A 57,671-nucleotide genomic window follows, 5' to 3' on the forward strand; every position below is an offset into this window, starting at 1 on the left:
CGTACAAGGATCTTATCGTATGGCAGCAGGCGATGGATCTGGCCGTCACCACCTACGCCTTGACCAAGGCATGGCCAAAAGAGGAATTGTATGGGTTGACCAGCCAAATCCGCCGCTCAGCAACGTCAGTCCCTGCAAACATCGCGGAAGGTTATGGCCGAGACAACAGGGGCTCTTATCAGCAATTTCTCCGGATAGCCCAAGGGTCGCTGAAGGAATTCGAGACGCACCTCCAGATCGCTGAACGCATTGGCCTAGCTACGCAAGATCAAGCTTGTCAGATACTGTTAGCGACCGAGGGCATCGGAAAAATGCTGCGCCAACTTATCAGCAGACTCGCGCCCGAATAGGCCGCCTACTGCCTACTGCCTACTGCCTACTGCCTACTGCCTACTGCCTACTGCCTACTGCCTACTGCCTACTGCCTACTGCCTAACCTAACCACGGAGTGCCATCATGACCACCATCGCCTTCATCGGCCTCGGCAATATGGGCAATCCGATGGCAGCCAATCTGGTCAAGGCTGGATATGCCGTTCACGGCTTCGACCTGATCCCGGAAAATCTCGCCAACGCCAAGGAGCATGGGGTCGTCGTCATGGCCAATGCCGTTGCCGCGGTGAAGGAGACCGACGTGGTCATCACCATGCTGCCGGCCGGCAAACACGTCCTGTCGGTCTATGAAGACATCGTGCCAAAGGCGAAAAAAGGCGCGCTGTTCATCGATTCCTCGACCATCGACGTCGAATCGGCACGAAAAGCCCACGCAATTGCCGCCAGACACAAGCTGCTGTCGATCGACGCGCCGGTTTCCGGCGGCACCGGCGGCGCCACCGCCGGCACGCTGACCTTCATGGCCGGCGGCTCGAAGGAAGCTTTTGCCAAGGCCGAACCAATCCTCAAGCCGATGGCCGGCCGGATCGTCCATTGTGGTGATGACGGCGCCGGACAGGCGGCAAAGATCTGCAACAACATGATCTTGGGCATTTCGATGATCGGCGTCGCCGAAGCCTTCGTTCTGGCGGAAAAGCTCGGCCTGTCGCACCAGGCGCTGTTCGACGTTGCCTCGAACTCGTCGGGCCAGTGCTGGTCGCTGACCACCTACTGCCCGGTCCCTGGTCCGGTGCCGACATCGCCGGCCAACAATGGCTACAGGCCGGGGTTTGCCGCTGCACTGATGCTGAAAGACCTGAAACTGTCGCAGGAAGCCGCGCAAAGCGCCGGTGCGGTGACGCCGCTCGGCGCCGAGGCCGCCCAGCTTTATGCGCTGTTCAACGCCCAGGGGCATGCCGCTGCCGACTTCTCCGGCATCATAAATTTCCTGCGCGGCACCCCGGCGTAATGCACATCGCCCAAAAGCTTGCCCTTCAGACGCGACGCGCTTTCAGCCTCGAACTCGACCGGCTTTCGGTTTCCGGCAAGAAACATCGGAAATTTAGATTTGCTTAAACTATCGATAACCACCCGGTAACGATGTCCCTGTAGAACGGAGTGCGAGGCGGCCTATCGCAACCGCCCGGCGCTCCGGATCAGGTCTCGCGTACCGGAGCCCGTAAGTTTCGCCAAGTGTTCAGTCAGCGAAGCGCCATGCGTATCTGGCAAAGCCGCGTTCCCGATGGAGCGCGGTTTTTGCATTAATGGGCCGGACCGCGCGGCCCTCGGTGGTGCAAGTCACGACCCCGTGCGGCCAAGGGAAGAGGGCTATGCGAGCCTCTTCTCAAGTTGCTCCATCCAATCGAGTTGCGACCAGCTTGCCGTCCATCATCATGGGGATGATTGCCAGCTTCTTTTCTTCCAGGAATTCCAGATCGGCGCTGCCTTGATTGAGGTCCATCAGCTGCTCGACTTTTCCATCCGGATGAATGCGAAAGAGCGCCCCTGCGACCCAATCCGTAACCAGCCAATTCCCTGCCCCGTCTGATTCTAGACCATCCAGATTTCCAACAGGCTCGCCGGACCCGATGTCAGAGATGGCATTCGTCTTCAGGTCGATCGCGATCAGATGGCCGGGTGTCTTGGACGAAAAATCCGGCTGGATGTCGCGACCCCAACCTGCGACGAGGAGGCGACCGTCTTCGACGCGCAGACCATTCGGATGCAGGAGATCCTCGCTCTCGAGCCAGACGGAGAGAGCATCATTGTCCAGAACATAAATCCTGTTCGCCAGCATGTCGGAAGCAAAGACCCGACCCGCCTCGTCGATAGCGGGATCATTGAGGAATTGAGCGCCTTCTGCAGGCCACGTTCCAGTGATCTGACCGCTCTCGACGTCGACAGCCATGAGCCGATCGATGTCGGTGACGAAAAGCGTATCGCCTTTCATCACCAATCCCTTGGGCGCATTAAAGCCGGTCACCCATTCGGCTGCCTGCAATTTTCCGTCAGGCGAAACTTTCGAAAGGTATCCAACCCCATCCTTGCCGGCGGGCTCGCCGACAATGTTGGAGACGTAGAAGACGTTCCGCTTTGCATCGAAGAGGACGCTCTCTGGGGCCTTGAAGCCGTCAAGCGACCAGACCTCCTCCGCCGTCGCCGGCAACCCTGTCACTCCCAGTAGCAGAATAGAAAATAGAACTGTCTGCAGCCTAATCATGATAGCCTCCCTATGTTATTTTGACGCGTTTATGTAAAACGCAACTACAAATTGCGTTGTCGATCTTACAAAACTTACAGTTGACGCTTCGATTGCTCTGACAAGCCTATGTGCCAAGCGGCTTATGCTTAGCCAGCATTACAATTCCCCAGATGAATGGCAGTTCCAACACCACTGTCGTTGGAAGCCGCACTGCGGACGAAAGATTGTCGACACGCTCGCGAAGCGGCAGCAGATCAAGGAAGACGCCAGGAAACGAAGCCGACCGCATCCGCGCCGACGTGGAGATCAAGCGGCTTGAGCGGACATCATTGAAACCTTCTGATTTCCAAGCCGTTATCGCCGGTATGTCCGGGGCTAAATCCAAGCCGAAATCCGTCTCCAAATCGCGCGATGGCGAGAAGTCGCGCCAGGAGAAGCAATCGACTGTCGAAGCCGCGTCTGAGATCGCCGGCGCGGCTCCGCCGCCGCTGGATTTCGTCGAACCCGATCCGGAGCTGACCCCTGAGGAGGCCGAGCAGGCGCGCAAGAGATACTTGCTGAGGCGTTTCTGGATCAGCGCGCGCGGTTACTGGGGCCGCGGAGGCGATAGGCGGGCTTGGCCGTACACGATCGGGTTATTGCTCCTGATCGTCATCAATGTCGGCTTCCAGTATGGGATCAATGTCTGGAATCGCGCAATTTTCGATGCCCTTGAGCAACGCAATGCTCGCACCGTCTATGTCCTGAGCGCCGTTTTCGTGCCGCTCGTGCTCGGAAGCGGAAGCCTTGTCGTTGCACAGGTCTTCCTTCGCATGACGATGCAGCGCCGCTGGCGTTCCTGGCTCACCAACGCGGTCATCGCGCGGTGGCTTGCAAGCGGCCGCTACTTTCAGTTGAACCTCGTCGGCGGCGACCACCAGAACCCTGAAGCACGCATCACGGAGGATTTGCGGATTGCCACCGAATCCCCGGTCGACTTCATCGCCGGTGTCATCAACGCGTTTCTGTCGGCCTCGACCTTCATCGTGGTGCTCTGGACGATCGGCGGGGCCCTGACTCTGCCGATCGCAGGTTCGACGGTGACCATTCCCGGCTTTCTCGTCATCACCGCGGTGCTCTATGCCGCGATCACATCCACCTCGATGGCGGTCATTGGCCGCCATTTCGTCCACCTCTCCGAGGAAAAAAATCAGGCGGAAGCCGAATTCCGCTACACGCTGACGCGCGTGCGGGAAAACGGCGAGAGTATCGCATTGCTTGGCGGCGAGGAGGAAGAGCGTAGCGGCATCGACAAGACGTTCGCCTATGTGCTCAGGCAATGGGCGCTCCTTACAGGTCAGCACATGCGCACAGCGCTGGTATCGCAGGGGGCGAGTCTGTTTGCGCCTGTCGTGCCGGTTTTGCTTTGCGCTCCAAAGTTTCTCGAAGGCGGCATGACACTTGGCCAGGTCATGCAGGCTGCCTCTGCCTTTGCGATCGTGCAGGGCGCGTTCGGATGGCTGGTCGACAACTACCCCCGTCTCGCCAATTGGAACGCCTGTGCACGGCGCATCGCCTCGCTGATGATGTCGCTCGACGGGCTCGAGCGCGCGGAGCAGAGCAACACCCTCGGACGCATAAAGCGCGGCGAAGCTGCAGGCGATGCGATGCTCAGCCTGAACAATCTCTCCGTGTCGCTCGACGACGGCACCGCCGTGGTCAAGGAAACCAAGGTCGTGATCGAATCAGGCGAGCGGGTGCTCGTCGCCGGCGAATCCGGCTCAGGCAAGAGTACGCTGGTGCGGGCCGTCGCAGGTCTGTGGCCGTGGGGCGGCGGCAGCGTCAACATCCACGCCGACAGACGGCTGTTCATGTTGCCGCAACGGCCTTATGTCCCCACCGGGACGCTTCGCCGCGCAGTCGCCTATCCAGGCGCCGCCGATCGCTGGACGCTGGACGAGATCAAGGCTGCCCTCGACAAGGTCGGGCTCGATTATCTGAATGACAAGATCGAGGACGACGCGCCATGGGACCAGACCCTCTCGGGTGGCGAAAAGCAGCGGCTCGCCTTCGCGCGTCTTCTGTTGCACAGCCCCGATATCATCGTGCTGGATGAAGCAACGTCAGCACTCGACGAAAAGAGCCAGGACAAGATGATGGAGATGATCGTTCACGAATTGCCGAAGGTCACCATCATAAGCGTGGCGCATCGCGCCGAGCTGGAAGCCTTTCATAGCCGCAAGATCACGTTGGAGCGGCGCGAGGGCGGCGCAAAGCTTGTCAGCGATATCGATCTTGTCCAGCGCAAGAGAAGACGGAACTTGCTTGAGCGATTTATGCGGCGCCGGCGCGCCGTACCGAAGCGCAGCGCTGCGTTGAGCAAAGCGGCGCTGCCCGAGACAAAAAAGTGAAATCCGCCGATCGGGCCTCGGCCCTTGGTGAGCGGCTCCTCCGGCTGGCAGAATCCGGCATTCAAACGCCGGGCGTCCGGTTGCAGAACGCCCGGCGATCGTTTTATCTCACCGCTTGCGCAAATCCGCCTGCGCCAGGTCAAGCGCCTTGGCGATGCGGCCGCAGGCTATGTCGATCGTCTCGCGCGTCCAGATCAGTGGCGGCGACAGGATCATCGTATCGCCGGTGGCGCGCAGCATCATGCCTTGGGCAACTGCGTGGTCGCGGACGGTCACGGCCGCGCTCCCGGCCGGCAGGAAGCGCTCCTTGGTCGCCTTGTCGCTGACGATCTCGATCGCCCCCATCAGCCCGATCGAGCGCACCTCCCCGACCAGATCGTGCTCGCCGACGTGCTCCTGCAGCGCCTTGGCGAAATAGGGTCCGGTGTCGTTCTTGACCCGATCGACCAAACCTTCCCGCTCGATGATCTCGAGGTTCTTCAGCGCCACGGCGCAGGCCACGGGGTGGCCGGCATAGGTATAGCCGTGATTGAACTCGCCGCCCTTCTCGACCAGCGTCGCGGCGATGCGGTCACCGACCAGCAATGCCGACAGCGGCTGATAGCCGGAGGTCAGCGCCTTGGCGGTGGTGATGGTATCGGGCTCGATGTCGAATGTCTGCGCTGCGAACCACTCGCCGGTGCGGCCATAGCCGGTGATGACCTCGTCGAGCATCAGCAGGATATCGTATTTGCGGCAGATGCGCTGCACTTCCGGCCAATAGCTCATCGGCGGTATCTTCACGCCGCCTGCTCCCATCACCGGCTCGCCGATGAAGGCGGCGACCTTGTCGGCGCCGGCTTCGAGGATGGCATCCTCGACGGCCTTGGCCGCGCGCAGGCCGAAATCATGGTCGCTTTCGCCGGGCAGAGCCAGCTCATAGGCATAAGGCATCATCACATGGACGATGTTGGGAACCGCGCCGTTGAGCTGCTTGTGCATCGGCTCCATGCCGCCCAGCGACGTGCCGGCGATGGTCGAGCCGTGATAGGCGCTCTTGCGCGAGATGATGCGGTTCTTCTCCGGCTTGCCTTCCAATGCCCAATAGTGGCGCACGAGGCGCAGCGCCGTGTCGTTGGCCTCCGAACCGGACGAGCCGAAGAACACCTGGTTGACATGCTTCGGCGCCAGTTCCGCCAGCTTTTTGGCCAGCAGCACCGGTGTCGGGGTCGAGCATTTGAAGAAGGAATTGTAGTAGGGCAGTTCCTTCATCTGGGCGTAAGCGGCGTCGGCCAGCTCATCGCGCCCGTAACCGATGTTGACGCACCACAGCCCGGCCATGCCGTCGAGGATTTCCGTGCCTTCGGAATCGTAGATGAACGGCCCGTTGGCGTGGGTGATGATGCGTGAGCCGGCCTCGCGCATCTCCTTGTGGTCGGTGAACGGATGGAGGTGATGCGCAGCATCGATCTGCTGAAGCTGCTTCAGCGAATAATTCTGATAGGTCATGTCTGATCTTCCTCTTGAACCAATCCGGCAATTGCAGCCGGGGCGGATTCGTCAGAGGAAGGCGGGCGGCGAATAGCCGATGCGGGCGCAAAGCCGCAGAAGCTCGGCGCGAAGCGTGCGCGGCGACGGCGTCACGGCCACCCCAAACGCGCATGATGCCTTCATCCGACCCATGCAGCATCTTAGGCGGTCTGATGCGCTCAGTTCAAGCCGTTCCGTTCAAGTCGTTACGGTCAGCGCCCGTTGCAGGAAGACATACTTCATCGCCGCCTGTGCCGCTTGCGGCCGGCGATCGCCGCGCCCGCCATGGCCGCCCTCGGTCTCCTCGAAAAACAGCGTCTTCGCGTGGCCGGCAGCCTGCAGCCGTGCCGCCATCTTCCGCGCATGGCCGGGATGGACGCGGTCGTCGGCGGTCGATGTGGTCAGCAGCACCGGCGGATAGGCGGCATCGGTCTCGACATGCTGATAAGGCGAGTAAGCCGCCAGCGACGCGGCCTCTTCCGGCTTCGCCGGATCGCCATACTCGGCCATCCAGGATGCGCCGGGCGGCAGTTCGGTGTAGCGCAGCATGTCGAGCAGCGGCACGTCGATGATCACCGCGCCGAAAAGCTCCGGATGCTGGGTCAGCGAAACGCCGGTCAGCAAGCCGCCATTCGACCCGCCCTGGATGCCAAGCGTCGCCGGCGTGGCGATTCCGCGTTCCACCAGGTCTTGCGCGACCGCGGCGAAATCGTCGAAGGCGTTCTGGCGATTGGCCTTGAGCGCGGCCTGGTGCCAGTTCGGGCCGAACTCGCCGCCGCCGCGGATATTGGCCTGCACATAGGCATTGCCCTTTTCCAGCCACAGCCGACCGCGCACGCCGGCATAGCCGGGCAGCAGCGGCACTTCGAAGCCGCCATAGCCGTAAAGCAGCGTCGGCACCGGCCCGTCCTGGTCGCGCCGCCTGACGACGAAATAAGGGATTTTGGTGCCGTCCTTCGAGCGTGCCTCAAACTGTTCCGAGACCAGCGACGACGCATCGAAACGCGCCGGCTGCGATTTCACCGTTGTCAGCATCGCTGCATTGTCGTCCGACCAGATGATCGAGCTCGGCGTCAGGAAATCGGTGAAGGAGAAGGACACGCTGGAGCCGAAACGCTCGGCGTGGCTGATGCCGACACTCCCGTTTTCGGGCAGCGCCACCGGCTGCAGCCACCAGCCGCTGCCGCTGCGATCGCAGGCGACGACCTTGCCGCGCACATTGTCCATCAGATTGATGAACAATCGGTCCCGCGTGCGGGCAATGCCGGCAATCGAGACACGATCCGCCGGCTCGAGCACGGTCTCGACAGGTCCTAACCCATTGGTCTCGATCCAGCGCGCGAAGTCCAGCGAATAGAGGCCATCAGGCTTGCACAGCGTGCCGTCCGGCGCCGTCCACGGGCTGCGCACTCCAAAGACGAACTGGTCCCTGAACAGCACCGCGTCGGTCACGTCGTCCGGCAACGGGATGCGCCTGTTTTCGCCGGAGGGCAGACGAAGAAAACTGTGCGAGGCAAAGAAATCGAGCGTCCGGGTCAGCAGAAGATGACGCTTGTCGCCGTCGAATTCGAGGGAACCGCCGGCGGCGAGATCCTGCTTCTGCGCCTCGAAAATCGGCGTCGCATCCTCCAGCCTGGTGCCGCGCTGCCAAAGCTTGACCACGCGCGGATAACCGGACTGGGTTTTTTCGTCCTCTTCGAAGGCAGCCGAGACGATGACCGTGTCCTTGTCCAGCCAGTTGAAGCCCGACTTCGATGCAGGAGCACGAAAGCCGCCCTCGACAAAGGACTTGCTGTCGATGTCGAATTCGCGCATTTCGCTGGCGTCGCCGCCATCCGGCGACAGGCTGAGCAGGCAGCGGCTGAAATCGGGGTAAAGCCGGCTGGCGCCGCTGAACACCCATTTCACACCCTCTTTGGCTGACAGACTGTCGAAGTCGATGATCGTCTCCCATTCCGGCTCCTCGGTCTTGTAGGAAGCGACCGGAGTGCGCCGCCAGAGGCCGAGCACGTTGGTCTTGTCCTGCCAGAAATTATAGACGTGGCCGTTGAGCGCAGACCCGACGGCAATGTTGTCTTCGGCCGTCATCAGGTCCAGTGCGGTTTGGAAGCAGGTCTGGTAGGATGGATCGCCCTGCAACTCGGCGACCGTGATCTCGTTCTGACGGTGAACCCAGTCGAGCGTTTCCTTGCCCGTTCTGTCCTCCAGCCAGAGAAAGGGATCCTCAGTCGCCGAATTGGGACGCGTCTTTGTGTTCGACTTGGTCATGTGGTCTCCGATAAACTCGTCAAGGCTCGGCAACGTCGTCTTGCCACTGTCGGTATTCAACTTGGAACGCAAAAGGAGCCATTGCGCTGTTGGCCTCCTAAGGTGGGGCCGCCTGCCGCCCGCAGGCCACGAGGGAATCCATGCAACATCTGTACATTGCCAAAGAGAAGTTCGGTCCTTTAAGCGGCACTGCGTGGACCATGTACATAAACTGGTCCGGCCTCACCCAATTAAGCGAGGTCGTCTCACTCGATGGAATGCTCGGGCCGGTCGCGCTGGGACAGGTAAAGGACAGCTACTGGCCCCATATTGTCAACGAGGACTACATGCTGGATTTCTTTGTGGACCTGGACTTCCTCCTTTCGGAGCTGGCGGATCCGGGCGACTTGAATGTCCTTAATGTGATCCGAAGACCATCGCTTGACGTGCGTTCACTCGACTGGAACGGATTTACCTTCCTGGGCTACGACTTGTTGGATCAGGACGTCTCCATAAGCGCTCTGACCAACTGCGGAGGATTTCCTGACGTGTTTGCGAACACGGAACTGTCCGATGTTGGATTGATACCCGATTTTGATCGTGCCGTTGAAATTCGAGACCTTCTACGCAGGATGCATCCCTCTGAACACCATGCCGAATGTGATTTATGGGCGATTTCCAGATGGCAAGGAAATGAAGGCACCCCGCAATTGTATTAGACCGCTCGCCCCCGCAATACGGTTGTGACCGCCAACGCCAGACAAATGGCGCCAAGCGTGATCGGCAGGCCGTCCGCACCGAGAATATCCATGGCGCCGCCCGCCAGCGGCGGCACGGCGATGCCGCCGACGCCCCACATTAGCGAGAAGGCAGCGTTGCCGGCGACCAGTGCCGAGCCGGTGAACCGCTCGCCGAGCTCGATGATCGACATCGTGTAGATGCCGTAGGAAACCGCACCCCAGACAAACACGCACGGCCAGATCAGCGGCGTCTCGATGAGAACCGGCAACAGCACGCATCCAAGCACCGTTAGCGATACACAGATAAATCGCACCAGACGCGCCGTCAGCCGTTCCGCCAGCAGGCCGAGCGGCACCTGCATGGCGATGTTGCCGGCGATCATCATCGACAGCAGCGCCGACATGCGCGCCTCCGCGATACCATAATGCGCTCCGTAGACCGGCAGCAGTGCCAGCACCCCCTGTTCGAAACCGGCGGCCACCACCACCGCCGACAGCAGCAGCCATGCCATCGGCATGAACCCCATCACCGAAACCTGGTGCCCGGCTTCATCGACCTTTGGCAGCCGTCCCAGCACCAGCGCCAGGCAGGCGCCGCAAAAGACGAATGCGGCGATGCCAACGAGAAACGGCGGCCATCCTTCGGTGCCGACGGCAAGCAGGCACAGCGGGCCGGCCGCGAAACCGGCCGAAATGACTGTGGAATAGATTCCCATCACGCGACCACGGCGCGCCGGAGGCGCCAGCGCGATCACCCAGATCTCGCTCAGCACATAGAGCGGATTGGTCACCACGCCGATCAGGAAGCGCAGTGGAAACCAGAGATAGACATTTTGCGTCCAGCCGATCAGCGCCAGCATGATGGCGGAAAGGGCCGCGCAGGTCAGCGCCGTGCGCCCTGCCCCGAACCGGCGCGCCAGCGCCGGGATGAGCGGCGACGAGACGATAAAGCCGACCGGCGTCATTGCCGCCGACAGGCCGATCATGGCCGGCGAGACGCCCTGGCGCTGCAGGATGAAGCTCAGCAGCGGATAGCTTAGCCCTTGCGCGATAGCGAACACCGAAACGGTGGCGATCACGCCGGTGATCGCCGCCCACTGCATTGTCTCGTCGCTGTTCTGTTCCGCCCGGTCCATGATCCGCACCACGAAACCTGCACGATTAGCGTTTCGGCGGCGTGCCGGGAAGCACCGGCGGCAGGAACCGCTTGCGCCAGCCAGAGCATGCCTTGTTAAGGACTCCGCGGCGCCATTCAGGCCACTACGGAAAATACCGGGCAATCGCCCCCTTCTTGCCCTCCGCGTAAGGCTTCAGCCACTTGTCGTCGATGGAGAGCCCGTCATTGTCCGACGGTCCTTCTCCAATCGTTCTACGCCAGGCGCGGAACTTGTAGTGGTCGAACACGTCGAGCATATACACCGCAAAGGCCGCAGCGAACGTCTTGTCGCCTTCGACGATCACCATGTTCTCGTCGTTTTCATAGGACGCCTTGTAGCCAAGGTTGTGGCTGCCGGCGATGACGGTCGCATTGTCGGCCATCGGATCGATGATCACGATCTTGTCGTGCACGATCGCATGGCCGACGGTCAGCACTTCCGCCTGGAAATCCCGCGCAACGGAGGCCCCCGTCAGGTTGGCCGCCCTGACGATGGAGACGTTCGGCGCCTCCCAGACCTTCTCCGGAAAGACGAATGGCGATTTGCCGTCCTTGTTCGATTTGTTGGTGACTGGATCCCGGGTCGGAGCAATATAGTTGGGCATGGCGGTGTGATCGCTGATTGCGCCTTGCACGATCAGCTTTGGATTCGCCGTCGCCGCCGCGACCGCCTGATCGATGACCGAATTGTTGCCAAGCCGCGACGGATTGAACACGAGAAAGAGCACCGCCTCCTTCGCCGCCTTGATTCGTGCGAAGACATCTTCGAGGTCGACAGGCCGCACCGAGATGTCCTTTTTGCTGCGGTCGGGATCGTTTGGCGAGAACCAGATGGTGGTCCCATCGACATGGTTCGGTGTGCGATTCTTCAGGCGAAACGGCCTGCCTTGCTTCTGCGCCACACGTCCAGCGGCGCTATCGCTCGCCGGCGGCGGGAACACGTCGGCCTTCATCCGCTCCCAATAGGCATCGAACACTTTGGCCATGGCAGGGTCGTCGCGGATGAAGGCGTTGTTGGACTGTCCGCAAATGCCGGTCGACGTCCAGTTGGTGCTGCCGGTCATGACCGCCTGCGGATTGGCCTGGGCGTCGCGGTAGACGGCAAACTTGTTGTGGCCGATATGATTGTTGTTGAACAGACGATCGGTCAGCACGACGCCGGCGTCGCGCAGCCGCTTTCTGAAGGGCGCGTTGCCCGCGTCCCACGCCTTCGTTTGTTCATCCCTGCCCGAATTCGAAAGAATGACGTCGACGACATCCTTGGCGTCGATGATCGCGTCGCACAACTCGTCATCGCCAAGCTCGTAGAGGGCAAGCCTGACAGTGCCGCCCTCGGCCTTGGCCCGTTTCATCAGGCTGGTGAGCACATCCGGAACCTCGCCATGAAGATAGGCGCGGATCTTGCTGCCGGGACGCTGAAGCTCGGCCCTGATCTTGTCGCGCTGCCCGACCTTGATGCCGGCGTCTTCCAGCGCGCGCGACAGCCATTGCGTCGAGAGCACGCCGTTGGTGAAGGCGAGCCGCGCCTTGCCGAACATCGATCCCAGGAAGATGGTCGGGCTGACGGCGCCTTGTCCGAGATAGCCGAGCGGCCGAGCCGCTCCGGTATAGGCTTTCTCGGGGCGCACCGGCACTGGATCGAGGCCGGGCCGCATGTCGCCGACCGGACGCACCCGGTAGGCGACCAATTCGCCATCGGGCCTGATTTCGACGCTGTCGCGGCGCCGCCGCACCGTAAGATCGCGCCAGAATGTCTTCTGCACCGGCCAGACGCCGGTATCCTGCGGAATCCAGTCCTTGTTGCGTTGCCCCCGGAAAGGCACCCAGGAAGCCAGACAGCGTTCCTCGCCGGTGCCGGGATAGATGCGGACGATCTCGAAGCCGAGACAGCCGTCGATCATTCCGTCAATATCCCAGGCAATGAAAGCGACTTCGTTGTTGGTCGCTGCACGCACGCTAACAACATCCGACACGGAAATAGTCTCCCTCAGGACGGTTTGTATTCAATGTACTTGCTCAATATGACGTGATCGCAACGTGACATGTTTCACAGTTCGGGCACAGATCTGGATTCGCCCTGGTGCGTCCGGCTGGCGAACGTCCATGTCGCTTCCCTCGTCCTAGTGGTCGCCGCCTCCGCAATGGCGGGACGGCGGTCGGTCCATTATGCCGCCGCACCATCGCAGCGTACGAGGACTAGCATGACCGCCGCCCTTCATCCCGCCGAACCGGCATTGACAAACGACCGCGCCCGTCGCGGCGGCCGCGCGGGCAAGCGCGCCGGCGCAGCGGCGGCATTCGAGCAGCCGCCTTTCCGTCAGCTGAAAATCCCGCTGACGCCGACCAGGCTGGTCTCCGACGACGAACTGGAATCGATCCACCTCGCCTCGCTGCGCGTTCTCAGGGAAATCGGCGTCGACGTGCTGCACGACGAGGCAAGGCGCATCATGAAGGCGCATGGCGCAGATGTCCGCGAAGGCAGTGAGCGGGTGCGCTTCGACAGCGACATGATCCTCGAGCTGGTTTCGCACTGCCCGTCGGAATTCACCATCCATGCCCGCAATCCGGCGCACAATGTCCGCTTCGGCGGCGACAACCTGATCATCTCGATGATGGCGTCGGCGCCCAATTGTTCCGACATCGACCGCGGCCGCCGCCCCGGCAACCAGCAGGACTACCGCAACTTCCTCAAGCTTGCGCAGATGCACAACATCCTGAACTGCACCGGCGGCTATCCGGTCGAGCCGATCGATATCCATCCGTCCGTCCGGCACCTCGAATGCATCCGCGATCTGAGCGTGCTGACCGACAAGGTGTTCCACATCTATTCGCTCGGCAAGGAGCGCAATGTCGACGGCATCGAGATCACCAGGATCGCGCGCGGCATCAGCGCCGAACAGCTTCTCGAACAGCCGTCGGTGTTCACCATCATCAACACCAATTCGCCGCTCAAGCTCGACGTGCCGATGATGGAAGGCATCATCCAGATGTCGAGCAAGGGCCAGGTCGTCATCGTGACGCCGTTCACCCTGTCGGGCGCCATGGCGCCGGTGACCATCGCCGGTGCGCTGGTGCAGCAGAATGCCGAGGCACTGTCCGGCATTGCCTTCGCCCAGATGGTGCGCAAGGGCGCGCCCGTCGGCTATGGCGGATTCACCTCCAACGTCGACATGAAGTCCGGCGCGCCGGCCTTCGGCACGCCGGAATACATGAAGGCGCAATTGGTCGGCGGCCAGCTCGCCCGCCGCTACAACATTCCCTACCGCACTTCCAACACCTGCGCCGCCAACACGGTCGACGCACAGGCCGCCTATGAAAGCGTGTTCTCGCTGTGGGGCGCCATACAGGGCGGCGGCAATCTGATGATGCATGCGGCCGGCTGGCTGGAAGGCGGCCTGCGCTGCTCCTACGAGAAGACCATCCTGGACATCGATCTGCTGCAGATGGTGGCCGAATTTTTGACCCCGCTCGACCTTTCGGAGGAAGCACTGGCTATCGACGCCATCCGCGATGTCGGTCCCGGCGGCCATTTCTTCGGCACCCAGCATACCCAGGACCGCTACAAGACCGCCTTCTATTCGCCTATCATCTCCGACTGGCGCAATTTCGAGACCTGGGCGGAAGCCGGATCGCCGACAGCTATCGAAAAAGCCAATCGGGTATGGAAGGAGCGGCTGGCCTCCTATGAAGAGCCCTACATGGACCCGGCTATCCGCGAGGAGCTCGACGCCTTCGTCGACAAACGTCGGTCCGAAGGCGGCGCGCCGACTGATTTTTGATCATCTGCATTGATTTGATGAACAGGCGACTCCCACTCCGTCGAGCTCCGCTCGACACCTCTCCCCCGATCGACGGGGTAGAGGAATGGCGCGAGATTATTCCAGATGACGCCCTTCCTCTCCCTCCGGAGGGGGGAGAGGTGGCGCTGCGAAGCAGCGACGGAGTGGGGGACGCCATTGCCAAGACACGCAGTCGCCGCAAAATAGGTACAACCCAGCGAGCACGAAAACTCAGGCAAGCAGGCAATCAGACGGAAGCATTGCTTTGGCTTGAACTAAAGGCGCGCAAGCTTGGGGGCTATCGCTTTACGCGTCAGTTTTCCATCGGCCCCTTTTTTGCAGACTTCGCTTGCCGCGAGAAATGGCTTGTCGTTGAAGTCGATGGACACCAACACGCCGGCAGTTCCTATGACCGCCGCCGCGACGAATTCATGCGCGCCCAAGGCTATTCGATTCTGCGTCTTTGGAACCATGACGTCCTGAAACATCGTACTTCCGTCTGTGAAACCATCCTTGCCGCGCTTGATGGCAGGCTGGCCGAGAACATCGCTGTATCCGACCTCCGATTTGTTCTCACACCCCGCCCACTCGATTCAATCTCTTCAAAAACGGAACTATCTTCATGAAATCTCATGCAAAAGCGGTTGTCATCGGTGGCGGCGTCGTCGGCTGCTCGGTGCTTTACCATCTGGCCAAGGAGGGCTGGACCGACATCATGCTGATCGAGCGTTCGGAGCTCACCTCCGGTTCGTCCTGGCATGCGGCGGGCGGCTTCCATACGCTCAATGGCGATCCCAATGTCGCCAAGCTGCAGGCCTATACGGTGCAGCTCTACAGGGAGATCGAAGAGCTTTCAGGCCAGTCCTGCTCGCTGCACCTGACCGGCGGCGTGATGATGGCCGACACGCCCGAGCGCATGGACTTCCTGCGCCTTGCCCACGCCAAAGGCCGCTATCTCGGCATGGACACCGAGCTGATCACGCCGTCAGAGGCCAAGGCGATGTTCCCGCTGATGGACGAGACCAATTTCGTCGGCGCCATGTGGGATCCGGTCGAAGGCCATCTCGATCCTTCCGGCACCACCCACGCCTACGCCAAGGCCGCCAGGAAGCTCGGCGCCGAGATCGTGCTGCGCAACCGCGTCGTCGAGCTGACGCAGGAGGTCGACGGCACCTGGAACGTCGTTACCGAGCAAGGCACGGTCAAGGCCGAGCATGTCGTCAACTGCGGCGGCCTGTGGGCGCGCGAGATCGGCCGCATGGTCGGCGTCGAGCTGCCGCTGCTGGCCATGGAGCATATGTACCTTTTGACCGAGCCGATGCCGGAGGTCGAGGAATTCAACAAGTCGACCGGCCGCGAGATGATCGGCGTTATGGACTTCAAGGGCGAGATCTACACCCGCCAGGAACGCAACGGCATCCTGCTCGGCACCTATGAAAAAGCCTGCAAGCCGTGGTCTCCGGTCAACACGCCGTGGGATTTCGGCCATGAGCTGCTGCAGCCCGACATCGACCGCATCGCGCCGTCGCTGGAAATCGGCTTCAAGCATTTTCCCGGCATCGAGAAGGCCGGCATCAAGCAGATCATCAACGGTCCCTTCACCTTCGCGCTGGATGGCAATCCGCTGGTCGGCCCGGTGCAGGGCCTGACCAATTTCTGGTGCGCCTGCGCCGTCATGGCCGGTTTCTCGCAAGGCGGCGGCGTCGGGTTGGCATTGTCGAACTGGATGGTCCATGGCGATCCCGGCTTTGACGTCTGGGGCATGGACGTCGCGCGCTTCGGCGAATGGGCGACGCCGCGCTATACCAATGCCAAGGTGCGCGAAAACTATTCGCGCCGTTTTTCCATCCGCTTTCCCAACGAGGAGCTGCCGGCGGCACGCCCGGCCCAGACGACTCCGCTTTACGACACGATGCTGGCCAACAACGCCGTCATGGGCGATAGCTGGGGCCTTGAAACCCCGCTCTGGTTCGCACCGAAAGGCACCGAGCCGAAGGACATCGTTTCCTTCCATCGCTCCAACGATTTCGGGCCGATCGGCGAGGAAGTGCGCGCCACCCGCGAGAAGGTCGGCGTCACCGAGATCGCCAATTTCGCCAAATACGAAGTCTCCGGGCCGGGATCGGAAGATTTCCTCAACCGGCTGATGACCAACCGCATGCCGAAGACCGGCCGCATTGTGCTGACCCCGATGCTAAACGAGTTCGGCAGGCTGATCGGCGATTTCACCATCGCCAAGGCGGGCGAAGAGCGCTTCATGATCTGGAGCTCGTCGGCGGCGCAGAAGTATCATATGCGCTGGTTCGAGAAGCACCTGCCGAAGGATGGTCCAGGGGCGTCACAGGTCCGCATTCACCGCTTCGACCAGACGCTGGTCGGCTTGTCGATCGCCGGGCCGAAATCACGCGACCTGCTGCAGAAACTGGTTGACGCCGACATCTCGACCAAGGCCTTCCGCTTCATGGACTTCCGCGAGATGGCGGTCGGCGGCGCGCCCTGCATGGTCAATCGCATCACCTATACCGGTGACCTCGGCTACGAGATCTGGATGGCGCCGGCCTACCAGCGTCTCGTCTACAAGGCGATCAAGGATGCCGGCGAAGAGTTTGGCCTGGTCGATTTCGGCATGCGCGCCCTGCTCTCGATGCGCCTGGAAAAGAATTTTCCGACCTGGTTCCGCGAACTGCGCCCGATCTACGGGCCGTTCGAGGGGGAGATGGACCGCTTCGTCAAGCTGGAGAAGAACGACTTCATCGGACGCGACGCGGCAGCGAGGGAGCAGGCAGAAGGGCCAAAACTGCGCCGTGTCTCCTTCATCGTCGATGCCGCAGACGCGGACGTGATGGGCGACGAACCAATCTGGGCCAAGGTCGGCGGCAAGGACTACGGCACGGTGGAAAAGCCGCACGGCTATGGTGCGGCGCGTTTCGATACGGACGGCAAGGAAGTGCGCGGCTCGAGCGCCGCGGAAGGCGCTTCGGCCGTGCGCGGCATCGTCGACGGCGACTGGCGCGTGGTCGGCTGGGTCACCTCCGGCGGCTATGCCCATTACGTCCAGGAATCGATGGCGCAAGGCTATGTGCCGGCGGCCTTGGCCGCGGACGAGAGCGCCGGACTGTTCGAGATCGAGATCCTCGGAAGCCGACGACCAGCCCGCATCAATGTCGAGCCGCCTTTCGACCCGAGCGGCGAGAAGATGCGGGCCTGAAAGCATTGGACCCAAAGGCCCGCCCTCGGGCCTGACCCGCGCGGCCGATTGATATCGGGAGGATAGGAAAATGAGCGATCCGGGCGTCGAGCGACGGTTCGGTCGTCATCGCAGGATCGCGCCGTTCGAGCCAGACGAAGCAGGCTCAATCGATGCGTTGCGCCTGAAGTCGCGGCAGAAGGCCGCTGAACTCAACCAGCATGTGCTTGGCTACGGCGCACTGGCGGAAGCCGAGTGGCACGCCGCCGGCATTGCTGCTCCCGACCTGCCCGCCATGCGCCAATACCGGCTCGACCGCATCCGCGCCGAGCTGAAGCGCCGCGGCTATGCGGGAGCCTTGCTCTACGATCCGATCAACATCCGCTATGCGACCGACTCGACCAATATGCAGCTCTGGGTCGCGCACAATCCGACAAGACATTGTTTCGTTGCCACCGAAGGTCCGGTGGTGCTGTTCGACTATTTTTCCTGCGAGCACCTTTCCGACCACTCCGGCGTCGTCGACGAGGTTCGGCCGGCAGTGTCTTGGATGTATCTCTACAGCGGCGACCTCACCGAGCAAAAAGTCCGCCGCTGGGCCGCCGGGATTGCCGATCTGGTCAAGCAGCATGGCGGCGGTGTCAGTCGCATCGCCGTCGATCACATCAATCCCGAGGGCGTCGAAGCGCTCGCCCGCCTCGGCATCTCGATCGCCAATGGCGAAGCGCTGATGGAAAACGCACGCCTGATCAAATCGCCCGACGAAATCCTGGCCATGCGCCGGTCGATCGTCGCCTGCGAGGCGGCGATGGGCGAGATGGAAGCAGCTTTGAGGCCAGGGATTTCCGAAAACGAATTGTGGGCCGAACTCCATCGCGGCAACATTGCGCGTGGCGGCGAATGGGTCGAAACCCGGCTCTTGACGTCCGGCCCGCGCACCAATCCCTGGTTCCAGGAATGCTCGTCGCGAACGATCGCAGCCGGCGACCTCGTCGCTTTCGATACCGATTTGATCGGCCCTTACGGTTTCTGCGCCGACCTGTCGCGCACTTGGCTCTGCGGCGACACCGAGCCGTCCAACGAGCAACGCGAGCTGTTTCGCATCGCCGCCGACCAGATCGCCCACAACATCGGCCTGATGCAGCCGGGCACATCGTTCCGCGATCTTGTCGAATGCTCGGCGGTGCCGCCCGGAGATTGTTTCCCGACGCGTTACGGCGTGCTCTATCATGGCGTCGGCCTGGCAGACGAATACCCGACGCTGCCGCATGCCATCGACTGGACCGAAGACACGCCCGACGGCGTGCTTGTGTCGGGCATGGTGCTTTGCGTCGAGAGCTATATCGGCCGGCTTGGCGGACGCGAGGGCGTCAAGATCGAGGAGCAGATCCTGATCACCGAAACCGGCAACGAGCAGCTTTCGACCTATCCGCTCGATGAGCGGCTGCTCGGCGGCTGATTGTCTTTATGCGGTCGCCGCGACCGCCTCGCGCAGCGCCACCACGACCGTTTCCGGTGTCGTTCTGGCAGTGATGAACGGCAGGCCCTTGCGCCGCGTTGTCCAGCCGACGACCGTGACCGCTTCCGCTGCCGGCTCGAAGCGCCGCGCATTGGCCCAGCTCTGGCAGTCTATGGCCGCGACATCGGCCTTGCCCTCGGCAATGGCGACGATCGAGGCGCGGTGGCCACCGCTTTCGCTGCGCTCGGAGAAGATGTCCAGGCTTTCGCCCAGCGCCTCCAGGTCACGCGTCGGCGCGATAATGCCCGACATGGAATCGAGGCTGTTGAAGGTAAAATGCTTGTCACGCAGGACATCGAGCGGGATGAGCGGGCTGCCATCGGACGGTGAGGCAACCGTCGGCGCTTCACCTGCACGCATCACGAGCGCGCTCGAATAGAGTTCACCCTGCCCGCCCTCGAACGCGTCGTAACGCGGCTGGCCGATCAGTTGAACATGCGTCGCCAGCCCGAGTTCCATCGGACCCCAGCAGGTCTGAGCGAGCAGCAGCGCCGGATGCAGCCAGAGGCCGAAAAAATCCAACTCGTCCGGCGGCAGCGTCGCCGGATCGGGCGCGATGACCTTTCCGGCGGCGTCGCGGATGCCGCCTTCCACAGGCCGCAGATCGGCATTGACGCGAGCGATGGTCTGCGGCGCGTCGATGCCTTTTTGCCGGAAGGCATCACGCAGCCGCGCCCATTGGGCGTCGACCTCGCTCCGCATTTCAGACCAGTCATACATCGGCAAGCCGGCAACGAAATCGCTCATGCCGGGACTTTAATCGTTACGCTGAGAAAAATTGACGAGGCCATTGACGCGCACCTGGGCATCGCTGTCGGCAATACCCAAAAATTCATTCTTTCGGCGGCTCGGCCGGTACCGGCGCACTGCCAAGCCCATTGAGGCTGCGCGCCCTGACGCGCGGCTTGAACGCCCGGCCCGGTTCCGGCGTGCGCCGCAGCACCGGGTGGACGATCGGCTCCTTGGCCTTGAAGGCATATGCCCTAAGCAGCGCGAAATAGTTCGGATAGGCATAGCCATTGTTCATCCGCAGCCACTCGTCACGGCGCTCGCGAAACAGCTTCGGCAGCCGGTACCAGGCCACCGTCGGGCTCTTGTGATGAACGAAATGCAGATTGTTGTTGAGGAACAGGAACGACAGCGGCGAACGCTCGACGATCACCGTACGGCCTTCCGGATGCTCCGACCACTGATGCTCGGCAAAGGTGCGGATCGAGATCAGCGACTGGCCCAGCCACACCGGCACCAGGATGTAGAGCCATAGCGGGATGCCGAAGCCGAACTGCACGACCGGCAGCACCACGGCGAGGCCGATGGCGTGCAGCAGCCATGCCTTGCGGATCACCTTGTCGCCGGCAAGCATCTGCCTGGCATCGTCGATGAAGAAGCCGGTGCACGACAGCCACGGGCCGAGAATGAGCCGGCCGATCATGGTGTTGTTGATCTTCAGCAGGAACTTCATCGCCGGCGGCAATTCGTCATGGTGCCACAGCGCCTTGTAGTAGCTTTCAGGATCGTCAAGCGGATCGGTCAGCCGTTCGTCGGCATGATGGCGCAGATGAATGGTCTTGAACCGCCGGAACGGCCAGACGAGACCAATCGGCAGGAAGACGAAAGCTTCGTTGAACTGCGCATTGCGGGTTGGATGGCCGTGCAGGACTTCGTGCGCCAGCGAGGATTGCAGCGCCGCCATCAGGGCCAGAACGACGAGCGCCAGCAGCGGATAGGACGGCCACAGGAACAGGCCGGCTGCGAGCCAGGTGCCGTAGCAGAAAAACGCGAGGAAGACCGTCGGCCATTCGATGGCCGGTGCATTGCGCCGTCTGTTATTCCTGCTTGTCATCGATCGACCACTGCCCTTCCAGTCGCCGGAACCGTTTTGATTCCTGACAGCATTGTGTCAGGAGCGTCGTGATGCTGCAACGCGACAAAGCGCACAAAATGTTGCGATTGCGCATTTTCAGCTGCATGTGTTATCTATTGTAAACAGGCTTGAGGATTCATTTACGCCCAAAGTGCCAGGTCGGCGGGTTCGGCGAATTTTTTTTCTCCCAATGGCTGGAATGACGATATGGACAAACGCGACCTGTCGACGGTCTTTCGGGAGCGCCTGAAAATGCTCCTGACACGATCCGATCTGAACCAGTCCGCTTTCGCGACTGCGGTGGGCATCGACCGCTCGGCGCTTTCGCAGCTGCTGTCCGGCGCCTCGACACGCCTTCCCCGCGCCGAAACGCTGCTCAACATCGCCGCCGAATTCAAAGTGTCGCTCGACTGGCTGCTCGGCCTCAGCCAGGACGAAGGCCTCACCGGTGAAATCCGCGAGAGCCTGGAGATCGAGGAAGCGCCTGACGGCTTCGACCGCACGCTGCTGGCCAGATGGCATGCCGAGGCCGCGGGCACGAAAATCCGTTACGTGCCGGCCGGCATTCCCGATCTTCTGCGCACCGAAGCGCTCGTCGACTACGAGGCCGGTATCGCCAACAAGAGCCGTGAGGCCCAGGCCGGCGAGACGCAGTACCGCATCGACTACAACCGGCGGCCGGAAACCGACATGGAAGTCTGCATGCCGCGCCATACGCTGGAGATCTTTGCGCGCGGCCTGGGCGTCTGGGACCGTTTCCCTGAGGCCGCCCGCCACCAGCAGCTTCTTCATATGGCGACGCTGCTCGACGACCTTTATCCCACCTTCCGCCTGTTTCTCTATGACGGACGGATGCGTTATTCGATCCCCTACACCATCTTCGGGCCTTATCGCGCCGCCATCTATGTCGGCGACATGTATCTGGTGCTGAACGCGACCCAGCCGGTCCGCAAGCTGACCAGCCATTTCGACAATCTGATCCGCGCCGCCGACATCAATGCGCACGAAGCAGCCAGCTTCACCCAAAGGCTGGCGGAAATGCGATTTTGACGGCTTGCTTCCTGCACCGACATTGACGTCATATAAAGATTTCTTTATATCCCGACAAAGAATCCCGGAAGGCGTGATTTCCAATGACCAATCCAATCGACGCTTTGCTTGCCGAAAAGGGCGTTCTGCTCGCCGATGGCGCCACCGGCACCAATCTGTTCGCCATGGGGCTAGAGGCCGGCGAGGCTCCAGAGTTGCTGAACGAGACGGCGCCGGACACCATCACCAGTCTGCACCAGAACTTCGTCGATGCCGGCGCCGACATCATCCTGACCAACTCCTTCGGCGGCACCCGCCACCGGCTGAAGCTGCACCATGCGCAGGACCGGGTTTACGCGCTGAACAAGCGCGCCGCCGAGATCGCCCGCGCTGTCGCCGATAAGGCCGGCCGCAAGGTCATCGTCGCCGGCTCGGTCGGCCCGACCGGCGAGCTGCTGGTGCCGCTCGGCGCCATGACCTATGACGAGGCGGTCGACGCCTTTGCCGAACAGATAGAGGGCCTGAAGGCCGGCGGCGCCGAAGTCGCCTGGATCGAGACCATGTCGGCGCCGGACGAAATCCGTGCCGCAGCCGAAGCCGCGATCCGCGTCGGCCTGCCCTATACCTATACCGGCTCCTTCGACACCGCCGGCCGCACCATGATGGGGCTGTTGCCGAAGGACATCCACGGCGTCACCGATGGCTTGTCGCAGGCGCCGCTCGGTGTCGGCGCCAATTGCGGCGTCGGCGCCTCCGACATCCTCGCTTCACTGCTCGACATGACCGAGGCGAAGCCGGAGGCGACGGTGATCGTCAAGGGCAATTGCGGCATTCCGGAATTTCGCGGCGCCGAAATCCACTATTCCGGCACGCCCGAGCTGATGGCCGACTATGTCAGGCTGGCCGTCGATGCCGGCGCAAAGATCGTCGGCGGTTGCTGCGGCACCTCGTTCGCCCACCTCGCCGCCATGTGCAAGGCACTCGATGCGCACACAAGGTCGGATCGCCCTACCGTCGAAAAAATTGTCGAGCGCATCGGCCCGATGCGCAACAAGCAGGCGACGGTCAACACCGTCGAGACCAGCGAAGCCCGCCGCGAGCGCCGGCGCAGCCGCGCCTGACGCAATTGAAAAGGCCGGCAAGGTTTTCCCTGCCGGCCTGCCTCACCGCCCATCGGTGGTTTTCCGTATCAGAACGATCCCATCTGAGGAAAACCGGCCGTCACACCCACTACCGGTTACCGCCGAGCGCCGAGGCAAGGCGCACCAGCGAGAGGAACTCGGACCGGTACCCGAACGGGTCGGCTCCACGGGCGGCAGTGGCAATCTCGATGATCTTGTCGTAGCCGAACTTCGCGGTCGCATCCTCGTCGCGCAGCTTCTGGCCAAAAGCTGCGACGGCAACGGAGAATCGCTGGTCGATGCTGGCCTGGTCGAAACCAGCCACTTCGTTGGCCGATGTCACCGGCGTGGTGATCAGCTTCGAGGCATCCTCGTTCGGCAACTTGTAGCGGATCTTGACGAAGGCATATTCGTCGGCATTGGCGACGCCGCCATTGTTCACTGCAGCCTGGCCGTAGCGCAGCGGATCGATCTTCTCGCCGCCACTGTCCTTCGGCGTGATCTCGTAGATCGCGGTAACCGAATGCCCCGAACCGATCTCGCCGGCATCGACGCGGTCATTGTTGAAATCCTCGCGGTTCAAGGCCCGGGTCTCGTAGCCGATCAGCCGGTATTCCGAGACTTTTTGCGGGTTGAACTCGACCTGGATCTTCACGTCCTTGGCGATGGTGAACAATGTCGAGGACGCATCCTCGACCAGCACCTTCTCCGCCTCGGCCAAAGTGTCGATATAGGCGGCGGTGCCGTTGCCGTTCTGGGCGATGGCCTGCATCATCTGATCGTTCAGGTTGCCGCGGCCGAAACCGAACACCGACAGGAACACCCCGGTCTTGCGCTCCTTTTCGATCAACCGCTTCAGATCGTCATCGTCGGTCTGGCCGACATTGAAGTCGCCGTCCGTCGCCAGCATCACGCGATTGATGCCGTCGTTGACAAAGGATTTCTGCGCCAGCCGATAGGCTTGCCTGATACCCGCCTCGCCGGCCGTGCTGCCGCCGGGCGCCAACGTGTCGATGGCATTGAGGATCTTGTCCTTCTCCGAAACCTTCGTCGGCTCCAGGACAGTGCCGGCATCGCCCGCATAGGTGACGATCGAGACGGTATCGTCGGGCTTCAATTTGTTGACCAGAAGCCGGAAGGCCGACTGCAGGAGCGGCAGCTTGTCCTGCTCGTTCATCGAGCCCGACACGTCGATCAGGAAGACCAGGTTGGCCTTGGGCTGCTCGGCCGGCTTGGCGTCGAAACCCTTGATGGCGACATGCATCAGCCTGGTGTGCTCGTTCCACGGCGTCGGCATGACGCTGACGGTCGAGTTGAACGGCGTCGAGGCAACGTCCGGACCTTTCCAGTGATAGGGGAAGTAGTTGATCATCTCCTCGACGCGGACGGTGTCGGCCTGCGGCAAAGCACCTTCCCTGAGCGAGCGCCGCACGAAGGAATAGGAGGCCGTGTCGACATCGATCGAAAAGGTCGACACCGGGTCTTCGAGCGCGGCACGCACCGGATTGCTCTTGAATTCCTCGACGCGGTCGCGGTTTTGCTCTGGGAGCGGCATCTGGTCAGCTGGGGCGGTCGAAGGCTGAGCCATCAACTTGGATTCAGCGCCCTGCATGCGGCCAGCCTGCGTGGCTCCGTCGGCTTTCGGAGGAGAATTAGACATCATCACTCTGCCAGACGGCGCAGCTCCACCATCCTGTGCGAACTCACCTTTCGGCGCAGGTGCCGGCTCGGGCGCCACATTGCGGGCCAGAGCGTCCTGCTGCGCCAGGCCGGCAGCCGATTGTGGCTTCGGCGGCGATGCCGGGGCAAGCGCCTCGGCTGCGACGCGGCTTTCGGCGTCGGCATCGGCTTTCTTCGTAGCCAGTGGTTTATCGGCCAGCGTTTCGCTGATCTTCTCGTTCCCACCGGAATAGAACGGCTGCTCCTGCAGCATATAGATGGTGGCGTATCCGGCGATCGGCAGGGCGACGAGCCCGGCAATGGCCGGGGTAGCGAAGAGTTTCTTTTGCATGATTTCGCTCCAGAGCTTTTGTGCTCGCTCTGTGAGACGAAGCCCTTTCGCCGTTCCTTGGGCGGCAGGTGAAGTTTTTTCGCCCAGGTCGTAAGCCCGCATGGCGGCCTCGAAGGCACGCGCCTTCGCGTCGATACCGGGTGCCGGTGCTGCGATGTTGCGCAGCCTGTTGAGTTGGTTGTCGTCGACCATGATCACACTTCCCCGGCTGAAAGCATGAGCGCCTTCAACCGTTTCTTCGCTTCATGGATGTGCCAGGAAACCGTCGTCTCCGAGATGCCCATCGCCTCGGAAGCGAGTGCGTGGCTCAGCCCTTCGCCATAGACGAGCAGCACTGCATCGCGCTGCTTGTCCGGCAGCATCCGCACCGCCACCCAAAGCGCCTCGGCTGGATCTTCGGGCTCGGCCGGGGCCTCTCCCGAGATCAGCTCGTAAGCCCCATAGGCTTCGGTCTTGATCGCCTCGCGGACGCTCTTGCGCATCATGTCGCGTGCCGCATTCAGCGTCATGGTGTAGAGCCAGGTGGTGAAGGCGCCGCTGCCATGATAGTCACGGATCGCCCGGCCGAGCCGGACGCAGACTTCCTGGGCGATATCCTCGGCATCGGCCTTTTTCCCGCACCAGCGATAGGCGGCGCGATAGACGAAGTCATAGTGCCTTTCGAGCAATTTGCCGAAAGCCCCCCTGTCACCGCCCTTCGCACGACCGATCAGCTCGGCGTCGGAGGCTTCGCTTTCATCCAGCATCATCGCCATCATTTGCCTGTTGGACGAAGGCTAATGGCGATTCCTTGGGATGATGGAAGGATTTTTTTGCAGGGCGGTCAGATGACCACCAGCGGGCTATCGGGGTCGCAATGCGGTGTTCAAGTTTCGTGCGGCATTCGGCGACGCTACAGGCCCGCGAACGCGACCATGTGGAAGGCTTGAACCTGTGGCGGATAGCGATAGGCCGCGCCGTAGGGACAGGCGTTGCGGTCGAGACAACCGCCGGTTCGGCAAGGCGCGCCGTTGTGCCCACGCACATGCGCCAGACAGGTCTTGTGCGCGAAACCATCCGCAGAATAGGCATCGACCGGACAGGATTTCAGGCAAGGTTTGTCGACACATGCATCGCAAAGGTGAACCACTTCGCGAGTTTCCCCAAACGCAATCTCGTCCTCGAACAGCAGCGCGCCGCGATAGGCGTGCCACAGCCCGTATTGCGGATGCATGAGGATACCGAGCGGCGACGGTTTCAGACCCTCCGCCTGCATCGCCCATTGCTGGAACGGCAGATACGGTCTGTCGGACGGCGAAACGGCGCGCGCGCCGAATGTCTTCGCCACTGCGCCGATCACTTCGCGCGACCATGCATCGAGCGGATCGGCAACAGTTTGCGATTGGCCTTCCCGCCAGCGCAGAAAATGCGGCCACGGCGCGGCGCCCGCCTGCCCCACCAGCAGGACGGATCTGGCGGCAGCGCCGGAGAGACCGGAGGGTGTTTCCTCACCGCCTGCAAAATTGAAGCCGCCGCGCAGGATGAGGCCGTGGGCGGAAAGCGCCGCCGCTATATCTTCGACCATGCTGCGCTCAAGGATCATCCCTTCCTGTCCGGCTCGGAGAAGGCGCTCCGCCAGACTTCCTTGTGGATGATGTTGGCGACTTTAGCCCCGCCTGACTCGGGCTCCTTTCAGGTGAAGGCGTCGGCCATCGACGCCTTCTTGCTGGCGATGAAGTCCTTCAGCCCATCGTCGATGCCCTGATCGAGATGCGGCGCCTCGTAGCTTTCCAGCCAGCGGCGGGCGAGTTCGTTGGCGCGCTGCGGTGCCGACTTTTCGCCTTCGGCCAGCCACTGCTCGTAGGAATTGTTGTCGGCGATGCTGGAACGGTAGAAGGCGGTCTGGAAATTGGCCTGGGTGTGGTCACAGCCGAGATAGTGGCTGCCCGGGCCGACCTGGCGGATGGCGTCCATCGCCTGGCCGTTCTCCGACAGGTCGAGGCCTTCGGAGAACTTCTGGGTCATGCCGAGCTGGTCGATGTCCATCATGAACTTTTCGTAGCAGGAAGCGAGCCCGCCCTCGAGCCAGCCGGCCGAGTGCAGCACGAAATTGGTGCCGGCGAGGATCGTCGAGTTCAGCGTGTTGGCGCTCTCATAGGCCGCCTGCGCGTCCGGGATTTTGGAGGCGCAGAGCGAACCGCCGGTGCGGAACGGCAGGCCAAGCCGGCGCGCGAGCTGCGCCGCGCCATAGGAAACCAGTGACGGCTCCGGCGTGCCGAAGGTCGGCGCGCCAGACTGCATCGAGATCGACGAGGCGAAGGTGCCGAACAGCACCGGTGCGCCCGGCCGGATCAGCTGCGTGAACGACGCGCCAGCCAGCACTTCGGCCAGGACCTGGGTCAGCGTGCCAGCGACCGTCACCGGGCTCATTGCGCCGGCGAGGATGAACGGCGTGACGATACAGGCCTGGTTGTGGCGCGAATAGACTTTCAGCGCCCCCAGCATGGTCTCGTCGAACACCATCGGCGAATTGGCGTTGATCAGGCTGGTCAGCACCGTGTTGTTCTCGACGAAATCGTCGCCGAACACGATCTTGGCCATCGCAACCGTATCTTCGGCGCGCTCCGGCGCGGTGACCGAACCCATGAACGGCTTGTCCGAATATTTGATGTGGCTGTAGATCATGTCGAGATGGCGCTTGTTGACCGGCACGTCGACCGGCTCGCACACCGTGCCGCCCGAATGGTGGATCGACGGCGCCATATAGGCGAGCTTCACGAAATTGCGGAAATCCTCGATCGTCGCATAGCGCCTGACGCCGTCGAGGTCGCGCACGAAGGGCGGGCCGTAGACCGGTGCGAAGACCGTGGCGTTGCCACCAATCTGCACCGAACGTTCGGCATTGCGGGCATGCTGGGTGTAGACGGACGGCGCGGTCTTGAGAAGTGAGCGGCAGAGCCCCTTCGGGAAGTGCACGCGCTCGCCCTTGACGTCCGCGCCGGCCTCTTTCCACAGCTGCAGCGCCTCGGCGTCGTCGCGAAAGATGATGCCGATCTCCTCGAGCACCGTGTCGGTGTTCTTCTCGATCAGCGCCAGCCCTTCCTCGTCCAGCACCTCATAGACGTTGATCTTGCGCTTGATGTAGGTGAGCTGGGTGCCGGGGCCGCCACCCGACCGCGCCGCCCGCCGGGCAGCGGCACCACCACTGGCGGCGCGCCCGCGCCGCGCGTTTGACGCTTCCTGGTCGACCGGCGCGTTCTCACTCATGATCGTTCTTCCCTGACTTTTGTTCTGGCACAATTATTATGGCCGCATATCGCGGCTTCTGGCCGGATCGTAATCATGCACCCTATTCGAAACGGCCCGCCAGCGCCAACGCCTGTCGCAAAATCGACAAGAATTCCAATAGATTTGCAGTCGCTTTCCTTTTGCGGGAAGTCGCAAATCAGCTATGGACGCAAGCCTGTAGCGGGTTAGGTATTGACGTGATATTTGAGGCCCCGCAATTGCATCTGTGCGGCAAGGAGCTGGATTAAAAATGGCCGACGACGAGATCATCCTTTCCGAGCTTTCCGACGACGAACTCGTGCAACAGATGCACGACGACCTTTATGACGGGCTGAAGGAAGAGATCGAGGAAGGCACCAACATCCTGCTCGAGCGCGGCTGGGCGCCTTACAAGGTGCTGACCGAGGCGCTGGTCGAGGGCATGCGCATCGTCGGCGAGGATTTCCGCGATGGCATCCTGTTCGTGCCGGAAGTGCTGTTGTCGGCCAACGCAATGAAGGCGGGCATGTTCATCCTGCGTCCGCTGCTTGTCGCCACCGGCGCGCCGAAGCAGGGCAAGATGGTGATCGGCACCGTCAAGGGCGACATCCACGACATCGGCAAGAACCTTGTCGGCATGATGATGGAGGGCGCCGGCTTCGACGTCATCGACCTCGGCATCAACAATGCGGTGGAAAAATATCTCGACGCCATCGAACAGCACCAGCCTGACATCATCGGCATGTCGGCGCTGCTGACGACGACCATGCCCTACATGAAGGTCGTCATCGACACGATGAAGGAAAAGGGCATCCGCGACGACTACGTCGTGCTGGTCGGCGGTGCCCCGCTCAACGAGGAATTCGGCAAGGCCGTCGGCGCCGACGCCTATTGCCGCGACGCGGCCGTGGCAGTCGAGACCGCTAAGGATTTCATGAAGCGCAAGCACAACGTCCGCGCTTCGGCCTGAACTGACGAGGAGAACACAAGAGCATAAGTACGGAGCCCGTACTTATGCTCTTGCAGACGAGGCGCCGCGTAGCGCCGGCATGTCAAGACTTCAACAAGCAACAGCGACCCGCGTAACGGCTTGAAGTGCCTATTCAGACTCTTTCGCCTCTTCCTTTTTCAGGATCGGCGTGTCGGCGGTTGTATTCGCGACGCTTGCGACTGTGGTTTGCTGATCTACGCTTGCAGCTTTGGTTTGCTGATCTACGGAAGCCGTCGTTTTGTTGTGGCCGACACATTCCGCTGCGGCGCCGGATACCGATAGGCCCAGAGCGGCGACAACCAAGAGAGCGGTCTTCATTCTATGCTCCTAGCTTCGTTGTTGAGGTACAGGGAAAGACTACCGGCATGTCCCGCATTGGAAAAGTCAACTTTTTGTGCCTGCCGTGACGATAGGGAATTGCGGAGAGGTGGACACCCAAGCCTGCGCTTCGGCCCATCTCCGCGAACTCGCATGGACAACAGAACGAACCACGCCTTGCGGCGCGGCTTTGTTGCTCCCATATGTTACAAGGGCTTAACGCGCATCGCTTGAACTTCCTCGACAGCGGTGCGCCTTGTTGATATCCGCGGGATCAGGGATTTTGGACCGTATCCTCGACCGCGTTGGCTGTCGATTTGACATCCCTGCCGACACCGCGGACGGTGTTGGCGCAGGCCGAAAGAGCCAGGGCGCAAGCGAGGATGGCGATCGGCGCAATGCGTAGCGGTTTCATGAATGGTATCTCCCTCAACAGATAGATTCGTGGGATAGCAACGAAAATCGGTTAGACTGGTTCCATGAGCATTGCGCGAAAACTACACCCCGATCAAGGTGACAGGCTGCTTGTCATCGCCTGCGGGATGATTGCGCGCGAAGTTCTGGCCGTTACGGAGCAGCTGGGGCTCGACCATCTCGACCTGACCTGCCTGCCGGCGGAGTTCCATTTCTACCCGGACCGCATCGCGCCGGCCATGGACAAGGCAATCGAGAAGGCCAAGGCGGACGGCTACACCAATATTTTCGTCGGCTATGCCGATTGCGGCACCGGCGGCCTGCTCGACCGCGTCTGCGAGAAGCATGGGGTCGAGCGCATGGCCGGTCCGCATTGCTTTGCCTTCTACCAGGGCATGGAAGCCTATGCGAAAATCGCCGACGACGACATGATGTCGTTCTACATGACCGATTTCCTGTGCCGGCAGTTCGACGCCTTCTTCATGAAGCCGCTCGGCCTCGACAGGCATCCGGAGCTGATCAAGGACTATTTCGGCAATTACCAGAAGCTGGTCTATATCGCCCAGACCGACGATCCGGAACTAGACAAGGTCGCCGAGAAAGCCGCGAAAATGCTCGGCCTCGCCTATGAGCGCCGTTCCACCGGCTATGGCGACCTGACGACGGAGCTGGCCAGCGCCGCGGCACACGGCTGACCGTTCAGGCCGCTCCTTCTTCCGCTGCTAGCCCGGCGAGCACAGCGGCAAAGCTCGTCTTGCAGACGAAGCCCAGCCTGTCCCGCGCCCGCGACGCGTCATAGACACGGTCGATCGAGGGAAACATCGTCCAGCCCTTTCGCGCGTAGAGCGCCGGAAATTCCGGAAAATAGCGGGCGACGACGGGCGGCGCGTCAGCGATCAATGCCTCGCAATCATCAGGCCGGAACGGCGTGGGCGCCGAGACGATGAAGATATCGAAGCCCAGTCGCGGCGCCTTCTCCAGCGCCGCGACATGGGCCTCGGCGGCATCTTCCACGGTCAGTCGGCGGAACAACAGCTCATTGGCCTTGGTGTTGGCGTCCGACTGCTCGATCGCATGCGCCATGTCGTCTGCCTCGGGAAAGAACCGGGCGGTGCGCAGCACGATCACCGGCAGTCCGGACTGGATGTGATAGAGGCGGCAAAGATGTTCGGCCGAAAGCTTGGTTACGCCGTAGATGTTGCGCGGCTCGGGCGCCATGTCTTCCGTCAGCCAGGCGGCCTTGCGCGCACCGCCGGTGAGGCCGGCGCGTATGGCTTTCGAGATCATCAGCGAGGTCGTCGACGTGAAGACGAAGCGCTGAACGCCCGATAACACCGCCGCGTCGAGCAGGTTGAGCGTGCCGCGCACATTCGTCTCGATGAAATCCTCATTGCGGTGGTGTTCGATATCAGGCTTGTGCAGTGCGCCGCTGTGGACGATCGCCTCCATGCGGTTTTCCCCGACCGTCCGCATCACCAGATCACGGTCGGCGACCGAGCCGATCACCTGCGTTGGCGCCGACGGGACCGGATCCAGCCCGATGACGTCATGGCCAAGCGCCCGCAGGCGCAGCGCGAGCGCGCTGCCCAGCCAGCCTGACGACCCCGTAAACAAGATCCGCATCGGTGAAACCACGTGTTTTAAGCTGACTGCTGTTAAGCACGGATGACAGGCCGCCGCGAACCGGTAAGTTGGATGCCAAACGAGAAAACACGCTGTTCCAGCCGTCGACCGGGAAACGCACCGATGATCGCTCGCCTCCTGATTGCCGCAGGCGTTTTCTGCTTCGCCCTGCCCGCGCTCGCCGATGGCGAGGTGCAGAAGCTGATCACGCCCGCCGACAAGGTGCGGCTCGACAAATATGACGAGACGCGCAAGGCAGCCCTTGATGAAGCCAGGGCCGGCGACGACGCCGAGGTCAAGCAGCTCGACGCCTTGCTGGCAAAGCCGCTGGTCGCGTTTTCCGGCAAGGACCTGGCCGGCAGCTGGCAGTGCCGCACCATCAAGGCCGGCGGACTGAGCCCGCTCGTCATCTATGGCTGGTTCAAGTGCAAGGTGAGCGACGATGGTTCGGGCTGGATGCTGGAAAAACGCACCGGTTCGCAACGCACCAAGGGCCGTTTCTTCGACGACGGCGAAAAGCGCGCGATCTATCTCGGCTCCTTCTTTGTCAACAACGATCCCGCAAAACCCTATGGCAGCGGCCCGCAAAGCGACCAGGTCGGCTATGCCTTTCGCAACAGCGCCAACGAATGGCGCATCGAGTTCCCGGCCCCTTATCACGAATCGAAGCTCGACATCCTTGAGCTCAGGCGCTGAGCCCGCTGTCCTGAGGCCGATCACAGGGTTAACCCGGCGGTCCAAGCGAACCCACGCGCTGGTGGTGAAGTCCTGACGCTTGGTACACACGTAGAAGGACGCGAGACGACCCCTTGCGGACCATCCCTGATGAGAGGTCAAGGGAACGTCGTGACCCTTTCGCGACCTTGGTTCGCGACCTTGGCGCGGGCGTGGTTTAAGGACAGCTGTGGGGATCTGCCGTTCGTTCCAGCGATCTGAAATTCGGCAGGGTTCAAAGACCGGACGGTTGATCCGCCTACCTCGCTAACACGCCGGCCGCTAGAAGCCCGTCGGCCACAACTTCCATGACGTTGCATAGGACCCCAGTTGTGTAAGACTGCCGGACTGTTGCCGAAGGAGCCCTCCGGCGTCTCCACCGCGGAAGTGGGACATGGACATTGAGGAGTGGCTGCGCAGCTTAGGGCTGCAGCAATACGGCACGGCCTTTCGTGAGAACAACGTCGAGGCCGAAGTGCTCCTGCGGCTGACGGCCGAGGATCTCAAGGACATCGGCGTCAGTTCGGTAGGGCACCGCCGGAAGCTTCTGGAGGCTATTGCCGAGCTGCGGGAAAGTTCCTCTGCAATCTCAGCTGAAGGTGTCAAAGCCTTGACTCAAGTCGCCGAACTTGCGTCGGCACCGGCGTCCCCAACCGGTGCCGAGCGGCGGCAACTGACCGTGATGTTCGCTGATCTGGTCGGCTCCACCGCGATTTCGGCTCGGGTCGATCCCGAGGAGATGAGTGAGATCATCCGAGGCTACCAGAATTGTTGCGCAGGCGAGATTACCCGCTTCGAGGGACACATTGCGAAATTCATGGGCGATGGTGTGCTGGCATATTTCGGCTGGCCACGAGCGCATGAAGATGATGCCGAGCGGGCGGTGCGCGCAGGCTTGGCGGTTGCCAGTTCAGTGGCGCAACTGCGGGCGCCGGATGGCAAGCCGCTTGCGGGCCGGGTGGGGATCGCGACGGGTCTCGTGGTGGTCGGTGAGCTTGTCGGCGACAAGGAAGCGCGCGAGCGGGCGGTGGTCGGCGAGACGCCGACCTTGGCCTCGCGACTGCAGGACTTGGCCCGGCCGGGCAGCGTAATTGTCGCCGAGAGCACAAGACATCTGCTGGGCGATCTGTTCGAGTTGGAGGATCTGGGACCACAGGTTCTGAAGGGCTTCGAGACGGCCTTGAAAGCCTATTCCGTCAGAGGCGAGGGCCGGGCCGAAAGCCGCTTCGAGGCATTCCACACCGGCGCGCTGACGAAGCTCGTTGGCCGCGAGCAGGAGCTGGCTCTGCTTCTGGAACGCTGGTCGCGGGCGGAGGAAGGTGAAGGACAGGTGATTCTCCTCTCCGGGGAGCCGGGGATTGGCAAGTCGCGCATTGTGCGCGCCTTGCGCGAGCACTTGGCCAACGAATCGTACATCCCGCTCAGCAATTACTGCTCGCCGTACCACACCAACAGTGCGCTTTATCCGGTGGTCGGACTTTTGGAGCGGGCGGCGCATTTCGACCGTGATGACACCGCCGAGATGAAGCTCGATAAACTTGAAACTCTGCTCGCTCGGGGCGGCGAGCAGGACCGGGAGGCGGCGCAAGTACTGGCCGCTCTGCTTGCGATCCCAACCGAAACACGCTACCCGCCAATCGATCTGCCGCCACAGCGCATCAAGCAACGCACGCTGGAAATCTTGGTCGAGCAGCTCGCCGGCCTAGCCAGGCAGAAGCCTGTGTTGGCCGTATACGAGGATGTGCATTGGATCGACCCTTCGACACTAGAGCTGCTGGGCCTGGTAATTGAGCGGGTCCAGCGTCTCCCGGCACTGGTTCTGATCACCTTCCGGCCGGAATTCAGCCCACCCTGGACCAGCCATGCCCATGTGACCCAGCTCTCGCTTTCTCGTCTCACGCGACGGCACGGCGCAGCCGTGGCTCTCCGCGTCACCGGCGGCAAGGCGCTACCGCGCGAGGTTCTGGACCAGATCATGGCGCGAACTGACGGGGTTCCGCTATTCGTTGAGGAACTGACCAAGACAGTCCTGGAGTCAGGCCTTTTGCGGGACGTCGGCAATCATTTCGAGTTGACCGGAACTCTCCCGCCGCTGGCGATCCCGGCTACGCTGCACGACTCGCTAATGGCTCGCCTCGATCACCTGGCGCCGGTCAAGGAGGTGGCGCAGATCGGGGCTGTAATCGGCCGCGAATTCTCGCACGATCTGCTGGCCGCCGTGGCGCCGCACGACGAAGGCAAACTGCAGGACGCTTTGGCCCAGCTCTGCAGGTCCGAGCTGATCTATTGCCGCGGTGCGCCGCCGGAAGCGACCTACAGCTTCAAGCATGCGCTTGTGCAGGATGCGGCGTATTCCAGCCTTCTTAAAACTCGGCGGCAGCAGATGCACGCGCGCATCGCCGCGGCTCTCGAAGAGCGTGTGGCAGCGGGTTCCGAGGCTTTGCCGGAGATCATTGCCCATCACTGCACCGAGGCAGGCCTTATCGAGCGGGCAGTCAGCTACTGGTGGCAAGCCGCGCAATCGGCGATCCAGCGCTCTGCAATTTTGGAGTCGATCGCGCACCTGGAAAATGGGCTAAGACTTGTCCGCACGCTACCTGACACTCAGGAGCGCGTCCGCCTGGAGCTGGATATGCAGGTGGCGTTGGGCACCGCCTTTATGGCGGCCAAAGGTTGGTCGTCGCCGGCCACCGCAGCGGCGTTCGCGCGAGCCGAGGAGTTGTGCGAGCGAGTGGACGACATCACTCTGCGCAGCGTGGCCGATTACGGCCGGTATCTCGTCTACCTCCTGCGTGGTCAACTCGATGCTGCGCTGGCAACGACGACATCGATGCTGCGCAGGGCCGAATGCGACTGCGATCGGGCCACAATCATGATCGCACACCGGTGCGTCGGCATCACGTCGGTGCACCGGGGAGATTTTGATGCCGGACGCAAGCATATGGAGGCGTCGTTGGCGCTGTACGATCCGAACGAGCACGCTGCGCTTGCCTATCGATTCGCCTATGATCCCCGTATCGCAAACCTTTGCTATATCGCCCACGCGCTGCTGCACCTCGGTTATCCCGATCAAGCATTCGAGAAATACACCGAGTTGTTACAGGCTATAAGACACCACCGGCACAGCCCATCCGCGGCGTTCGGCCTGTTCCAATCGGCCCTGTTTTGCACTTATTCGAGAGATCTCGGCGCGTATAAGCGCGACAGCAACTTTGGTGCGGATGAGGCCATTGTCGATGAACTGATCTCAATCAGTACGGAGCACGGTTTCTCACTTTGGCGTACAGCAGGGGTCATTCTCAAGGGTTGGGTTCTGATCCAGGCGGGTGAGTCGGATAGCGGTCTTGCTCAAATGCGTGACGGCATAGTCGAATGGCGTGGGCACGACGCTAAGCTTTTTGTGCCACGCTGGCTGCTCATGCTCGCCAGCGCCCTCAGCAGGCTTGGCAACCCACGCGCGGCACTCGACAGGATCGAGGAAGGGCTCGCATTGATCACCGAGACCAACGAGCGGTGGAACGAGACTGAGTTGCACCTCCGCAAGGGCGAACTGCTCCTGGACTTGAAGGCGGACGAGAAGGCCGAGGCTTCCTTCCTGCACGCGCTTACCGTGGCCCAACATCAACGCGCCAAGCTTTGGGAGCTGCGAGCCGCCACATCTCTTGCCCGACTCTGGGTCCAGGGAAACGAGCGGCAAAGGGCCCACGACCTTCTCGCACCGGTTTGCGGCTGGTTCACAGAGGGCTTCGCGACGCCGGACATCAAGGAAGCGAGGACGTTCCTCGATCTAGTAGAATCCTGATCTGCCGTTTTGGACAATCTGCTGCAGTCAACAATCTCAGGGAGGAGATGATGACGTTCCATTCACTCAGGACACGGGAAAAATTACACCCAGCTCGGATTTCGGCGGCGGTGCTGATCGCAATCACCTTGTCTGCCTTCGCGGTCGCTGCGGCGGAAGCGGCAAATGCAGCGGAAGCGGCAAAGAGATTCTTCGACGCTTACCGCGATCGGAAGGTAGACGCCATGACCACTCTTTTTACCGAGAATGCCACGTTCGTCTACTTGCCTTTCGGTGACGCTGGTTCCGGCAATGTCCTCAAAGATGGCGTGCCGGTCTGGCGGACGCTGATCGATGCTTTCCCTGACCTGCGCAACGAGGTTAGCACAATCTGGGAGGACAAGAGCGGTGACGTTGCCTTAGTGGATGTTCACATCGGCGGAAAGCAGACTAAGGACGCGTTTGGAATCACGAACAAAGGCAAGGAGTATTGGTTGCGCCATCTGTTCATTCTGGAAACTAACGAGGAAGGCCGGATCATCAAGATCACGAGCTTTTGGGACAACGCTACTTGGTACACTCAGCTCGGCAAGACCAGCCTAGAGTGATCGCGAGTCGCGCTCTATTGCGCTCGAATGAGCCACATAACGACCCCGGCCGAAACGGCGCGATTCATCCAACCCCAGGAAGCCGCGCCGGGTCGCTCGTCCCGAAGTAGCGCGTCAAGTCCAATCACTAGATGTCTGAATTGAGTGCGGATAACGATTTCGCAAGTGAGACCACGAAGGTCTGATATGGCGCTGCCTGTGCGTTCCAATCGGCGACACGGACGGCAGTTAACCGCCCATCGCTGCAATTCAATTTGGGTATCAACCGTCAGATTTTCACGACTAGCACTATGTCTTTGCGGGCGCCGCGCCGCAGCCTGCCTTGGAAACAATGGTACCATCCGACGATCTGGTTCCATCTCTGGACCGGCGCAAAAACCGGCGTCTGGCAACGAGCGCCGATTTACCGGACAGCGCTCTGGCGATAAGCTTGGCACTTATGAGCGAAATCGACCACCGCACCATCATCGCCAGCCTTTCGGTCGAGGATCGTCGCGACCTCACCGCCAAACTGGACGGGCCCGGGATTGTCCGGCTGGCCGTTCACGGCGGGCTGGTTGTGGTGCTGGGTGCGCTGATCGCCGCCCGCATTCCGTTCTGGCCGGTTCTCGTGCTGCCGCAGGGAATCCTGGTCGTCTTTTTCTTCACGCTGTTGCACGAGACGATCCACGAAACCGCCTTCAGGACGCCGTGGCTCAATCGCGCCATCGCCGCCGTGACCGGCTTCCTGATCCTGCTGCCGCCGGCATGGTTCCGTTATTTCCATCTCGCGCACCATCGCCACACGCACGATCCGGACAACGACCCCGAACTGATGGCTCCGAAACCGGAGACCATCGGCCAGTATGTGCGCTATCTCTCCGGGATCCCCTATTGGAGCGGCATGGCGCGCGTGATCGTCGTCAACGCCGCCGGCCGCAACGGCGACGGCTTCGTGCCGGACAAGGGCCGCGACAAGGTGATTTCGCAAGCGCGTTGGTTTCTGATCGCCTATGCGATGCTGCTGGCAGCCTCCCTGGCCGTGCAGTCAGCGCTGCTGTTGTGGGTCTGGATTGTGCCGGTGCTCGTCGGTCAGCCGTTTTTGCGGGCCTATCTGCTGGCCGAGCACGCGCTCTGCCCGCATGTCGCCAACATGCTCGAAAACACACGCACCACCTTTACCACAAGCCTGGTACGCTTCATGGCGTGGAACATGCCTTACCACTCCGAGCACCATTCTTATCCTGCCGTTCCCTTTCACCGCCTGCCGCGTTTCCACCAAATTGTCGCCGAACATCTCCGCACGACCGAGCGAGGCTATGTCCGCTTCCACAGGAAGCTTGTCGGCAGCTTCGATCGTCGCGCCGGCTGATCAAAACCAGGCCAAGCATCGAATATTTTCGCGTTTCCGTTGCGGCTGCCAATTGCGTCGCTTTTGAATGCGCGCGCGTCGTCCCATAACAAGCAGCCCGACAGCGCTTCCGGCAATGCTCGCACTCACTACAGCGCCGCGCGTCCTATTGGACGCGCAATGGACGCTGTAGCACTTTAAGTCGGCGCATGATCCTTTCCAAAATCGATGCCGATTTTCGGGGTCATGCGCGAGGAGTAGGAAATTCATGGCCGATCTGATCGTCGTCTACTGGCGCGACATCCCCGCCCAGGTCATCGTCAAGAAGGGCCGGCAGAACGCCAAGCGCGAACTGCCGCTGCGCTTTACCGAGGCGATCGACATGTGCGCGATGCGTACCGGCGCCGGCGGCACCGACGACTACCTTGCCGAATGGCGCAAGGCCGACCCCATGCCGGTCAGCGACGATCTTGAAGGCGAGGCGGAAAAAGCCTTTCAGGACATCGACGCGAAATACGACCGCGAGCGGCTGGTCGCTCTGGTCAAGGCGGGCGGAAAAGAAGATGTCTGAAACGACCCCGGCGATTACCCAGGCCACTCTGGTCAAGAAGGCAGCGCCGAAATCCGACTACAAGCCGGCCGACGTGTCGCCGCAGCGGCGCGTGCAGCGCTCCTTCGCGGTCAGGCTGTGGTCCGTCCGCCACTCGCGACTGCTCGAATGGTTCTACGCCAGGTTCTCCGACATGTTTTTGCTCCTCCATCCGCTGTGGAAGCGCATCGGTTACGGCCGCGTCGAAGGTCCGATCAAATTCGTCGAAAAACGCGTCAAGGGTTTTATGTTCGACTGCCGAATGTGCGGCCAGTGCGTCCTTTCTTCTACCGGCATGTCGTGCCCGATGAATTGCCCCAAGCAATTGCGCAACGGCCCTTGCGGCGGTGTGCGCGCCAACGGCAATTGCGAGGTCGAGCCTGATATGCCGTGCGTCTGGGTCAAGGCCTGGGAAGGTTCACGCAACATGGTGCATGGCGACAAGATCCTCGACGTGCAGAAGCCGGTCGACCAGTCGCTGCGCGAGACCTCGGCATGGCTGCGGGTGACCGCACAGGCCGCCGCCGCCCGCGAAGCCGCGCGCAATGTTCCAAAACCTGGGGCACCGGCATGATCGGCCGCCAGCCCGACGAGAACCCGGCCGGCATCCATCTGCCGCTCGACCCCCTGCCCGGCCACACCTCGCGCGGCCGGCTGGAGCGCGTCCTGAGGCGCGGCGAATTCGCGGTGACCACCGAGCTCAACCCGCCGGACAGCGCCGATCCGGAAGACGTCTACAACCGCGCCAAAATCTTCGACGGCTGGGTCGACGCCATCAACGCCGTCGACGCCTCGGGCGCCAACTGCCACATGTCGTCGGTCGGCATCTGTGCGCTGCTGACCCGCATGGGTTATGCCCCGATCATGCAGATCGCCTGCCGCGACAGGAACCGCATCGCCATCCAGGGCGACGTGCTGGGCGGGGCGGCGATGGGCGTCGCCAACATGCTGTGCCTGACCGGCGACGGCGTGCAGGCCGGAGACCAGCCAGGCGCCAAGCCGGTATTCGATCTCGACTGCATGTCACTGCTGGAAACCTGCCGCATCATGCGCGACAACGGCAAGTTCCTGTCCGGCCGCAAGCTGACGACGCCGCCGCAGCTTTTCCTCGGCGCGGCGATCAACCCTTTCGCGCCGCCGATCGATTTCCGCCCCTACCGGCTGGGCAAGAAAATCGCCGCCGGCGCGCAATTTGTGCAGAGCCAGTACTGCTTCGACGTGCCGATGTTCCGCACCTACATGCAGCAGGTCCGCGATCTCGGTTTTACGGAAAAATGCTTCATCCTGTGCGGCGTCGGACCGCTGGCCTCGGCCAAGACCGCCAAATGGATCCGCTCAAACGTGCCGGGCATTCATATCCCCGATTCGATCGTCAAGCGGCTGGAAGGCGCCCAGGACCAGAAGAAGGAAGGCAAGCAGCTCTGCATCGATATCATCAACGAGGTGAAAGAAATTCCCGGCGTCTGCGGCGTCCATGTGATGGCCTATCGCCAGGAGGAATATGTCGCCGAGATCGTCGATGAATCGGGCGTGCTGAAGGGGCGCCAGCCCTGGAAACGCGAAATCCGCCGCGACGATCAGCTCGTCGCCGACCGGCTCGACCACATTTTGCACGACGAGATCACCGAAACGCAGGTCGACATGGTCAAGACCGCGCATTGATGGCGCGGACGCCACCATTCGCTTGATCGAAAACAGAAACGATATAAAGAAGTCTTTATATCACGAGGGAGAGATTGCATGACCCGGACGATCGTCGCCTCGGCGACACGAGAAATCATCATCGGCTTCGACCAGCCCTTCTGCGTGATCGGTGAGCGCATCAATCCAACCGGGCGCAAGAAGCTCGCGGCCGAGATGATCGCAGGCAATTTCGATACCGTCATCAGGGACGCGCTGGAACAGGCCGCCTGCGGTGCGACCATGCTCGACGTCAATGCCGGCGTCACCTCGGTCAACCCGAACGAGACCGAACCCGGCCTGCTGGTGCAGACGCTGGAGATCGTGCAGGGGCTGGTCGACCTGCCGCTGTCGATCGACAGTTCGGTGACCGCGGCGATCGAGGCGGCGCTCAGGGTCGCCAAGGGCCGGCCGCTGGTCAACTCCGTCACCGGCGAGGAAGAAAAGCTCGAAGCCATCCTGCCGCTGGTCAAGAAATACAATGTCCCGGTGGTTGCCATCTCCAACGACGAGACAGGCATTTCGATGGATCCGGATGTGCGCTTCGCCGTCGCCAAGAAGATCGTCGAGCGCTGCGCCGATTTCGGCATTCCGGCGCATGACGTGGTCGTCGACCCGCTGGTCATGCCGATCGGCGCGCTCGGCGACGCCGGCCGCCAGGTCTTTGCCCTGCTGCGCCGGCTGCGTGAAGAGCTCAAGGTAAACACCACTTGCGGCCTGTCAAACATCTCGTTCGGCCTGCCGCACCGCCACGGCATCAATGCTGCCTTCATCCCGATGGTGATCGGCGCTGGCATGACCTCGGCGATCATGAACCCGGTGCGGCCGCAGGAGATGGAAGCGGTGCGCGGCGCCAATGTGCTAAACGGCACCGACGAGAACTGCACCAACTGGATAAGGACCTACAAGGACTACAAGCCGGCCGAAGGCGGCCAGGCGATCGCGGCGCCCACGCAAGTCAATGCGCCGGGCGAAGGTAATGGCAATGGCGGTCGCCGGCGCGGCGGTCGTGAAGCCCGTATGGCCCGAGGATAAGCGCGCAATCGTGAACTCTCCTGCCAACATCACCGATCCGCTCGTGCTGTTCATGCCGTCCGGCAAGCGCGGGCGGTTTCCGGTCGGCACGCCGGTGCTCGATGCCGCACGCCAGCTCGGCGTCTATGTCGAGAGCGTGTGCGGTGGACGCGCCACTTGCGGGCGCTGCCAGGTCGAGGTGCAGGAAGGCAATTTCGCCAAGCACAAGATCGTCTCTTCCAACGACCACATCTCGCCCAAGGGCGCCAAGGAGGAACGCTACGAACGCGTGCGCGGCCTTCCCGAACGGCGCCGCCTGTCCTGCTCGGCGCAGATCCTGGGCGATCTCGTCGTGGATGTGCCGCAGGACACGGTCATCAACGCCCAGACCATTCGCAAGGATGCCGACACCAGGGTCATTGCCCGCGATTCGGCAATCCACATGTGCTATGTCGAGATCGAAGAGCCCGACATGCACAATCCATCAGGCGATCTCGATCGCCTGAAGATCGCGCTGATGAAGGACTGGGGGCTCAACAGCCTCGATTTCGATTTCCATCTGCTGCCGCAGGTGCAAGTCATCCTGCGCAAAGGCAACTGGACCGCGACCGCCGCCATCCACAAGGATGCCGACAGCGAGACCGCTCGGGTCATCTCGTTGTGGCCCGGCCTCAAGAACGAGGCCTACGGGCTTGCCTGCGATATCGGCTCGACCACCATCGCCATGCATCTGGTGTCGCTGCTGTCGGGCCGCGTCGCCGCCTCGTCAGGCACGTCGAACCCGCAGATCCGCTTCGGCGAGGATCTGATGAGCCGCGTTTCCTATGTGATGATGAACCCGGACGGCCGCGAAGGCATGACGGTCGCGGTGCGCGAGGCGATCTCGGGTCTCGTCGACAAGGTTTGCGCGGAAGGCAACGTCCAGCGCAACGACATCCTGGATTGCGTCTTCGTCGGCAATCCGATCATGCACCATCTGTTCCTCGGCATCGACCCGACCGAACTCGGCGGCGCGCCCTTCGCGCTGGCTGTCTCGGGCGCCGTGCACATCAAGGCGTCGGATATCGGCCTGAAGCTCAACCAGGGCGCTAGGCTCTACATGCTGCCTTGCATCGCCGGCCATGTCGGCGCCGACGCGGCTGCGGTGACGCTGTCGGAAGGCCCGCACCGCCAGGACGAGATGATGCTGATCGTCGATGTCGGCACCAATGCCGAGATCGTGCTCGGCAATCGCCAGCGGGTCGTGGCGGCCTCGTCGCCCACCGGTCCGGCCTTCGAGGGCGCGGAAATCTCCGGCGGCCAGCGCGCTGCGCCCGGCGCCATCGAGCGCGTCCGCATCGATCCCGACACGCTGGAGCCGAAATACCGCGTCATCGGCTCGGAACTGTGGTCCGACGAGCCCGGCTTCCTCGACAGCGTCCAGGCAACCGGCGTCACCGGCATCTGCGGCTCCGGCATCATCGAGGTGGTCGCCGAGATGTACCTGGCCGGCATCATCTCCGAGGACGGCGTCGTCGACGGTGGGCTCTGCGCCCGCTCGCCGCGCGTCACCGCCAGTGGCCGCACCTTCTCCTACGTGCTGAAGGAGGGTGAGCCGAGGATCACCATCACCCAGACCGACGTGCGCGCCATCCAGCTCGCCAAGGCGGCACTCTATGCCGGCACCAAGCTGTTGATGGAAAAGCAGCACACCGATCATGTCGACCGCATCCACTTCGCCGGCGCCTTCGGCTCCTTCATCGATCCGAAATACGCCATGGTGCTGGGACTGATCCCCGATTGCGATCTCGACAAGGTCTCGGCCGTCGGCAACGCCGCCGGTGCCGGTGCGCGCATGGCGCTGCTCAATCGCGGCTATCGCCGCGAGATCGAGGAAACGGTGAGCCGGATCGAGAAGATCGAGACGGCGCTGGAGCCGAGATTCCAGGAGCATTTCGTCTATGCCATGGCGCTGCCGAACAAGATCGACCCGTTCCCAAAACTATCGGCGGCGGTGAAGCTGCCGCCGCGCAAGACCGTGAGCGAGGACGGCATTGCCGGCGATGCCGCGCCACGGCGTCGTTCGCGCGAAGGCCACGCCGCCCGGCGCGGCCGGGGGTAGCATCCCGCTGCTAAAAGCTGCACTTCGCCCTCATTCTCATTTGCATGCCCATGTTTCCGGATCAGCCCAAACAGAAACAAGGCGCTGTTTTCGCGAAATCCACCCGATACACACGCGGCGCATTTAACCGGCATCGAACGGCAGGCAGGAAATAACTTTCAGCCGCCGCAGCACTCCAAGGGAGATGAAGATGTCGATGTTCGAAAGCCTCGGCCGCTTTGGTACGGCCATCAAGCATGCGCACAACAGGAACAGATCGGTCCGGGCCATGAACAGCCTGCCGCCCGAAATTCAGAAGGATATCGGCTGGCCCGTGTCGCCGCGCAACGACCCGCAGGTCACCTTCTCGGCCCGGCTTCGGGGTTCGGCGCGCTGATGACCTTCGCCGACAAATGCAAGCTGCTGGCCAAGCGCCGGAACCGTCATCCGGCTCCGGCAGCAAGCGACCGTCGGCTGCGCGCCGTACTGCTGCCCAGGCGCTGAGCGATGCTGCGCTGGCCTTGATTGCCAGCCAGATCACAGGGCCGTGTTGAGACCGCGCAAATCTTGACATTCTGGGCGAAGGCACGATCTTCGATTGCGAGGGGTTCTCTTAGTCGGCTCAGCCGAAGTCCGTGTGTCCGCATGCCCAGTATCAAAAGCCACGTCGTTTCCTTCGTGCTCAGGTATAGCCGCAAGAAAGCCTTTTCCAGCCCGGAAAACCTGCAGCGCTGGATCGCCTACGCCCGCAAGACGGAGAACCATCAGCCGCCCGCATCGCTGCATCAGCGTTTCGAGATCGCGACGCGCAGCGTGGACGGCTTTCCCGTGTACGAGATCGCGCCGAAGACCGGCGAGCGAAAGCGGATCCTCTACCTGCATGGCGGCGCCTATGTCTTTCAAATCACGTCTTATCACTGGGGACTGATCGCCGATATGGCCGACCGGCTGGGCTTCGGCATCACCGTGCCGATCTACCCCATTGCTCCCGAACACGATTTCCACGCCATGTTCGGCATGGTCGGCGAGGTCTACCGTCAGATGCTCGACGAAACGGAAGCGCAGGACATCGTCTTCATTGGCGATTCCGCCGGCGGCAACATGGCCGTGGTGCTGACCATGATGGCCGCGGAAGCCGACCTGCCATTGCCGTCGCGCCATGTGCTGATTTCGCCCGGGCTCGATCTGTCGCTCGCCAACCCCGAAGTGTTCGAGGCGGAACGCTACGATCCGTGGCTGGGAATTCCTGGCGGGCTGGAGGCAGTCCGGCTCTACAGTGCCGGCATAGATCCCAGCGACTGGCGCATCAGTCCGCTTTACGGTGACCTCTCGGTGTTGCCGAAAACGCTGCTTTTGACCGGTTCGCGCGACATGCTGACCCCCGACAATCTGATCTTCGCGCAAAAGGCCCGTGCCGCCGGTGTCGCGATAGAGGTTGTGCACGAGCAAGGCATGTTCCATGCTTGGCCGCTGATCGACATGCCAGAAGCGCGGCGCGCGCGGGACAGCATCGTGACGTTTTTAGCCAGCGACACCGAAAGCTATCATGCCAAGGCCGGCGAATTGGCACTGCAAAGGACAGGTCGTGAAGTCCCCACTCACAACCTGTCTACGCCGTCGAAGTCCTGAATCAAAACTTTCCGGTTTCTTTGAACACTTCGAAGGTCGCGCGGATGTGATCGGCAACGGCTTTCACTGGCGCGCTGGCGTCCGGCGCCACGACCATGGCCAGATTGTAGGTGCCGATATTGGGCATGCCGTCCTTCGGGCAAAGCTCGACCATGTCGCTGCCGAGGAACGATTTCGGCAGCGGCGCCACCGCGAGGTCGGACATGATTGCGGCGCGCTGGCCGGCGGTGTGCGCACTCATATAGGCGACGCGGTAGTTGCGGCCCTCACGCCCAAGCGCTTCGAGCGCCCCGGCCCGCCAGGCGCAGCCCTCTTCCCACAATGACACCGGCAGCGGTTCGCGCAGATGCGCGCAGCCGCCCTTGGCGCCGGCCCAGACGATCGGTTCGGTGAGCAGCACTTCGGCGCCGAGCGCGCTGGTCTTGTATGAATTGGTGAGAAGCGTGATGTCGAGCGCCCGGTCGTCCATGCGCCGACGCAGATTGACGCTCTGGTCGATGGTCACGTCGACGGCAATCGAAGGATGCGACTGTGCAAAACGCTTCAGCACGTGCGGCAGCACGCGCTCGCCATAGTCGTCGGGCGAGCCGAGCCGCACCACCCCGACAATGTCGGGGATGATGAACTTCGACACCACCTCGCGGTTGATCGACAACAGCCGGCGGGCGTAGCCGAGCAGCATCTCGCCATCCGTGGTCAGCGTCACCGAGCGCGCGTCGCGCGCAAACACCGAGCGGCCGAGAATGTCCTCCAGCTTCTTGATCTGCATGGAGACGGCCGACGGCGTGCGGAAGACGGCACTGGCAGCGGTGGTGAAACTGCCGGTCTCGGCGATCGCCACGAAGGTGCGCAAGACGTCGAGGTCGAGCAGCGGCAACGGATGATTGAGTGGGGCGTTCATCGGGATCGACCTTCAATTTTTCTGATGCAAACTATCATTCCATTTCGTTTGATTGAACATCACTTTGGGAGGATAGTCAACTCCATCGAAGGCAGACGGCGATTACACTGATCTGCAATCGACACGAAATGAAGCTGAAACAAACCGGATGTAGCGCTTGGTCCGCCGAGCGACCGGCACCCGACCCAATCCTAAAGGAGAATTGAAATGTCTGTCCTGTCATCCATCGGCCGCATCGCGACCGAATTCAGCGCGGCCCGCGCCCGCTACCAGACCGAACGCGCCATCCGCTCTCTGCCGATCGAACTGCAGAAGGATATCGGCTGGCCTGAAGCCGCCGACACCAAGACCGGCACTCGCCACGGCGTTGGATCCTGGGCTGGCGGAGCAAAATAGATCGTGTGTATCAAAAGCTGAGGGCCTGCCGCACAGACCATGTCCGGCAGGCCTTTTATTTGTTGATCAAATGTTCTTTTAGAGCCATGTCGCCGTTGCATGACGCATATGAATACGCCGCATAGCAGCGGGATTCCTGCCTAACGCCTTGTACATATTCACAAATCTTGGGCGGACTGCCCAAACTTATCGCATGCCATGTCGCTTTTCATGTCAAGTGCTTCGCTTTTGTGATTTAGTTTCCCTTCACGTAAGCCTATATCAGCGCCAGCCAACGAGCTGCCCCACTCCATCACGCGAAGGCGACCCGTCTGAGCAACCGAATGGAGATGATGATGAAGCTTTTTGCCCGCCTTTTTGCTCGCCGTGAAATGAGCCTGACGACCGCGCTCGAGCGCCAGCGCCTTGCCAACACAATGCCTGGCCAGACCGGCGCCGTGGCCGCCGCGCGCCTCGGCTTCGTCGCCTGATCTGCCAAGCTCGCAAGCGGCGCTCGCTGCTTCAAAGTTTGATCACAACGCCGCTTCGGTTTGCCGAGGCGGCGTGCCTGGTCATGCCCGACCACATGCGGCCTATGCTCAATCCGGCAGCAGGTTGGGTCGACATCGCATAGCGATTGCCCATTTGCGACCCATGTCGCAAATAAAGTCTTTTCGTTGCCGCCTAGCCGATTGACAGGAAAGATTTTTCCTGATGTCGCTATGCTGATCGCGACATCCTGTTCGCGCCATTGCAGCGTGAGGGTTACCCTGTGAACGTCGTAAATCATCCGATCAGGCGATCGTTTGTATTCTTCCTGGTCCCCGATTTCACCATGATCGCCTTTGCAACGGCGCTCGATCCGTTGCGCTCGGCCAACCGGATGCTCGGCTACGAAGCCTACCGCTGGCGGCTCGCCAGCATCGACGGCAAGCCGGTGCGCGCCTCGAACGGCGTCGAATGCGCCGTCGACACCTCGCTGGAGGACGAACGCAAGAAGATGTCCGGCTCCGAACGGCCGAACATGGCGGTCGTTTGCAGCGGCATCAATGTCGAGCGCTACCAGAACAAATCGGCCTTCGCCTGGCTGCGCGAGGAATACAATCGCGGCGTCGCCATCGGCGGCCTGTGCACTGGCGCTCATATACTGGCCGCCGCCGGCCTGTTGTCCAACAAGCGCTGCGCCATTCATTGGGAGAACCTGCCGGGCTTTTCCGAAGCGTTCCCGAAGGCCAATGTCTTTGCCGACCTCTTCGAGATCGACCAGAACATCTACACCTGCGCCGGCGGCACCGCGGCGCTCGATATGATGCTGAAGCTGATCGGCGACGATTTCGACGACAATCTCGTTAACCGGGTCTGCGAGCAGGTCTTGACTGACCGCGTGCGCAGCCCGACCGATCGCCAGCGCCTGCCGCTGCGCGCACGCCTTGGCGTGCAGAACTCCAAGGTGCTGACCATCATCGAATTGATGGAAGCAAACCTGTCCGAGCCGCTGTCGTTGATCGAGATCGCCGACCATGTCGACCTGTCACGCCGGCAGATCGAGCGCCTGTTCCGCACCGAGATGGGACGATCCCCTGCCCGCTACTATTTGGAGATCCGCCTCGACCGGGCTCGGCACTTGCTGATCCAATCATCGCTGCCGGTGGTCGAAGTGGCGGTCGCTTGCGGCTTCGTCTCCGCCTCGCATTTCTCCAAATGCTACCGCGAGCTCTATGCGCGCTCGCCGCAGCAGGAGCGCGTCGATCGCAAGCAGTTGCTGGCCGCGTAGACAAGGCAAGGCAATATTTTGCACGCGTACCTCTGGCGGATGGCGATTGAAGTCTAGCGGGTGTCGAACATCCAGCTTCGGTCGCGCCACATTTTCTCGCCGACCAGGCAGTCGGTGGCCGGCTTGTCCTGCGCCAGCACCACCGGCGGATGCGCCGCTTCTTCCCCCGCCCATTGCGGTGAGGCAGGCCCGGCAAGCTCAAGCACCAGCTTGCGGCGGATCGCTTCGGGAAATTGCGTCCACTCGTTGACCGGGATCATGAACGCGCCGGGCCCGCCGATGACGCAGTCTGTGTAATAGCGGTCGAGATAGTTGACGTCGTAGACGCTGGTGAAGCCGCCCCGGGTCATCAGCGGCAGGCCGTTGATGGTAATGCCTTGCCTGACCAGTTCGTCACGGATGATGTCGACGGGGGCACCTTGATTGTTGGGGCCATCGCCTGAAATGTCGATGACACGCTTGACGCCCTGAAAGCCGCTCTCGGCGAAGAGATCGCTGCTGAATTGCAAGGCACCGGAAATCGAGGTGCGCCGCGCGCTGTTGGGCGCATGGGCGGAGAGTTGCTCGACCACCCGCTCGGCGTCGGCACGATTGGCGATCACCGTCCACGGCACGATGATGTGCTGCCAGGTCGTGCCGGCCCATTCGACATAGGTGACGGCAATCTTGCCGTAGGCGCCGTCGGCGATGGCCTGCAGTACCGTGTCATGCGTCAGTGCCGCGACATAGCCGCGACGCTGGATTTCGAGTTCGGCCGGCGACATCGACAGCGAAACGTCGACCGCCAGCACCAGTTCGACGTCAACGGGATCGGCAGCGCGGGATTCCGGCGCCTGGACGAACGTCAGCGCCAGCGCGGCGGCGCCTGAGAGGAGATGTCCTGCGCGGGGAAAAGCAGACATGCCGCAAGGTAAGCGAAAATCGTCGCACCACAAAGCGAAAAGCCTAGCCCCGGGCTAATGCATGTCGTCCAAAAGCATGCCCTCGGGCTTGAACCAAGGATGCGCAGCGGGTTTGGGCAACGACTTGCATAAAAACGAGAACTTAAGGCGCTGCCGCATGACCCCACAAAACGTGACGCGCCTTAAGTCCTTGCATTCACATTTTTGCGAGTCCGCCCCTCACCTCTTTTGTGGGAGGCTCAGCTTCGTGGCTTGAGATTCTCCGGGTCGTAGAGCGGCCTGTAGCCGACGGCGGCCACTTCGACCGGGTATTTCTCGCCGAAATATTCGACATCCAGCTTGCGGCCCTCCTGGCAATACGTCCACGGCAGATAGGCGAGCGCAATGTTCTTGCCGATGGTCGGGCCGTAGGCGACCGAGGTCGTAAACGATCGGCGGCCGAGTTCATCGACCAGCGTTTCACCCGTTTGCGGGTCCATCACCGGCAGCGTGCCGACGGGATAACGGGCAACGCCGTTGGAATCGACATTATCCGTCATGACAAGTGTGCAGAGCATGGCCGGCTGATGCGCGCGGGCGCGATAGTCCAGATGCTTTGCCTTGCCACTGAAATCGGCCTCCTTGACCTTTGGGCGGGCAAGATCGGCCTCCAGCAGATTGTACTCGGTCAAAAGATCCGCATTCTGCAGGCGCAGGCTCTTCTCCATGCGGCGGCTGTTGGCATAGGTCTCGACGCCAAAAGCCATCACGCGGGTCGAACGCAAAGCATCCCATACGGCCAGGCCGTCTTCGTATCGCATGTGCAGTTCCCAGCCCTGCTCGCCGACATAGGAGATCCGGAAAGCGGTCACGTCCTTGCCGGCGATCCTGACAGGCTTGATCGCCGCAAAGGGGAAATTCTCCGGCGTCAGGCCGTCCGGGTCTTCCACGACCTTGCTCAATGTTGCCCGGGCGTTCGGACCCCAGATACCGACGGTCACGTATTTTTCGGTCACGTCGGTGATGGCGACATCGAACCCTTTGTCTTCTGCCGTCCGCCGCATGTAGTGGAAGTCGCGCGGACCGGCATCTGCGCCGTCGATGACACGGCAGCGGTCGGCCATGCGGATGACGGTCAGGTCGGCGCGCACCATGCCCTCATCGTCGAGGAAATGGGTGTAGATGCCTTTGCCGATATTGCCGTCGCCGCTGATCCTGGCCGCGCACAGCCACTCCATCAGCGCGACATGATCAGGGCCTTCCACGTCGTACATTGCGAAATGCGACAGGTTGACGATGCCGCAATCCTCGCTCATGGCGAGATGCTCGGCATTGGAGACGCGCCAGAAATGGCGGTTGTCCCACTCGTTTTCGCGCACCGGCACGCGGTTGCCATATTTCTCGAGCAGGTGCTCGTTGGCGGCATAGCCATGGGCGCGCTCCCAGCCGCCGAGTTCCATGAAATAGCCGCCGAGTTCCTTCTCGCGCTCCCAGAAGGGCGAGCGGCGCACGTCGCGAGCCTTGGAGAAGGGCTCGCGCGGATGGACGGCCGGATTGTAGACCTTCATCGCCGTTTCGGTGCAGCGGTCCCAGATGAACTGCTCTTGCGTCTGGTGCGGATAGAAGCGCGAATAGTCGATGGCGTGGTGGTCGATCGACGTCCGGCCGTCCGTCATCCAGTCGGCGATGAGCTTGCCCATGCCGGGGCCGTCCTTGACCCAGATCGCGACGGCATACCAAAGGCCCCGCACCTTCTGGCTCTCGCCCATGGAGGGGCCGCCGTCTGCCGTCACCTGCAGAAGCCCGTTGAAGGAATGGCTCTCATTGTAGCCCAGTTCGCCCAGGATCGGCGTCAGTTCCATGGCGCGCTCGAGCGGCGCCAGGATCTGTTCCATGTCGAGGTCGCGCTGCGAGGGCGATAGACGGGCCTGGTCCTTCTCCAGAAGGTCGCGCGGATGGCAAAGGCGCGGATTGGTCTCTTCGTAGTAGCCCCACTCGATCTGCCCGCCTTCGGCGGTCTTGGGATCGCCGGTGTCGCGCATGTAAGCCGAGTTGCCCTGGTCGCGCAGCAGCGGCCAGCCGATCTCCTTGCCGGTGCCGGCGAACTCGGTATAGGGCCCGAAGAAGGTGAGCGGATGGTCGATCGGCATGACCGGCAGGTCCTCACCCACCATTTCCGCGATCAGCCGGCCCCAGATACCGGCGCAAACGATCACGTAGTCGGCTTCGATGGTGCCGCGATCGGTCACCACGCCCTTGATGCGACCGTTCTCCACGACGAGCGACCTGGCCGGCGTGTTGGCGAAGGATTTGAGTTTTCCGGAGGCTTCCGCCTGGTCGACCAGCTTGCCGGCGACCGTCTGCGAGCGCGGGATGACAAGACCGGCATCGGGATCCCACAGGCCGCCCTGCACCATCTCTTCTTCGATCAGCGGGAATTTCTGCTTGATCTCGGCCGGCTCGATCAGGCGGGCACGCGTTCCGAAAGCCTTTGCCGAGGCGATCTTGCGCTTGATCTCCGCCATGCGATCGTCGTCGCCGACGCGGGCAACCTCGAGGCCGCCGATACGGGCGTAGTGACCCATCTTTTCGTAAAAATCGATGGAGTAGAGCGTCGTCCAGCAGGACAGGAAATCATGGCTGGTGGTGTAGCAGAAGTCGGAGGCGTGCGCTGTCGAGCCGATATCGGTCGGGATCCCTGACTTGTCGATGCCGACGATGTCGTCCCATCCGCGCTCGATCAGGTGATGGGCGATCGATGCGCCGACAATACCGCCCAGCCCGACGATGACGACCTTCGCCTTTTCCGGAAACCCTGCCATTGCCCGCGACTCCAAAGTGGTAAAGCGGGCACCGGCGCCCGTTTGATCGGCGCACAATATGCAGGCGGCAGCCGCCATGCTACCGCCTGTTTGCGACACGCTGCAGATGCGACGCGACCCGAAAGGATCAGCTGCTTTCGGGCCCGGGGCTATCCCTCAGGCGAAGGCCCAGATGTCCTCGGCCTGGAAGCCGACCTGGTAGCCAGCGGTCTTCAACTTGACCACGACCTGGCCGATCTCGGCCGCCGGCAACGCACCAACCTCGACCTTGATCATGCCGGGACGGTAGCGCTCTAGGTCGAGCTGCTCGAAGACGATCCAGTCGGCGCCTTCGCAATCGACAAGGAAGGGTCGATATGGGTGATGCCGTTGCGGTCGAGCAGCGTCTGCAATGTCTCCGACGGCACTTCGATATCCCTGAGGTGCGGCGCGAATTTGTTGAAGTTGGCATCGGCCTGGCCCCAGGCATTCTTGCCCGACATCAAATTTGTGTCGGTCACCGACGAGCAGCCGATGAACTCGATCGGCAGCGTGCCAGCCTCGAGTGCGGCGGCATCGAAGGTGTGGACCGTGATCGTTCCCTTGGTCTTCGTCACTGCGACCGATGACGAAGCGGCCCGTATCGGTATAGTTGGCGTGCAAGCGCTTCTGGTTGTGCGGGATCGGCTCGACCAGTACGGCGCGAGCGTGCGGGATGCGGTGCAGCCACGGCGTCACATCGTCGAACAACACGCCATCGCAGGCGCCGACATTGACCATCTGGAACCGCCTTTTTGCCCCACTGAGGCGCGCCTTCAGCGCGGCCTTCGCCAGGAACTTCGTACCGCGCAGCGACGGCCCGCGATCGAGGATGCCAGCGGGGAGGCCGAGCGACAGCGCGATGCGCGCCAGGCTGGAAACGGAACTCATGACTTGTCTCCAGGAATGACGTGCAATGGCGCGGCGCCGCGCCCTTTGGTGCTCGCTGATGCCCACAACGCCATGAATGGCCCGGCGAGCAGCAGGAACGGCGGGATCAGATTGGGAAAATAGATGCGGGTGTCGTGGATCGGGAAGACCGTGAATTTGGCCGATACGCCGAGCACCAACGCCGCAAACAGAATGCCGGCGCGGCGGTCGAACTTGAAGCCGGCACGGCTTGAGGCATACCACCCCGCCAGCGCCAGCACCGAGACGCCGACCCAGTTGTTCAGGCCGACGGCACGGACCACGGAGACGGCAAAAGCCCGGAGGTAGGCGACAGCCGAGAACGGCGGATCGAAGCCGGCCATATTGTAGTGCTGCTCGATCGAGGAGAACCACAGATGCGGCCACCAGCCGGGATGCTGCGCCCAGTGCGAGATGGCGAAATAGGCGACGAGCGAGGCGGCAAAGCCGGCCAGCGCGCCCCACGCCCTCTGCCGGAAGGCGACCAGCAACACGGCAAAAATAGCAAGGAAAACAATATTGTCGGGCCGAGCCATGAAAGCGAGGAAAAGCAGGATCGCGGTGGCCACTTCACGACCGCGCCTATAGGCAAAGAGCCCGCCGAGGAACAGCGCCGAGCACAGCAGATCAGGCGTCAACGCCCGCGCCGCGTCACCGAAATCGGCCATGATCAGCACCGCGCCGAGAACCGGCGTCAGCGCCAGCGCGCCCTCAGAGCGCAGCCAGAGCAGCGCGATCGCGCCGAACAGCAATACCGAGAACACCTGCAGCAGCCGCATCGCCGCGACCGGCGACATCGCCGAGCTCATCGTCGACAGGATCTCGGCGTAAAGGAACTTGATCCGGTACATGCCGAGCAGCGAATGGAAATCGGCGGCATTCCCGGCCATATGACTGCGGAAGCCGCCGCCATCATCGGTCAGCGCCTGGTAGTCGCTCGCCGACAGGCCGTCCCTGACCGTGCCATAGGCATAATCGTGCAGCGCCTGCACATCGCGATAGGTGCCCTCCTCGGCGATCGCGAGGTAGGGCAGCATGTCCCAATTGGCGTCAGGCATGAACCATGCCGTCGCCGCGGTCAGCAGAATGTAGAGCGCGAAGGCAGCCGCGCCGATCGGTGCGGCAAGACGCGCATAGGTGCCCTCGCCCCATGCCAGACCGGCCTTGGTCAGCCGGTCGAGCAGGTTTGTCGGAGCCGGAGACTTGCTCAGCATGGTCTCGCTCGGCGCACCTGGCTAACGGACCTGGCTTTTGACGAAATCCTTCACGATCGACACGATGCCGCGCGACAACAGGCTGTCGAGCGCCTCGACGAAGCGGTCGACATGTTCGCGCTGGCAGATCAGCGGCGGTTCGAGACGGATGACGTTGCGGTTGTATTCGGTGAAGGCAACGAGCACGTCATAGTCACGCAGCAGCAAAGCACCAATAAAACCGGACAAGGATCCCTTCAGCTTGTCGTCAAGCACGCTGACCACAGGCCGCAGCACCATCGGCAAGGTCTGCGAAAAGTCGTGGAATTCCAGCCCGACCATAAGGCCTTTGCCGCGGACCTCCTTGATGATCTTCGGGTATTTTTCCCGCAACGTCTGCAGGCGTTGCAGCAGATAGTCGCCGGTGACCGCGGCGTTGTCGATCAGCCCCTCGTCGTAAAGCACGTTGAGCGCCTCGATCGAGGTGACGCAGGCCTCGCCCATGCCGCCGAAGGTGGCCATGGCGTGGATCATCGCAGTCTTCGGCGTGCCGTAGGCCTTCATGTAGACCTCGCGCCTGGCGATCATCGCGCCGACCGCCGCCTTGCCGCCACCGAGCGACTTTGCCAGCGCCGTCACGTCCGGAACGACGCCGTAGTGCTCGAAGGCATAGAAGCGGCCTGAGCGGCCATAGCCGCACTGCACCTCGTCGGCGACCCACAGAACACCGTATTGGTCGCAGAGCGCACGCAGCTTCTGCCAGTATTCGGCAGGCGCCTGGATGATCCCGCCGCCGCCCTGGATGGTTTCGAGCACGATGACGCCGACCTCGGGATCGGAGCGGAACGTGCGCTCGACCGCTTCGACGTCGCCGAACGGAATGCGCATGACATTGTCGGCCATCTTGAAGTCGGCGCGATAGAGCGAGCCGTCGGTGATCGCCAGCACGCCCTTGGTCTTGCCGTGGAAGGAATTCTCGGCATAGACGATTTTCGGCCGCTTCGGGCCGGCGGCGCGCTCGGCGAGCTTCACCGCCGCCTCCATGGCTTCGGAGCCGGAAGAGCCCAGAAACACCATGTCGAGGTCGCCGGGCGAGCATTTGGCGAGATTGTGCGCCAGCGCCGCCGCATACTGCGACATGAAGGCGATGGCGATCTCCTGCCGCTTCTCCTCCTGGAACTTTTTGCGCGCCTCGAGAAGGCGCGGATGATTGTGGCCGAAGGCCAGCGAGCCGAAGCCGCCGAAGAAATCGAGGATCTTGCGGCCGTTCTGGTCGATGTAGAACATGCCTTCGGCGCGCTCGACCTTGATCTTGTGGAAGCCGAGCAGCTTCATGAAATGCAGCTGGCCGGGGTTGAGATGCGCCTTGAACAGGTCGGTCATGCGCGCGACGTCCATCGCTTTGGCCTGCTCGACGCTGATCAGATCGGGCTTGGCGGTGGTGGCGGGCGAAAGCGCCGGCGCGCTGACCGTGGCGCGCGCAGTCGTGTGGTCTGGCTTGGTCATCACGGTCATCTCAAGAGTCTCCTGCTGGCCCGTCACTCGGCGGGCACATGTTTGGCGGCGACGGCATGGCCGTCTTTCTTGGCGCGATATTCGCTGTAGGCGGCGATCAGCATGTCCTCGTCGCGATATTGCGGCACCCAGCCGAGCTGGCGTTCGGCCTTGGACACGTCGAGCACGCAGTCCTCGTCGGCGATCAGATACTGCTCCGGATCCATGATCGGCATGTTCAAGAGGTCGAGCAGGTCGAGCGTTCGCTTGACTGCCCAGCCCGGGGTCGGGATCAGGATCGATTTCGAGCCGGCATGCCTGATCAGGTCGCCGAGCAATTTCCGGACCGGCGGCGGGTTGAGCGAGCCGAGATTATAGGCCTCATCAGGCACGCCGGCCTTCCACGCGGCGCGCGCCGCCTCGGCGCAGTCGAACACCGAGATGAACTGATACGGGTTCTTGCCCGAGCCGATCATCGGCACCGGAAGGTTCCAGTCGATCAGCTTGAACAGTTTTTCGAGGATGCCGAGGCGGCCGGGGCCGATGATCAGGCGCGGCCGAAACAGCGAGATCGACATGCCGCGCTTGCGCCATTCGACGGCCAGTTCCTCGGTCTTCTGCTTCGACCAGCCATACTCGCCGAGCGGCGCAACCGGGTGTTCCTCGGTCATCGGCTGCGTGACCGTGTGGCCGTAGATCATGTCGGTCGTGTAATGGACGAGCTTGGGCGCGCCGGCTCTGTCCATCGCCTGCATGATGTGCTCGGTGCCGTGGAAATTCACCGGGAAGAAGAATTCGTGGCGCCTGGCGCGCACCTGGATCGGCGACAGCATTTTCGCCGACAGATTATAGACCATGTCGTCGGCCTTCAGCCCGACCGAATCGACCGAGGCCGGATCGGTGACGTCGCACCCGACATATCGGGCGGAGCGGTAATGCGGCAGGTCGCTTTTAGCGATATCGGCGACGACCACCTCCTCGCCGTCGGCCAGAAGTTTTGGGGCAAGGTGGCGGCCGACGAAACCGTCGCCGCCGAAGATCACATGTCTCATCGAACGATCCCACTGTGAATCTTGTCGGACGAAAGGGAGGCGGTTTCCTCGTCATGCCCGCGACCACCCAAATCCCGGCCGCTTTGGGCGATCAGCACCGTGCCGACGCAGATGAAAGCGATGCCGGCGATACGCCAGCCATTGAGGTCTTCGCGGAAAATGAAATAGGCGAAGATCGCAACGGCGACATAGGCGAGACTGAGGAACGGATAGGCGAAGCTGAGCTCTACTTTGGACAGCACATAGAGGTGCGACGCCATCGAGATGACGAAGGTGCACAGGCCGAGGAAAATCCATGGGCTGAAGACGATCTGCAACAGCTTCAGCAACGGATTGGCGCCTTCGAAGGAAATCGAACCGAGTGACATCATGCCCTGCTTCAGCATGAGTTGCGCGGCGGCATTGGTCATGACCGTGAACAGAATGAAGACGATGTATTTCATGTTTTTTCCATCAACCCTCCCCCGTCCTATTGAAAACCTCCAAACATTTCGTGAAGCACAAAAAGTCTTGAGGAAAGCTTGAGTTATCGACGCATAACCACGACCTATTCGAATGTTATCTATTCCGCGGCTTCGGCGGTTCCGTGTCGCGCCTCGAGCTTTTTCGCCGTTCGCGCCCAGAAACTCGACATGAAGGCGGGATCGCGGATCGCTTCGAGGCGTTGCCATTCCGGAAAGGAGGCTGCGAAAACGTCGTCGCCCATGCGGGCGTCCTTGTAGGGATTGATCGCGCCACCGGCCTCGACTGTGATTTGGTCGAGTTCCTTCAGCAGCGCCAGCGTCGCCCGGCCACGGTTGGGGAAATCCAGCGTCAGCGTGAAACCCGGCCGCGGGAACGACAGCAGTGCCGGCGAGCGGACCCCGCCGAAGCGCTTCAGGACTGTGAGGAACGAGCCCTGCCTGGCCCGTTTTGCCGCCGCAAGCAACGTCGGCACCACTCGGCGCGCGACGTCTTGCGGCATCACGCTCTGGTGCTGGAAAAGCCCGTTCGGCCCATAGAGCCGGTTCCAGTTGCCGACGCCGTCGAGCGGAAAGAAGAAACCCTGGTACCCGACCTGGCGCGGCGCCGTCGACCGGCCTTTCTTCCACCGGTAGGCGGCATTGAAC

At 62.0% G+C, this 57,671-nt stretch carries 48 protein-coding genes and 1 pseudogene (2 of these 49 running past the window's edge); 26 read left to right on the forward strand and 23 right to left on the reverse strand.

Annotation, left to right across the window (positions count from 1 at the left end):
- Positions 1-350, forward strand: the 3' portion of a protein-coding gene (locus AC0L2M_RS03865) for a four helix bundle protein (protein ID WP_473524482.1). 19 nt of this gene lie to the left of the window's left edge; 350 of the gene's 369 nt are visible here — the last part of the coding sequence; its start codon lies beyond the left edge, outside the window; the stop codon is at positions 348-350.
- A gap of 106 nt (positions 351-456) precedes the next feature.
- Complete coding sequence (mmsB, locus tag AC0L2M_RS03870; protein WP_473534081.1) at positions 457-1,341, forward strand: 3-hydroxyisobutyrate dehydrogenase; 885 nt, start codon at positions 457-459, stop codon at positions 1,339-1,341.
- A gap of 375 nt (positions 1,342-1,716) precedes the next feature.
- Here the strand turns inward: mmsB and AC0L2M_RS03875 are convergent, their stop codons facing one another.
- Entirely contained in the window at positions 1,717-2,592 is an 876-nt protein-coding gene (locus AC0L2M_RS03875; protein ID WP_473534082.1) for an SMP-30/gluconolactonase/LRE family protein, read from the reverse strand.
- A 347-nt stretch (positions 2,593-2,939) separates the two neighbouring features.
- Between AC0L2M_RS03875 and AC0L2M_RS03880 the strand changes: the two genes are divergently transcribed.
- Complete coding sequence (locus tag AC0L2M_RS03880; protein ID WP_473534276.1) at positions 2,940-4,964, forward strand: ABC transporter ATP-binding protein/permease; 2,025 nt, start codon at positions 2,940-2,942, stop codon at positions 4,962-4,964.
- Between the two features lie 108 nt (positions 4,965-5,072).
- On the opposite strand, the gene AC0L2M_RS03885 is transcribed toward AC0L2M_RS03880, so the two are convergent.
- Positions 5,073-6,452, reverse strand: a complete 1,380-nt coding sequence (locus tag AC0L2M_RS03885; RefSeq protein ID WP_473534083.1) for an aspartate aminotransferase family protein — start codon at positions 6,450-6,452, stop codon at positions 5,073-5,075.
- A gap of 219 nt (positions 6,453-6,671) precedes the next feature.
- A complete protein-coding gene (locus tag AC0L2M_RS03890; RefSeq protein WP_473534084.1) occupies positions 6,672-8,741 on the reverse strand; it encodes a prolyl oligopeptidase family serine peptidase in 2,070 nt (689 codons plus the stop codon).
- 140 nt (positions 8,742-8,881) lie between these two features.
- Here AC0L2M_RS03890 and AC0L2M_RS03895 point away from each other — a divergent pair, with 140 nt between their 5' ends.
- On the forward strand, positions 8,882-9,439 hold the full coding sequence (locus tag AC0L2M_RS03895; protein WP_473534085.1) for a hypothetical protein: 558 nt from the start codon (positions 8,882-8,884) through the stop codon (positions 9,437-9,439).
- On the opposite strand, the gene AC0L2M_RS03900 is transcribed toward AC0L2M_RS03895, so the two are convergent.
- Together AC0L2M_RS03900 and AC0L2M_RS03905 are read right to left on the reverse strand one after the other, a co-directional pair.
- Complete coding sequence (locus AC0L2M_RS03900; RefSeq protein ID WP_128173835.1) at positions 9,436-10,596, reverse strand: MFS transporter; 1,161 nt, start codon at positions 10,594-10,596, stop codon at positions 9,436-9,438. The two genes, AC0L2M_RS03895 and AC0L2M_RS03900, sit on opposite strands and share 4 nt — an antisense overlap.
- 124 nt (positions 10,597-10,720) lie before the next feature.
- Complete coding sequence (locus AC0L2M_RS03905; protein ID WP_473534086.1) at positions 10,721-12,589, reverse strand: phospholipase D-like domain-containing protein; 1,869 nt, start codon at positions 12,587-12,589, stop codon at positions 10,721-10,723.
- Positions 12,590-12,817: 228 nt separating this feature from the next.
- Here AC0L2M_RS03905 and AC0L2M_RS03910 point away from each other — a divergent pair, with 228 nt between their 5' ends.
- The 4 genes from AC0L2M_RS03910 (at position 12,818) to AC0L2M_RS03925 (ending at position 19,041) form a co-directional block, all read left to right on the forward strand.
- Entirely contained in the window at positions 12,818-14,395 is a 1,578-nt protein-coding gene (locus AC0L2M_RS03910; protein ID WP_473534087.1) for a trimethylamine methyltransferase family protein, read from the forward strand.
- Between the two features lie 140 nt (positions 14,396-14,535).
- Positions 14,536-15,021 (forward strand): endonuclease domain-containing protein, encoded by a 486-nt coding sequence (locus AC0L2M_RS03915; RefSeq protein ID WP_473534088.1) that lies wholly within the window; start codon positions 14,536-14,538, stop codon positions 15,019-15,021.
- Positions 15,018-17,603 carry a GcvT family protein gene (locus tag AC0L2M_RS03920; protein WP_473534089.1) on the forward strand — a complete coding sequence of 862 codons (2,586 nt, stop codon included), beginning with the start codon at positions 15,018-15,020 and terminating at the stop codon, positions 17,601-17,603. The genes AC0L2M_RS03915 and AC0L2M_RS03920 overlap by 4 nt, the downstream gene beginning before the upstream one ends.
- A gap of 70 nt (positions 17,604-17,673) precedes the next feature.
- Positions 17,674-19,041 carry a M24 family metallopeptidase gene (locus AC0L2M_RS03925; RefSeq protein ID WP_473534090.1) on the forward strand — a complete coding sequence of 456 codons (1,368 nt, stop codon included), beginning with the start codon at positions 17,674-17,676 and terminating at the stop codon, positions 19,039-19,041.
- 6 nt (positions 19,042-19,047) lie between these two features.
- Here the strand turns inward: AC0L2M_RS03925 and AC0L2M_RS03930 are convergent, their stop codons facing one another.
- Both AC0L2M_RS03930 and AC0L2M_RS03935 read right to left on the reverse strand, forming a co-directional pair.
- Positions 19,048-19,848: a phosphate/phosphite/phosphonate ABC transporter substrate-binding protein gene (locus tag AC0L2M_RS03930; RefSeq protein ID WP_473534091.1), complete on the reverse strand. Its 801-nt coding sequence runs from the start codon at positions 19,846-19,848 to the stop codon at positions 19,048-19,050.
- A gap of 85 nt (positions 19,849-19,933) precedes the next feature.
- On the reverse strand, positions 19,934-20,944 hold the full coding sequence (locus AC0L2M_RS03935; protein ID WP_473534092.1) for a fatty acid desaturase: 1,011 nt from the start codon (positions 20,942-20,944) through the stop codon (positions 19,934-19,936).
- 228 nt (positions 20,945-21,172) lie between these two features.
- On the opposite strand from AC0L2M_RS03935, the gene AC0L2M_RS03940 reads away from it, so the two are divergent.
- Complete coding sequence (locus AC0L2M_RS03940; RefSeq protein ID WP_027154489.1) at positions 21,173-22,015, forward strand: helix-turn-helix domain-containing protein; 843 nt, start codon at positions 21,173-21,175, stop codon at positions 22,013-22,015.
- 83 nt (positions 22,016-22,098) lie between these two features.
- Entirely contained in the window at positions 22,099-23,115 is a 1,017-nt protein-coding gene (bmt, locus tag AC0L2M_RS03945) for a betaine--homocysteine S-methyltransferase (RefSeq protein ID WP_473534093.1), read from the forward strand.
- Between the two features lie 109 nt (positions 23,116-23,224).
- Here bmt and AC0L2M_RS03950 read toward each other — a convergent pair whose 3' ends face one another.
- The 4 genes from AC0L2M_RS03950 to AC0L2M_RS03965 form a co-directional block, all read right to left on the reverse strand.
- Positions 23,225-25,318 (reverse strand): vWA domain-containing protein, encoded by a 2,094-nt coding sequence (locus tag AC0L2M_RS03950; RefSeq protein WP_473534094.1) that lies wholly within the window; start codon positions 25,316-25,318, stop codon positions 23,225-23,227.
- Positions 25,319-25,320: 2 nt separating this feature from the next.
- Positions 25,321-25,881, reverse strand: coding sequence for an RNA polymerase sigma factor (locus AC0L2M_RS03955; RefSeq protein ID WP_473534095.1), 561 nt, complete (start codon positions 25,879-25,881; stop codon positions 25,321-25,323).
- Positions 25,882-26,018: 137 nt separating this feature from the next.
- Positions 26,019-26,690, reverse strand: a complete 672-nt coding sequence (locus AC0L2M_RS03960) for a hypothetical protein (RefSeq protein ID WP_473534096.1) — start codon at positions 26,688-26,690, stop codon at positions 26,019-26,021.
- 107 nt (positions 26,691-26,797) lie between these two features.
- Positions 26,798-28,372 carry a trimethylamine methyltransferase family protein gene (locus tag AC0L2M_RS03965; protein WP_287342797.1) on the reverse strand — a complete coding sequence of 525 codons (1,575 nt, stop codon included), beginning with the start codon at positions 28,370-28,372 and terminating at the stop codon, positions 26,798-26,800.
- Positions 28,373-28,643: 271 nt separating this feature from the next.
- Here AC0L2M_RS03965 and AC0L2M_RS03970 point away from each other — a divergent pair, with 271 nt between their 5' ends.
- Positions 28,644-29,342, forward strand: a complete 699-nt coding sequence (locus AC0L2M_RS03970; RefSeq protein WP_095494578.1) for a corrinoid protein — start codon at positions 28,644-28,646, stop codon at positions 29,340-29,342.
- 129 nt (positions 29,343-29,471) lie between these two features.
- On the opposite strand, the gene AC0L2M_RS03975 is transcribed toward AC0L2M_RS03970, so the two are convergent.
- Entirely contained in the window at positions 29,472-29,681 is a 210-nt protein-coding gene (locus AC0L2M_RS03975; protein WP_287285310.1) for a hypothetical protein, read from the reverse strand.
- 274 nt (positions 29,682-29,955) lie between these two features.
- On the reverse strand, positions 29,956-30,096 hold the full coding sequence (locus AC0L2M_RS03980; RefSeq protein WP_036263015.1) for an entericidin A/B family lipoprotein: 141 nt from the start codon (positions 30,094-30,096) through the stop codon (positions 29,956-29,958).
- Between the two features lie 64 nt (positions 30,097-30,160).
- On the opposite strand from AC0L2M_RS03980, the gene AC0L2M_RS03985 reads away from it, so the two are divergent.
- Positions 30,161-30,790, forward strand: coding sequence for a DUF1638 domain-containing protein (locus tag AC0L2M_RS03985; RefSeq protein WP_473534097.1), 630 nt, complete (start codon positions 30,161-30,163; stop codon positions 30,788-30,790).
- A 4-nt stretch (positions 30,791-30,794) separates the two neighbouring features.
- Here AC0L2M_RS03985 and AC0L2M_RS03990 read toward each other — a convergent pair whose 3' ends face one another.
- Positions 30,795-31,718 (reverse strand): NAD-dependent epimerase/dehydratase family protein, encoded by a 924-nt coding sequence (locus AC0L2M_RS03990; RefSeq protein ID WP_473534098.1) that lies wholly within the window; start codon positions 31,716-31,718, stop codon positions 30,795-30,797.
- 123 nt (positions 31,719-31,841) lie between these two features.
- Between AC0L2M_RS03990 and AC0L2M_RS03995 the strand changes: the two genes are divergently transcribed.
- The 11 genes from AC0L2M_RS03995 to AC0L2M_RS04045 all read left to right on the forward strand — a co-directional run bounded on the left by AC0L2M_RS03995 (position 31,842) and on the right by AC0L2M_RS04045 (position 45,143).
- Complete coding sequence (locus tag AC0L2M_RS03995) at positions 31,842-32,414, forward strand: DUF4893 domain-containing protein (RefSeq protein WP_287285307.1); 573 nt, start codon at positions 31,842-31,844, stop codon at positions 32,412-32,414.
- A 412-nt stretch (positions 32,415-32,826) separates the two neighbouring features.
- Positions 32,827-36,234 (forward strand): AAA family ATPase, encoded by a 3,408-nt coding sequence (locus AC0L2M_RS04000; RefSeq protein WP_287342806.1) that lies wholly within the window; start codon positions 32,827-32,829, stop codon positions 36,232-36,234.
- A 50-nt stretch (positions 36,235-36,284) separates the two neighbouring features.
- Positions 36,285-36,821: a nuclear transport factor 2 family protein gene (locus tag AC0L2M_RS04005; RefSeq protein WP_473534099.1), complete on the forward strand. Its 537-nt coding sequence runs from the start codon at positions 36,285-36,287 to the stop codon at positions 36,819-36,821.
- 439 nt (positions 36,822-37,260) lie between these two features.
- Entirely contained in the window at positions 37,261-38,172 is a 912-nt protein-coding gene (locus AC0L2M_RS04010; protein ID WP_473534100.1) for a fatty acid desaturase, read from the forward strand.
- Positions 38,173-38,419: 247 nt separating this feature from the next.
- Complete coding sequence (locus AC0L2M_RS04015; protein ID WP_128173850.1) at positions 38,420-38,722, forward strand: virulence factor; 303 nt, start codon at positions 38,420-38,422, stop codon at positions 38,720-38,722.
- Positions 38,715-39,314, forward strand: a complete 600-nt coding sequence (locus AC0L2M_RS04020; RefSeq protein WP_027154500.1) for a methylenetetrahydrofolate reductase C-terminal domain-containing protein — start codon at positions 38,715-38,717, stop codon at positions 39,312-39,314. The genes AC0L2M_RS04015 and AC0L2M_RS04020 overlap by 8 nt, the downstream gene beginning before the upstream one ends.
- A complete protein-coding gene (locus tag AC0L2M_RS04025) occupies positions 39,311-40,402 on the forward strand; it encodes a methylenetetrahydrofolate reductase (protein WP_027154501.1) in 1,092 nt (363 codons plus the stop codon). Before AC0L2M_RS04020 ends, AC0L2M_RS04025 begins: the two co-directional genes overlap by 4 nt.
- Before the next feature lie 78 nt (positions 40,403-40,480).
- Positions 40,481-41,455, forward strand: a complete 975-nt coding sequence (locus AC0L2M_RS04030) for a methyltetrahydrofolate cobalamin methyltransferase (RefSeq protein WP_023798928.1) — start codon at positions 40,481-40,483, stop codon at positions 41,453-41,455.
- A complete protein-coding gene (locus AC0L2M_RS04035; RefSeq protein WP_473534277.1) occupies positions 41,406-43,535 on the forward strand; it encodes an ASKHA domain-containing protein in 2,130 nt (709 codons plus the stop codon). Before AC0L2M_RS04030 ends, AC0L2M_RS04035 begins: the two co-directional genes overlap by 50 nt.
- 190 nt (positions 43,536-43,725) lie before the next feature.
- The gene (locus AC0L2M_RS04040) at positions 43,726-43,911 is read left to right on the forward strand and encodes a hypothetical protein (RefSeq protein WP_473534101.1); all 186 of its coding nucleotides are present in this window, start codon (positions 43,726-43,728) and stop codon (positions 43,909-43,911) included.
- 248 nt (positions 43,912-44,159) lie between these two features.
- Positions 44,160-45,143 carry an alpha/beta hydrolase gene (locus AC0L2M_RS04045; protein ID WP_023798924.1) on the forward strand — a complete coding sequence of 328 codons (984 nt, stop codon included), beginning with the start codon at positions 44,160-44,162 and terminating at the stop codon, positions 45,141-45,143.
- Position 45,144: 1 nt separating this feature from the next.
- On the opposite strand, the gene AC0L2M_RS04050 is transcribed toward AC0L2M_RS04045, so the two are convergent.
- Positions 45,145-46,044, reverse strand: coding sequence for a LysR substrate-binding domain-containing protein (locus tag AC0L2M_RS04050; RefSeq protein ID WP_473534102.1), 900 nt, complete (start codon positions 46,042-46,044; stop codon positions 45,145-45,147).
- A 207-nt stretch (positions 46,045-46,251) separates the two neighbouring features.
- Here AC0L2M_RS04050 and AC0L2M_RS04055 point away from each other — a divergent pair, with 207 nt between their 5' ends.
- From AC0L2M_RS04055 to AC0L2M_RS04065, 3 genes are all read left to right on the forward strand, one after another.
- Positions 46,252-46,440 carry a hypothetical protein gene (locus AC0L2M_RS04055; protein ID WP_023798922.1) on the forward strand — a complete coding sequence of 63 codons (189 nt, stop codon included), beginning with the start codon at positions 46,252-46,254 and terminating at the stop codon, positions 46,438-46,440.
- 335 nt (positions 46,441-46,775) lie between these two features.
- Complete coding sequence (locus AC0L2M_RS04060) at positions 46,776-46,910, forward strand: hypothetical protein (RefSeq protein ID WP_023798921.1); 135 nt, start codon at positions 46,776-46,778, stop codon at positions 46,908-46,910.
- A gap of 344 nt (positions 46,911-47,254) precedes the next feature.
- On the forward strand, positions 47,255-48,193 hold the full coding sequence (locus AC0L2M_RS04065; RefSeq protein ID WP_268931722.1) for a GlxA family transcriptional regulator: 939 nt from the start codon (positions 47,255-47,257) through the stop codon (positions 48,191-48,193).
- Positions 48,194-48,246: 53 nt separating this feature from the next.
- On the opposite strand, the gene AC0L2M_RS04070 is transcribed toward AC0L2M_RS04065, so the two are convergent.
- From AC0L2M_RS04070 to AC0L2M_RS04105, 8 genes and pseudogenes are all read right to left on the reverse strand, one after another.
- Positions 48,247-49,095 carry a DUF1194 domain-containing protein gene (locus tag AC0L2M_RS04070; RefSeq protein WP_128166906.1) on the reverse strand — a complete coding sequence of 283 codons (849 nt, stop codon included), beginning with the start codon at positions 49,093-49,095 and terminating at the stop codon, positions 48,247-48,249.
- A 239-nt stretch (positions 49,096-49,334) separates the two neighbouring features.
- The gene (locus AC0L2M_RS04075; RefSeq protein WP_128166908.1) at positions 49,335-51,896 is read right to left on the reverse strand and encodes a GcvT family protein; all 2,562 of its coding nucleotides are present in this window, start codon (positions 51,894-51,896) and stop codon (positions 49,335-49,337) included.
- A 156-nt stretch (positions 51,897-52,052) separates the two neighbouring features.
- Positions 52,053-52,805 (reverse strand): annotated as a pseudogene (locus tag AC0L2M_RS04080) (FkbM family methyltransferase).
- On the reverse strand, positions 52,802-54,037 hold the full coding sequence (locus tag AC0L2M_RS04085) for a hypothetical protein (RefSeq protein ID WP_128166910.1): 1,236 nt from the start codon (positions 54,035-54,037) through the stop codon (positions 52,802-52,804). The pseudogene AC0L2M_RS04080 and the gene AC0L2M_RS04085 overlap by 4 nt, the downstream one beginning before the upstream one ends.
- Positions 54,038-54,058: 21 nt before the next feature.
- Positions 54,059-55,531, reverse strand: a complete 1,473-nt coding sequence (locus AC0L2M_RS04090; RefSeq protein WP_473534103.1) for an aspartate aminotransferase family protein — start codon at positions 55,529-55,531, stop codon at positions 54,059-54,061.
- A gap of 23 nt (positions 55,532-55,554) precedes the next feature.
- The gene (locus AC0L2M_RS04095) at positions 55,555-56,562 is read right to left on the reverse strand and encodes an NAD-dependent epimerase/dehydratase family protein (protein WP_023798914.1); all 1,008 of its coding nucleotides are present in this window, start codon (positions 56,560-56,562) and stop codon (positions 55,555-55,557) included.
- The gene (locus tag AC0L2M_RS04100) at positions 56,559-57,005 is read right to left on the reverse strand and encodes an EamA family transporter (RefSeq protein WP_023798913.1); all 447 of its coding nucleotides are present in this window, start codon (positions 57,003-57,005) and stop codon (positions 56,559-56,561) included. The genes AC0L2M_RS04095 and AC0L2M_RS04100 overlap by 4 nt, the downstream gene beginning before the upstream one ends.
- A 119-nt stretch (positions 57,006-57,124) precedes the next feature.
- A protein-coding gene (locus AC0L2M_RS04105; RefSeq protein ID WP_473534104.1) for an FAD-binding oxidoreductase crosses the window boundary here: on the reverse strand, positions 57,125-57,671 show its end. Its footprint extends 806 nt past the window's final position; the window shows 547 of its 1,353 coding nt (coding positions 807-1,353); the start codon falls outside the window, past its right edge; its stop codon occupies positions 57,125-57,127.

Source organism: Mesorhizobium sp. WSM4806 (assembly GCF_055811635.1).

Bases quoted from the DNA above. Each gene is read 5' to 3' on its own strand.
- AC0L2M_RS03910 (WP_473534087.1), top strand. From the start codon at position 12,818: ATGACCGCCGCCCTTCATCCCGCCGAACCGGCATTGACAAACGACCGC.
- AC0L2M_RS04010 (WP_473534100.1), top strand. From the start codon at position 37,261: ATGAGCGAAATCGACCACCGCACCATCATCGCCAGCCTTTCGGTCGAG.
- AC0L2M_RS04015 (WP_128173850.1), top strand. From the start codon at position 38,420: ATGGCCGATCTGATCGTCGTCTACTGGCGCGACATCCCCGCCCAGGTC.
- AC0L2M_RS04070 (WP_128166906.1), bottom strand. From the start codon at position 49,095: ATGTCTGCTTTTCCCCGCGCAGGACATCTCCTCTCAGGCGCCGCCGCG.
- mmsB (WP_473534081.1), top strand. From the start codon at position 457: ATGACCACCATCGCCTTCATCGGCCTCGGCAATATGGGCAATCCGATG.
- bmt (WP_473534093.1), top strand. From the start codon at position 22,099: ATGACCAATCCAATCGACGCTTTGCTTGCCGAAAAGGGCGTTCTGCTC.
- AC0L2M_RS03950 (WP_473534094.1), bottom strand. From the start codon at position 25,318: ATGGTCGACGACAACCAACTCAACAGGCTGCGCAACATCGCAGCACCG.
- AC0L2M_RS04090 (WP_473534103.1), bottom strand. From the start codon at position 55,531: ATGACCGTGATGACCAAGCCAGACCACACGACTGCGCGCGCCACGGTC.
- AC0L2M_RS04025 (WP_027154501.1), top strand. From the start codon at position 39,311: ATGATCGGCCGCCAGCCCGACGAGAACCCGGCCGGCATCCATCTGCCG.
- AC0L2M_RS04030 (WP_023798928.1), top strand. From the start codon at position 40,481: ATGACCCGGACGATCGTCGCCTCGGCGACACGAGAAATCATCATCGGC.
- AC0L2M_RS03935 (WP_473534092.1), bottom strand. From the start codon at position 20,944: ATGACAAGCAGGAATAACAGACGGCGCAATGCACCGGCCATCGAATGG.
- AC0L2M_RS03920 (WP_473534089.1), top strand. From the start codon at position 15,018: ATGAAATCTCATGCAAAAGCGGTTGTCATCGGTGGCGGCGTCGTCGGC.
- AC0L2M_RS03960 (WP_473534096.1), bottom strand. From the start codon at position 26,690: ATGGTCGAAGATATAGCGGCGGCGCTTTCCGCCCACGGCCTCATCCTG.
- AC0L2M_RS03880 (WP_473534276.1), top strand. From the start codon at position 2,940: ATGTCCGGGGCTAAATCCAAGCCGAAATCCGTCTCCAAATCGCGCGAT.
- AC0L2M_RS03885 (WP_473534083.1), bottom strand. From the start codon at position 6,452: ATGACCTATCAGAATTATTCGCTGAAGCAGCTTCAGCAGATCGATGCT.
- AC0L2M_RS04045 (WP_023798924.1), top strand. From the start codon at position 44,160: ATGCCCAGTATCAAAAGCCACGTCGTTTCCTTCGTGCTCAGGTATAGC.
- AC0L2M_RS03900 (WP_128173835.1), bottom strand. From the start codon at position 10,596: ATGGACCGGGCGGAACAGAACAGCGACGAGACAATGCAGTGGGCGGCG.
- AC0L2M_RS03990 (WP_473534098.1), bottom strand. From the start codon at position 31,718: ATGCGGATCTTGTTTACGGGGTCGTCAGGCTGGCTGGGCAGCGCGCTC.
- AC0L2M_RS04060 (WP_023798921.1), top strand. From the start codon at position 46,776: ATGAAGCTTTTTGCCCGCCTTTTTGCTCGCCGTGAAATGAGCCTGACG.
- AC0L2M_RS04000 (WP_287342806.1), top strand. From the start codon at position 32,827: ATGGACATTGAGGAGTGGCTGCGCAGCTTAGGGCTGCAGCAATACGGC.
- AC0L2M_RS03940 (WP_027154489.1), top strand. From the start codon at position 21,173: ATGGACAAACGCGACCTGTCGACGGTCTTTCGGGAGCGCCTGAAAATG.
- AC0L2M_RS04050 (WP_473534102.1), bottom strand. From the start codon at position 46,044: ATGAACGCCCCACTCAATCATCCGTTGCCGCTGCTCGACCTCGACGTC.
- AC0L2M_RS03955 (WP_473534095.1), bottom strand. From the start codon at position 25,881: ATGGCGATGATGCTGGATGAAAGCGAAGCCTCCGACGCCGAGCTGATC.
- AC0L2M_RS03965 (WP_287342797.1), bottom strand. From the start codon at position 28,372: ATGAGTGAGAACGCGCCGGTCGACCAGGAAGCGTCAAACGCGCGGCGC.
- AC0L2M_RS04005 (WP_473534099.1), top strand. From the start codon at position 36,285: ATGACGTTCCATTCACTCAGGACACGGGAAAAATTACACCCAGCTCGG.
- AC0L2M_RS04100 (WP_023798913.1), bottom strand. From the start codon at position 57,005: ATGAAATACATCGTCTTCATTCTGTTCACGGTCATGACCAATGCCGCC.
- AC0L2M_RS03970 (WP_095494578.1), top strand. From the start codon at position 28,644: ATGGCCGACGACGAGATCATCCTTTCCGAGCTTTCCGACGACGAACTC.
- AC0L2M_RS04035 (WP_473534277.1), top strand. From the start codon at position 41,406: ATGGCGGTCGCCGGCGCGGCGGTCGTGAAGCCCGTATGGCCCGAGGAT.
- AC0L2M_RS03985 (WP_473534097.1), top strand. From the start codon at position 30,161: ATGAGCATTGCGCGAAAACTACACCCCGATCAAGGTGACAGGCTGCTT.
- AC0L2M_RS04065 (WP_268931722.1), top strand. From the start codon at position 47,255: ATGATCGCCTTTGCAACGGCGCTCGATCCGTTGCGCTCGGCCAACCGG.
- AC0L2M_RS03980 (WP_036263015.1), bottom strand. From the start codon at position 30,096: ATGAAACCGCTACGCATTGCGCCGATCGCCATCCTCGCTTGCGCCCTG.
- AC0L2M_RS03995 (WP_287285307.1), top strand. From the start codon at position 31,842: ATGATCGCTCGCCTCCTGATTGCCGCAGGCGTTTTCTGCTTCGCCCTG.
- AC0L2M_RS04040 (WP_473534101.1), top strand. From the start codon at position 43,726: ATGTCGATGTTCGAAAGCCTCGGCCGCTTTGGTACGGCCATCAAGCAT.
- AC0L2M_RS04075 (WP_128166908.1), bottom strand. From the start codon at position 51,896: ATGGCAGGGTTTCCGGAAAAGGCGAAGGTCGTCATCGTCGGGCTGGGC.
- AC0L2M_RS03890 (WP_473534084.1), bottom strand. From the start codon at position 8,741: ATGACCAAGTCGAACACAAAGACGCGTCCCAATTCGGCGACTGAGGAT.
- AC0L2M_RS04055 (WP_023798922.1), top strand. From the start codon at position 46,252: ATGTCTGTCCTGTCATCCATCGGCCGCATCGCGACCGAATTCAGCGCG.
- AC0L2M_RS04020 (WP_027154500.1), top strand. From the start codon at position 38,715: ATGTCTGAAACGACCCCGGCGATTACCCAGGCCACTCTGGTCAAGAAG.
- AC0L2M_RS03925 (WP_473534090.1), top strand. From the start codon at position 17,674: ATGAGCGATCCGGGCGTCGAGCGACGGTTCGGTCGTCATCGCAGGATC.
- AC0L2M_RS03930 (WP_473534091.1), bottom strand. From the start codon at position 19,848: ATGAGCGATTTCGTTGCCGGCTTGCCGATGTATGACTGGTCTGAAATG.
- AC0L2M_RS03975 (WP_287285310.1), bottom strand. From the start codon at position 29,681: ATGAAGACCGCTCTCTTGGTTGTCGCCGCTCTGGGCCTATCGGTATCC.
- AC0L2M_RS04095 (WP_023798914.1), bottom strand. From the start codon at position 56,562: ATGAGACATGTGATCTTCGGCGGCGACGGTTTCGTCGGCCGCCACCTT.
- AC0L2M_RS03875 (WP_473534082.1), bottom strand. From the start codon at position 2,592: ATGATTAGGCTGCAGACAGTTCTATTTTCTATTCTGCTACTGGGAGTG.
- AC0L2M_RS04085 (WP_128166910.1), bottom strand. From the start codon at position 54,037: ATGCTGAGCAAGTCTCCGGCTCCGACAAACCTGCTCGACCGGCTGACC.
- AC0L2M_RS03895 (WP_473534085.1), top strand. From the start codon at position 8,882: ATGCAACATCTGTACATTGCCAAAGAGAAGTTCGGTCCTTTAAGCGGC.